The organism is Roseovarius arcticus (genome assembly GCF_006125015.1).
GTDB lineage: Bacteria > Pseudomonadota > Alphaproteobacteria > Rhodobacterales > Rhodobacteraceae > Roseovarius > Roseovarius arcticus.
In genome coordinates, this window is record NZ_SZZN01000001.1 from 1550021 (window position 1) to 1606421 (window position 56401).

A 56401-nucleotide genomic window follows, 5' to 3' on the forward strand; every position below is an offset into this window, starting at 1 on the left:
CCGCACGTTCTGGAGCGGATTCTTCTTCTCCACCGGGCCTGATGCGTTGGATCGGGACAGCAGCGCCAATCTGGGCAAAGTGCTGGAGGCCGATCTGGCGCAACATCTGAATCAAACCCAACCCGCCGGCCGCATCACCTTTGCGGTCGTCGCAAGCCCCGATCCAGAGCTGCTACCGCAGAAAACCCGACGCATCCTGCACGAGGCGGATCTGGTGCTGCACGGCACGCATATCGCGACCGAAGTGTTGGATCTGGCCCGGCGCGAGGCAACTTTTGGTGCGCTGCCCGGCACTGCGCAGCCGCTGATTAATGCGGCTATGCGGGGCGATCATGTCATATGCCTTTGCCCTGCTGCCCCCGACCCCAGACAGGTTATGTCCTGCCGCCACGCTGGCCTACCGCCGCAAATCATACCGGGCATCGCGCCCATCCCAACCTTCGCCCTACTAGAGGAGAGCGCCTGATGCCCCGCGAGTTCACCCCCAAGGTCGTCACCGCAAACACATTGTTGAAAGGCGACGTTGTCTATCTGGCCGCCGATGACAGCTGGACGCCGCATCTGGCGCTGGCCGACATCCTGACCGATGAGGCGGACGCCGATCTACGCGTGCTGGACGCGCAGGCCCGCGCCGCTGAGGTCGTTGGCGTCTATCTGGCCGATATGACCCCCACTGCCAGTGGCCCCGAGCCGACCCATTTTCGTGAGGATTTCCGCCGGACCGGACCCTCAAACTACTTCCATGGCAAGCAGGCGGACCCAAGCTGATGTATACCTATACCGAATTTGACGCCGCCTTCGTCGCCGAGCGTAACCGCCAGTTTCGCGCGCAGGTCGCGCGGCGGGTCGACGGCTCGCTGACCGAGGACGAGTTCAAGCCGCTACGCCTGATGAACGGACTCTATCTGCAACTGCACGCCTATATGCTGCGCGTCGCGATCCCCTACGGCACGCTGAACGCGCGCCAGATGCGCCAGTTGGCCATGATCGCAGAGCGGTGGGACAAGGGTTATGGCCATTTTACCACGCGCCAGAACATCCAGTTTAACTGGCCCGAGCTGGCAGATGTACCTGACATTCTGGATGCGCTTGGCGAGGTGCAGATGCACGCGATCCAGACCAGCGGCAACACGATCCGCAACGTCACGGCAGATCATTTCGCCGGCGCCGCCGCTGATGAGGTCGCCGACCCGCGCCCCATCGCGGAGCTGATCCGCCAATGGTCGACCGATCATCCGGAATTTCAATTCCTTCCGCGCAAATTCAAGGTCGCTGTAACCGGCAGCCCGATGGACCGCGCCGTGACACTGGCGCACGATATCGGACTGCGCATCGTTCGCCGCGACGGCCAGATCGGCTATCAGGTGCTGGTTGGCGGCGGTCTGGGCCGCACGCCCATGATCGGCAAAGTCCTGCATGATTTCCTGCCGGAGGAGGATCTGCTGCCTTACATCGAGGCGGTCGTCAGCGTCTGGAACACGATCGGGCGGCGCGACAACAAGTTCAAAGCGCGCATCAAGATCACCGTCCACGAGCATGGCATCGACGATATCCGCGCCCGCGTCGACGCGCGCTACGCGCTGATCCGGCCACAGTTCACTGGCATCGACCAGCAGATGCTGGGCGCGATCCGCAATGATTTTGCTGCGCCCGTGTTTCGCGTGGCGCCGGCGGATAACTACGGCGCCGTGCGCGCCGCCGATCCGGTCTTTCGCGCATGGGCGGATACGAACCTCTCCGAGCACCGGGCGCCGGGATATTCCATCGTATCAATCAGCCTCAAGGCGCATGGCGAGACTCCGGGCGATGCCAGCGCAGACCAAATGCGTGTGATGGCGGATCTGGCCGAACGCTTTGGCCATGACGAGTTGCGCATTAGCCACGAGCAGAACGTGATCTTGCCACATGTGCACCAGTCCGATCTGCCTGCCGTCCATGCCGCGCTACGTGCTGCGCGTCTCGCGACCGCCAATATAGGCCTGATTTCAGACATCATCGCCTGCCCCGGCATGGATTACTGCGCGTTGGCTACCGCCCGCTCGATCCCTATCGCGCAAGAGATCGCGACGCGCTTTGACGCGCTGAAGCTTGAGCATGAGATCGGCGAGATGAAGATTAAAATCTCGGGCTGCATCAACGCTTGCGGGCACCATCATGTCGGCCATATCGGCATCCTGGGCCTTGATCGTGCGGGGGTCGAAAATTACCAGATCACCATCGGCGGCGATGGCGGCCCGGATGCGCAGCTAGGGGACCGCACCGGGCCCGGATTTTCTGCGGATGATATCGTGCCGGCTATTGAGGCGATCATGCAGGCCTATCTGGCCCACCGAACGGACGCGTCCGAGACGTTTCTGGCCACATATCGGCGCCTCGGTATGAACCCGTTCAAGACCGCGCTTTACGGCGAGGCAGAGGCGGCCAAGGCTGCCCGTAGAAAGGCGGAGGCCTATGTCGCTGCATAGCGCCCTGCCAGACACGCGCACGTCTGATCTGCACCGACGCGCCGCCGCGCTGAACGACGCCTATCGCCACCACTCGGCGATCGCGGTGCTTGCGCGCGCGCTGCATGATTCTGATGTCGGGCAGCTGGCCCTCGTCTCCAGCTTTGGTGCGGAGTCGGTAGTGCTCCTGCATATGGTCGCGCTGGCGCGGCGCGAGACACCTGTGATTTTCCTTGAGACAGGGATGCTGTTCACCGAAACGCTGGTCTACCAGCAGGAACTGGCCGAGCGTCTGGGCCTGCGCGACATGCGTATCATCCGCCCTGATACAGCCGATCTAAAGGCCCAGGATCCCGCCGCCACGCTGAACCAGACCAGTACCGATGCCTGCTGCGCGCTGCGCAAAACGGCGCCGCTGACGCGCGCTTTGGCATGCTTTGACGGCTGGATCACCGGGCGCAAACGCTATCAGGGCGGCGCACGTGCCACCCTCGAATTCTTTGAGGTCGAGGAGGGCGCGAACAGGCTCAAGGTCAATCCGCTGGCTCATTGGCAGCCAGGCGACGCGCGAACGTACATTGAGGAAAACCGCCTGCCGCGCCATCCGCTGGTGGCCCAAGGATACCCGTCGATCGGCTGCATGCCCTGCACGTCGCCTGTGGCACCGGGCGAGGATGCGCGCGCGGGTCGCTGGAAGGGCCAGGACAAATCCGAATGCGGCATCCACATGATTAACGGCAAACTCGTCAGACAAGGAGAAAGCGCATGAGCGTTATCGTGACAGACACAGGCTTTGGCCCCGACGACTGGACAGCGCCCATAGTGGCGCTCGAGGATGCGCGCGATGGCGTTGGCATTGACCTGCCCTCCACGGTGGACCCCGCCGAATTGGCCGGCCGCCTGCCGGATATCGCGATGATCCGCGTCGATTTTCCCAGCTCGGCAGATGGGCGCGGTTTCTCTATCGCGCGCCAGTTGCGACTGATGGGCTATCATGGGCGCCTGCGGGCGCGCGGTCATGTTCTGGCCGATCAGTATGCTATGGCGCGGCGCTGCGGCTTTGACGAGGTCGAGATTGACGACGCGCTGGCCACCCGCCAGCCACAGGATCAGTGGCTCTTTCGCGCCGATTGGCGCGCGCATGACTATCAAGCCAGACTACGGGGCTGACGGCGCGGCTGAACGCCGCCTTTTAATTCACGGCCCCACCGACTAGAAAAGGATCGGCATAGATTGCCGATAGATGATTTGATGAACGAGATGACCCAAGTGAACCAAACCGCAGCCCAGATCGCCGCGAACGAAGATAGCGCGCCGGCGCCGCAGCGCGCGGCGCCTGCCCTTCCTGATGCGCAGACCGTCACGCAGGTGACGCATTGGACAGACAAGCTATTCTCGTTTCGCATCACGCGGCCTGCCTCGATGCGGTTTCGCTCGGGTGAGTTCGTGATGATCGGTCTAATGGGCGATCCGCACCCCGAAACCGGCAAGCAAAAACCGCTGCTGCGCGCCTACTCCATCGCATCCCCGTCGTGGGATGACGAGCTGGAGTTCTATTCAATCAAGGTGCAGGACGGGCCGCTCACGTCCAAGCTGCAGCATATCCAGCCCGGCGATCAGGTAATTTTGCGTCCCAAGCCCGTTGGAACGCTGGTGCATGACGCGCTGCTTCCGGGCAAACGCCTGTGGCTCTTTGCGACCGGCACCGGATTTGCGCCGTTCGCGTCGCTTTTGCGCGATCCGCAGACCTACGAGGACTACGACGAGGTCATCGTGACCCACACCTGCCGCACAGTGGGTGAGCTTACATACGCTGCGCAACTGATTGAGGACATCCGCAGCAATGAGATGCTGGAGGAGCTGATCGGAGACGGCTTTGCCGACAAGCTGCGCTATTACCCGACCACCACGCGCGAAGAGAGCCCCAAGATGGGCCGCATCACCAGCCTGATGCGCTCGGGCGAAATGTATGCTGATCTGGGCGTGCCGCCTCTATCGCCCGAAAATGATCGCGCGATGATTTGCGGGAACATGGCCTTCAATCTGGAGCTGAAGGATCTGTTCGAGGAGTATGGCCTGCGTGAAGGCGCTAACTCTGCACCGCGCGAATATGTTGTTGAAAAGGCGTTTCTCGACTGATCGTACTGCCCACCGATAAGGCACGAAAAAGCCCGCGCCGGACACTCCGGGGCGGGCTTCGTTTTATGTCGCTTTGCTGCGGCTTACATTCCCAGTGCTGCACGCGCCTGAGCGAGCGCGGCTTGCAGAAGCTCAGGATTTTCCTGCGCTTTTTGCAGCGTTGCCTTCAGCAGCGTCTTTTGCGTGGCGTTGATGTTCGAGTTATCAATCATCTGTGCAGCGGCATCCATATCAAAGTTTTCTACGGTCAAGGGGGCAGCCGCCTCTGTTGCCGTGTCTGTCATAGTGCCTTCGGAAGTGTCCGCATTGTCAGCTGCATCAGGCGCCGTGCTTGCCGCGTCATCGACAGCCTCTGCGGCCGTGTTCGCGGTAGCCTCAGCCGCATCGCCTGTCGCCTCAGCCGTATCGCTCGCTGCTGCGGCCGCTTTTGCTGCTGCGTCGTCTACGACCTTCATGGCATCGCTGCCCTCCTCCGACATCGCGTCGACGGCGTCCTGAACGCCCTCAATAGCGGAGTTTGCGGCGTCCGTCGCGCTAGCTGCGGCGTCGCTGGCGGTGCTTTCGACGGCGCTCACTGCCCCATCTGCATTCTTCAGCAGATCGTCCGTGGCCGTCTCGACCGCGGCGCCTGCTTCATCTGCGGCAGCATCGACATCGGCGGCGGTATCGTCCATCGCAGCACTTGCTTCATCCGCGGTCTGCTCCAACTCGGCGGGTGCATTGATCTGCTCGGCACTGTCCGTTTCGATCAACTCGGCTGGTGATCGGCCGGTAACCAGCACATAGCCGCCAATCAGAACGATCGCGGCCAGCACGATCCAAATAAGGTTTTTCATCTTAATATCCCCATGTATCGATACAAATTCGTCGCAAACCACCGCCAAGACGAGGGCCGCTCGATAGCAACAGATGTCATGCCCGCCGTACTCACAAGGCGCAAGGGTGTTTCGCCCATTGTCGGCACAAAGCAGCCCATTTTCGCGCTTGAAACATAGGATAGCCATGGCTACGTTGCCCCTGAACGTCATTAATAACTATCCAAGGATCAAAGCCATAGCCCGCAGACCGCATAACGCGCCGCCACAGCGCGACACAGGACCTCGCGTAAACGACCGCATTCGCGATGCGGAAATTCGGCTCATCGGGGCCGATGGCGACAATGTAGGCGTCGTGTCAGGCGCTCGAGCGATGGAAATGGCAGAAGAGGCTGGGCTGGATCTGGTCGAAATTTCGCCCAACGCCAAGCCGCCTGTTTGCAAGATTATGGATTTCGGCAAATACAAGTACGAGACGCAAAAGCGCGAGGCCGAAGCGCGCAAGAAGCAGAAGATCATTGAGGTGAAGGAGGTCAAGTTCCGCCCCAACACCGATACGAACGACTACGACGTCAAGATGCGCAACGTCTTCAAGTTTCTGGAAAATGGCGACAAGGTCAAGATCACGCTGCGCTTTCGCGGCCGCGAGATGGCCCACCAGGATTTGGGCCGCGAGTTGTTGCAACGCGTTGCTGCCGACGTCGAGGGCTCCGGCAAGGTCGAGAATATGCCCAAGATGGAAGGCCGCCAGATGATTATGATCATCGGCCCGATGCCACGGTAAAACGCCATAGAATTCAAAGTTTATGCGGCCCGGATATCCTCCGGGCCGTTTTTGCAAGCAGCGTCAGCTTGCCGCAGCAATGGCGCGTTTGGTCATCACGCTGACCAAGTGCGCGCGATATTCAGGCGTTCCGTGCAGATCACCGATCATGCCGTCCGCCGGCACGTTCAGTCCCTCCAGTGCGCCCGCGCTGAAATCACCGCTCAGCGCCGCCTCGGCCTCGCTCCAGCGGAACACACCGCTTTCGGACGCACCAGTGACGGCCACGCGCGCGCCATCATCAAATTTCGCGACAAACACTCCGACCAAGGCAAACCGCGATGCCGGCTGCTCAAATTTCGCATAGCCTGACTTGACGGGGACCGGAAATTTCACCTGCGTAATGATCTCGCCATCGTTCAGCGCTGTGTCAAACATCCCCTGAAAGAAGTCGTCCGCCGCAATTTCGCGGTTGTCCGTCACTATAGTTGCGCCCAGCCCCAATGCGGCCGCAGGATAGCAGGCCGATGGATCATTGTTAGCGAGCGATCCGCCCAGCGTGCCGCGATTGCGCACCGCCGGATCACCGATCTTGGCCGCCATACCGGCAAGTCCCGGAAACGCGCCCGCCGCAACCTCGCCATGCGTTGTGCCGCCCCCGATACACAGGCGCCCTGTGTCATCGGTGCAGATCCCGCGCATCTCATTGATGCCAGACAGGCTGACCAGAACGGACGGCATCGCAAGCCGTTGCTTTAGCGTCGGGATCAGTGTCTGCCCCCCGCCCAGAGGCTGCGCTTCGTCCGCGGCCAGTGCCTTGACCGCATCCGCGATGCTTGTCGGCCGTTCTATCTCAAATGCGTACATTCTGGCGTCTCCCAAATACGGGCAAGCATTTCTTCTTGCCCTAAATATCCCGGGGTCCGGGGCAGCGCCCCGAAATTCCCCCGCTCTCAGCCCTTCTGCATCGCCGCCCAGACACGCGATGGTGTCACGGGCATGTCCACGTGATCCACCTTGTGCCCGCCTGATTGCAGCGCATCGACGACCGCATTGACGACCGTGGGCGTCGACCCGATTGCCCCTGCCTCGCCGCAGCCCTTCACCCCTAGGGGGTTGTGCGTGCACGGCGTGCCGTTGGAATGGTCGATGACAAAAAACGGCACATCGTCGGCGCGCGGCATGCAATAATCCATGTAGCTGGCCGATAAAAGTTGGCCGTCCGCGTCATAGGTGCAATTTTCCATCAGCGCCTGACCGATGCCTTGCGCCAGTCCGCCATGCACCTGCCCGTCCACGATCATCGGATTGACCACCTTGCCAAAATCGTCAGCGGTGGTGAACTTCTCGATCGTCACTTTGCCGGTCTCAGGGTCCACCTCTACCTCGCAGGCATAGGCGCCTGAGGGATAGGTAAAGTTGTTAGGATCGTAGAACGCCGTCTCTTCCAGTCCGGGCTCCACCTCGTCTAGCGGGTAGTTGTGCGGCACGTATGCGGCCAGTGTGACATCGCCCCACGCGAGCGATTTATCGGTACCAGCCACGGTGAACTTGCCGTCCTTCAACTCGATATCGCCGTCCGAGGCCTCCATTATATGTGCCGCGATCTTCTTGGCCTTGGCGATGATTTTTTCGGTCGCGCGCACCATGGCACTGCCCCCCACGGCGATTGAGCGCGAGCCATAGGTGCCCATGCCCATCGGCGTATTAGCGGTATCGCCGTGCTCAATCTCGATCATGCTGGCGTCGATACCGATCATGTCAGCCACGACCTGCGGAAACACCGTTTCGTGCCCCTGCCCGTGGCTGTGGCTGCCGGTCATCACAGTGATGCCGCCGGTGGCGTTGACCCGAACAGTCGCACTTTCATAAAGGCCCGCGCGTGCACCCAGTTGGCCGACTAGGTTCGAGGGTGCGATGCCGCACGCCTCAATAAAGCAGTTCACGCCGAGGCCGCGCAGCTTGCCCTTGGCCTCGCTCTCCTTGCGGCGCGCGTCAAAGCCTCCTAGATCAGCTTTCGCTTCAAGCTTGTCCACTAACCTATGGAAATCGCCCGAATCATACTCTACCGCTACCGGTGTCTGGTAAGGGAATTCAGTGACGAAGTTCTGCCTGCGCAGCGCGATGGGATCAACGCCCAGCTCGCGCGCGGCTTTATCAATGACGCGCTCTAGCTGGTAGGTCGCCTCGGGCCGGCCGGCGCCGCGATAGGCATCCACGGGCACGGTATTGGTGAACACTGCGCGCACATTGACGTAGACCAGCGGCGTTTTGTAATTGCCCGCCATCAGCGTACCATGCAGCCATGTCGGGATCGACGGCGCAAAGGTCGACAGATATGCGCCCATATTGGCCAGCGTGTCAGTGCGTATTGCGGTAAAGTTGTTGTCCTTGTCCAGCGCCAGCTCAATCTTGGTGACGTGGTCGCGGGCTTGTGCATCGCTCAGGAACGCCTCAGACCGGGTGCATGTCCATTTCACGGGCCTGTTCAAGGCTTTAGCGGCGAATGTGCAGAACGCCTCCTCGGCGTAGTGATAGATTTTAGAGCCGAAACCACCACCGACATCGGGCGCAACCACGCGCAATTTATGCTCGGGTATGTTCAGCACGAAGGCGCCCATCAAAAGGCGGATCACGTGCGGGTTTTGCGATGTGGTGTACAGCGTCGATCCACCCGTCCCGCGATTGTAGTCGCCGATAGCGACACGCGGCTCCATCGCGTTGGGCACGAGGCGGTTATTTATCAGCTCGACCGTTGTAACATGCGCGGCATTCTTGATCGCATCATCGACTGCCTGTTTGTTCTCTTCAACAAATCCCCAGTCAAAACAAAGGTTACTGGTCAGATCTTCATGTACTTTAGTTGATCCATCCTCCAGCCCTTTGCGCATGTCGATGACTGCGGGCAAGTCTTCGATATCCAGCACAATCGCCTCGGCGGCATCGCGGGCCTGATCACGCGTCTCGGCCACGATGGCGGCGATAGGATCGCCGACATGGCGTACATGTGTCTCGCACAGCACCGGGTGTCGCGGCTCTTGCATAGGCTGTCCAAAACGGTCGGTCACCTGCCAGCCGCAAGGGATACTGCCGGCATCATTGAAGTCTTTGCCAGTGAATATGCGCAGAACGCCCGGCATCTTTTCGGCCTCAGAGAGGTCCAACCCGTTCAGCTTGCCATGGGCGACGTCCGAGCGCAGGAAATGTACGTAGGCCTGTCCGCGCAGATTGATGTCGTCAGTATAATTCCCGGTACCTGACAAGAAGCGGACGTCTTCGCGCCGCTTGGGGCTGGCGCCGATGCCGCCATGATGGGGTGCGTTGTCCTTGGGCATTATGTCTCTCCCTGGGTGTGCGTGTGCGGGCCTGCGGATCTGTTGGCGTTATTCGGCGGCAATCTCGCCCGGAATGGCGCTGACGTCCTGCCCGCTGGCGGCCATAATGGCCTTGACGATGTTGTGATATCCGGTGCAGCGGCAAATATTTCCCTGCAAGTAACTGCGCACCTCGGCCTCGCTGGGCTTTGGGTTGTCTTTCAGCAGCGCGGCGGCGCTCATCACCATGCCGGGGGTGCAAAAGCCGCATTGAAGCCCGTGATAGTCCTGAAATGCCTGCTGGATCGTATTCAGCGTGCCGTCGGGGGCCGCCTGCCCCTCGATCGTGTCAACGGTCGCGCCTTCGGCCTCGGCGGCGAACATTGTGCAGGATTTGACGGCCTTTCCATTCACATGCACGACGCAGGCGCCACATTGGCTGGTGTCGCAGCCGACATGCGTGCCGGTCAATTCCAAAGTTTCGCGCAAAAAGTCGACCAGCAGCGTGCGGCCCTCGATAGTACCGCGGGCGGCCTTGCCGTTCACCGTCATGCTGACCTCGGACATGGGCGCCTCCCAACGCTTTGTTATATCAGCCGTGAGTTAAGCACGGCCAATCGCAGTTGAGAAGACTGTTTTTACTCGATGTTCGTGCTGCGGCGCGGCATTGGGCGGCTGGGAATTTCCTTGAGCAAGCCGCCCACGCCCATGGCCGCAATGTCACGCGGTGTGACGGGGACGCCGCAAATCACCCGCTCCAGCACCCAATCGGCACCGTTCAGCGTCGGCGACCGCGCGCAACTTGGCAAGCCGATAACTGGTTTTGCACCGATCCGGCCTAGAAAAAGCAGATTTCCCGGATCGACGGGCATCCCGTAGTGATCGACGTGGCCGCCCGCTTGGCGAACTGCCTCGGGCGCGACATCGCGGATATCGGATGTGGCCGATCCGGTGAGGATCAATAGTACCTCGCCGGGCGCCGCGGCGAGGGCCGCCGCGATGGACGCAACGTCATGCGGCACGACGCAGCGTTCGGACAGCTGCGCGCCAAAGTGCTCGACGCGTGCCGCCGTCGCGCGCCGCCCCTTGTCGGGCGGGATGCCCTCCCCAATGCGCGTTTCAATCAGCGAGAGCGACGCCACTTGCGCACCATGCAGCGCCAGCGCACCGCGCGCAGCCGTGCAGGCACGCGCCAGCAGATCGCCGTCGACCGCATAGGGTATGATCTTGATCGTCGCGACAAGGCCGCCTGCCGCGACCTTCTGCCAGCGCGCGGCGGTGGCGATGGTCATGCCCGCATCCACCAGATTTGCGTCCAGTATCGCGCCGGCGTCCACCGAAACAACGCCGGCATGCTCGGCAACCAGATTGACCCGCCCGGTGCTGGCAGGGCGCGCGCGAAGGCCAGGTTGGTTGCTCAGAATAGCGGTCGCCAGCGCCTCGGCTGCGGTATCCTCATGCACGTCGCCCGGCCCAAGCTGGGCGACGATCACCTGCGCCGCGCCGTTTTCGGCCAGATCGCGCAAATGCTGCTCTGTCAGCACGGTGCCTTTGGCGATCTTGTAGGTTCGTCCGGCGCCCGGTTCGGGCGAGGCCGCCTGCATGGAGTGAGCGAGGATCGACCCCAGCGCGTCCTCCAGCGGAACCGACCCGAACCTCACGCGCCACGCCTCAATACTTGCGTCATCTGGGCGAGGATGCTGAGCGCGATTTCTGCCGGGCCAGCGGCCCCTATATCCAATCCGACAGGACCATGGATACGGGCCAGATCCGCCTGCGAAAACCCGGCCGCTGTCATCCGCTCCAGCCGTTTGGCGTGGGTACGGGTCGATCCCAGCGCGCCGATGTAGAACACGTCAGAGCGCAGCGCCTCGGCCAGTGCAGGATCATCCAGCTTGGGATCGTGCGTCAGCAGGACCAGCGCGGTGCGCGCATCGAGGCCGAGCGCGCGCACGCCGTCATCGGGCCATTCGTCCAGCAGCGTTATACCGGGAAAACGGTCTGCGCTGGCAAACGCGGTGCGGGGATCGATCACGACCGGATCATATCCGACTTGCCGCGCCATTGGCACCAGCGTCTGCGCGATATGAACGGCGCCCACGACGATCAGGCGAAGCGGCGGATTGTGAATGGCGACAAAGGTTTCCCCGTCCTCGGCAAACCCTGAGCGGTCCATGCGAAACCGGTCCTCGTGCCCGGTAAGTTCCAGACGCGGCGGGCCATCCGGCGGACTGACCAGCGCGGCAGGGCGCCGGGCGCGCCGTACCTCGACCAGATCGGCCAGCACGCCTTTGGGCAAAGCGCCCCCAACGGGCTGTACCAGTATCCGAATCGTGCCGCCGCAAGCGAGGCCCACCGCGAACGCATCGCCGTCCGCAACGCCGTATTCCAGCATCCGGGCGTCGCCGCCCTCAATCGCCTCCAGCGCTTCGGCCACCACCGCGCCCTCGACACAGCCGCCCGAGACGGAGCCGGCCATTTCGCCCGCGCCCGATACGGCCAGCATCGCGCCCACGCGGCGCGGCGCACTGCCCCAAGTCTGCACCACAGTCGCCAGTGCCGCGCCTTTACCAGCGCGGTACCAGTCCAGCGCGATGCCCGGAACGTCGTCGATGTCATCCATGAAAAAAGGCCCTCCGCCCCCAACTATGGGGCGCAGGGCCAAAACACTCAATCAGAGTTTACGCGCGCCTTGCTGGCTTAGCGGCCACCATCAAGGAGCGGCGTGATGTTGCGCACCGCGCCGCGACGGTTGGCCCGGATGTCGCCCGCCCGGCGATCACGCAGATCAGCCTCGCCGTAGCCCTGCACGATCATGTTCGACGGCGGCACCTGAAAGTACTCGGTGAGGGCCAGCGCGACCGATTCGGCCCGGCGGTCTGACAGCGCGAGGTTGTAGCTGGCATCGCCGACCGTATCGGTGTGCCCCTCGATCAGAAACACCTGACGCGGATCATCATTGATTGCGGTAGTCATCGCACGTCCCAGATCCGACAGATCCTGCGCCTCGTCCGCTTCGATCACGGCCGAGCCTGTCTTGAAGTTGATCGCATCAAGCGCAATCACCGGAACCAAGTGGCGCACCGCATCAATACGGCGGATCTGGTTTAGTGAGTATGTGCGGTCGGGCAGGTTTCCGTTCGCACTGTTCAGGGCAAGACGCAGCTGATCGGCGTCAGCTGTGCTGTAGTCATAATCGCGCGTAGCAGCGAATTGATTTGCACCCTGCAATTCGCTTACGTCGACACGCTCGTAGGTCTTGGTGTCGTCAAAGAGCGTGTAGCTCTGCCCGTCGTTCAGAACACGTGTGCGGCGCAGAACGCGGCCATCGGCGGCACGGATCGTCACGGTCGAGCTGCCGTCAGCCTCGGTCACTTCGCTACGTGTCGAGCCATCGCTGTAGGTCTGCGTCTGAACGTCGCTGCCGGGACGGCGCAGCAGGATGTCGTCATCCTTGATGATCCGGTATTCGCCCGACGGCTCGCGGACAACCGCGCGGTCACCGGTGTTCGACACAACTTCACCGCCACCTTTCAGCAACTGGCCAACAGCATAGGCACCAAGGCCCACAGCGGCAACGATACCAACTGTCTTCAGCAGGTCATTGTCCTTTTTCTCGGAAGCAGCAGGAGCGAATGGGTCGGGCTGGCCGCTGGCAGTCGTCTGGAATTCCTCGCTGGAGGACCGGGCCTGATCTTCGGTGATTATGCCCTGCTGGCTGTCTACAACCTCGCCTTCGCCTGATGCGGCGGCGGCGGCTGGCGCGTTCTCATCGGCCAGTGCGGCCGAATTGGCCTGCGTCTCAGCGCTTACCTGAGGCAGCACGTCGGGCGCGCTATTTTCGGTCGATTCGCTGGCGCCAGCTTCACCCAATACACTCGCAGCGGCATCTTCGCCCGACTGCGCTGGCGCGGCGCTGGTTGCAGCAGCGGCAGCGGCATCAGCCTCCGCTTTTGCGGTGGCCTCTGCATTTGCTTGTGCTTCTGCGGCAGCATCAGCATCAGCCTGCGCTTTGGCATCGGCGTCAGCTTGTGCAGCGGCGGCACCCTCGGCGTCAGCCTTGGCCTGCGCGGCGGCCTGGTCTGCTGCGGTTTTCTCGGCCTCGGCCTGCGCTTGTGCTGCTGTCGCGGCGTCGGCCTCTTTTTGCGCAGCGTCTGCTGTGGCGGCATTGGCGGCGGCATCTGCATCGGCTTGGGCCTGCGCGGCTTCGGCATTGGCAGCAGCTTCGGCTTCTGCGGCAGCATTTGCCTCGGCGGCTGCGGCATCTGCCTCGGCCTGGATCTCTGCGGCATCGGCTTCGGCCTGTGCGGCTGCGGCCTCGGCTTCAGCCTGCGATTGAGCGGCTGCGGCTTCTGCCTCAGCAGCGGCTTGTGCTTCAGCAGCGGCTTGCGCCTCAGCTGCGGCTTGCCCCTCGGCGCTGGTTTCTCCGCCTTGCTCGTTCGATGTGCTTGCAGGCTCTTCGGTGCTCAGCAATCCTGATGTCAAATTCTGTTCGGCCGTGTTGGCCTCGTTCTCGGCAAGGCGAAGAAGCGTGCCTGTAGGGGCTGCGCCGCGTACCAAGTTCGCCGCGTCATAGGCGGCAGAAGGGAGCGGGGCCGCAGCGTTCAGCACCAATGCAAGAGCGGTTGTCGATGATAGCCAATGGCGGGACATAAAAATCCTCCTAGTTAAAACACACGACCATGCCGCGCGAAAATGCGCGGTGGCAGGTCAACTCGGGACTTAACACGAGGCGGCGCTGATTCGTTCCATCACGCTTTCGTCAGTGGCAGATTATCGCGCGCGCATCAGGCGGGCCTTTTCGCCTGCACCTGCGGGTGCGGCAAGTACAGCGGCCAGATCCGCCAACGTGGCGACAGAATGGCATGGCAGCACCGCGTCTACATGCGGCAGCATGGCCGCAATGCCCTGCGCCTTGGGGGCGAATCCGTCCCACCTCAGCAGCGGGTTGAGCCAGACAAGACGACGCGCCGATAAGTGCAGGCGCTGGATCTGGGCGGCCAGAGCATCTGGCGCCCCCCGGTCCAGCCCATCGGTGATCAGTAGCACCAGCGCACCCTGCCCCAGCACCCGGCGCGACCAGTCACGATTAAACGCCGCGATGCAGTCGCCGATGCGCGTGCCGCCCTCCCAGTCCTGTACCTCGCGGCCCGCGGCCGCCAGCGCCGCATCCACGTCGCGGGTTGCCAGATGGCGCGTGATATTACTAAGCCGCGTGCCGAAGGTGAACGCATGCACCTGTCCCCAGCCGCCACGCGCACCAGCACCGCTGTCTGCGCGGGTATTGGCGACCGCGTGGACAAAATGCAGCACCATGCGGCTATACTGGCTCATGGAGCCTGAGATGTCGCAAAGCACCACCAAATCGGGAGGCTTGCGGCGCGGCGCGCGGCGGGCAATCTGGGTAATCTCGCCGCCCCGGCGCATTGCCAGCCGCATGGTGCGCGCAGCATCCAGCACGCGGCCCCGCGCATCGGTGCCCATCCGGCGCGACGGCAAAGGCGGCACTGGCAGCGTTAACTCCGCCAGCATGCGGCGTGCCTCAGTTATTTCAGCGGCGCCCATCTGCTCAAAATCAAGGCTGCGCAGACGCTCGCGCGCTGATTGCGTGGCGCTGGCGTCAATTTCGAGCAGCGCGTCACCGTCATCCTCAGGTATTTCCTGATCCGGCGCCTCGGCCCCGTCCAGCAGCGCCTCGGCGGCACGTTTTTCGGCAGCCTGCGCCGTACGATCCTCATTCAGGCCGCGCATGGCAGGCAAAAGAGTGGCCATCATATGCTCAAGGAAACGCGGATCGCGCCAGTAGAGCCGGAATATCTGCCCAAAGACGGCGCGATGTTCGGGGCGGCTGACGCAGGCCGCATGCAGCGTCCAATAGAAATCAGTGCGCGAGGTGAAGCCGGCAGCCGCCACCGCGCGTACCGCGTCGATGATGCGGCCCGTGCCGACGGGCATTCCGGCGCGGCGCAGGGCACGGGCGAAATGGGTGATATTCAGCGCCAGCTTAGGATTGTCAGGTAATTCAAGGTCTGGGTATTCGTGCATTGCGCAGCACCGGGGATTTAGCCCCGGCCCTCCGCTGTATAGGGGGAACGGCCAACACTCATGCTGGTGCAATCGCGCTGCGGGCCCGTTCCAGAATGCGGGCGGCCTCACTGCCATTCAACCGGGCAATGTCGTCCTGATACTTCAGCAGCGCGCCCAGCGTGTCGGCGATAACCTGCGGGCTAAGTGCGACAGCATCCAGCGCCAAAAGGCATTTGGCCCAATCGATAGTTTCCGCAACGCCGGGTTTCTTGAACAGATCCTCGGTGCGCAGCGCTTGCACGAAGGCCACCACCTCGCGGCTAAGCTGGTCTGGCAATTCGGGCGCACGGGCAGACAGGATCTGGGCCTCACGCTCAAAATCAGGGTAGTCGACCCATGCATAAAGGCAGCGGCGTTTCAGTGCGTCATGTACTTCGCGCGTGCGGTTGGATGTCAGAATCACGATGGGTGGCTCTGCTGCCGCGATCGTGCCCATCTCGGGAATAGTGACCTGAAAATCACTAAGTGCCTCTAGCAGGAACGCCTCGAACGGGGCATCGGTGCGGTCCACCTCGTCGATCAGCAGGACGGGCGGGCCGCCGGGCTGCGGACGCATTGCCTGCAAGAGCGGGCGTTCAATCAGGAATTCGTCAGTAAAGAGGTGGTTCTTGAGCGCGGCACTATCCGAGTGCCCGCCCGCCTCAGCGGCGCGAATCGCGATCATCTGCGCGGCAAAGTTCCATTCGGCCACGGCGCTGGACGCATCCAACCCCTCGTAGCATTGCAAACGGATCAGGCGCCGGCCAAGAGCGGCGGCAACGGCTTTGGCGATCTCGGTCTTACCTGTGCCAGGCTCGCCTTCCAAAAACAGCGGCCGGCCCAGTCGCAGCGCAAGGAACAGCGCAGTGCCAAGAGCGCGTCCGCACACATACCCCTCGCCCGCCAGTATGGTCTGAACATCGCCAATGTCGCCAATATCGCCAAGCTTTGTCATAAATATACCCTACCCAAAGCCTGTTTGGCGGCCTATTACCCGCGCACCGTGCCGCGCCGCTGCCGTCCTGTCCAGCAAACCTCACGGATTTTACAAAGTTTCGCCTGAATTGCCGCCTAGAACTGCACGAGTCGCCCCCCGTACACCGCCGCCCAAAAGTCACAAGGACAAACCTAGATGCAAGAAGCGCCCAACACCTTCGACATGCCGCTGTCCGGGCTCAAGGACCGTGACGCATGGCTCGACAAGGTGGCCGAACTTGCCGATGAGGACGGCTATGTTCAGCGGCTAGGCGCGCGGCACGCAGCAATATTTATTGAAGACAAGAAAACGCTGCTCGTCACCTTCGAGACGCATCAAAGCATCATGGTCTCATCGCGCGACGCGCAACCGCTGGGCTGGGAAATGGCCAAGGCGCTAGGCTGGTCGCATCTGTGCCTCGTTTCGGACGGCGACACATGGTTTCGCGACAAGGCGGTCTATGGCTATTTCGACCGGCTGGTCGATGACGGCTTTTTCGAGGATTTCGACCAAGTGATATTCTACGGCGCCGGTTCCTGCGGTTATGCCGCTGCCGCGTTCTCGGTTGCGGCACCGGGCGCAAAGGTGATCGCCCTTTCACCGCAAGCCACGCTGGACCCGCGCATGGCCGGGTGGGATGATCGCTACCGGCATATGCGACGCACAGATTTCAACGATCGCTACGGCTATGCACCCGACATGCTGGATGCGGCGGATGAGGCATTCGTCATCTATGACCCCGAAAATGATCTGGACGCGATGCACGCCGCACTCTTTGCGCGCAGTAACGTGACGCTCTTTCGGATGCGTTTTCTCGGGCCGGATCTGGAGACGGCGCTGATGCGGTTGCGAATCCTCTTTCGCATCTTGGCGCAGGTCAGCGCAGACAAGTTGAACCGCGCGGCGCTGGCCCGCCTCTTCCGCGCGCGGCGCGCCGATGGCGGCTATCAGTTTACGCTGCTGCAACGGCTAAAGGCCGACGCGCGGCCTTATCTGGTGGTCCTCTTGGCCCGAAAGGTGCTGGAGCAACGCAACGCACGTCCGTTCCGCAGGGCACTGGACGCCGCCGTCGCCGCGGCGCAGGAAAATGGCACGCGGCTACCGCCGCCTGTCCCCGGCGCAGGTCAGGCGCAGGGCGGCGACGATTAAACACCCTACCGCGCGGCAAGCCGGCTCTGGCGCGCGCCGCGCCGCTCGTGTATTGCGCGCCCCATGACCCAAGAATTGACCCTGCGCACCCCCGATGACTGGCACTTGCACCTGCGCGACGGCGCAATGCTGCGCGCAGTTCTGCCATCGACAGCGGCGCATTTCGCCCGCGCGATCATCATGCCCAATCTGGTGCCGCCTGTCGTTACGGGCAGCGATGCTGCCGCCTACCGCACGCGGATCATTGCGGCACTGCCTGAGGGCGCGGATTTTACCCCGCTGATGACACTCTACCTGACCGAAGCAACGGACCCGGCCGATGTTGCCGCCGCACATGCCTCGGGCCTCATTTCAGCGGTCAAGCTTTACCCAGCCGGCGCGACGACCAATTCGGCCAGCGGTGTCGCCGACTTCACCCGCGTTCAGGGCGTGCTGGAAAAAATGGCCGAGATCGGTCTGCCGCTCTGCGTGCACGGCGAGGTGACAGATCCAGACATCGACATCTTTGACCGCGAAGCGGTATTCATTGACCGCGTGCTGGACCCACTGCGCAAACGTGTGCCCGGCTTAAAGGTGGTGATGGAGCATATCACCACGTCGCAGGGCGTGGAGTATGTGAAGGCAAATGCGACGGACCTCGCCGCCACAATCACAACGCATCATCTGGTGATCAATAGAAACCACATTCTCGCGGGCGGCATCCGTCCGCATTATTACTGCCTGCCCGTAGCCAAGCGCGAGGAGCATCGCGTCGCGCTTCGTATAGCCGCCACATCGGGCGACGCACGCTTCTTTCTTGGCACAGACAGCGCGCCCCACACTGACCCGGCCAAGCTTCAGCCTTGCGGCTGCGCCGGCTGCTTTACCGCGCCCAACACCATGGCGATCTTGGCCCATCTATTCGAACAGGATGGCGCGCTGGACAAGCTGGAGGCTTTCGCGTCTCTCAATGGCCCTGCCTTCTACGGTTTGCCGCCCAATAACAGCACTCTCACGCTGACCAAAGGCTCGCGCGATACGCCCAGCCATATCGATACCCAAGACGGCCCTGTCACCGTCTTCGATCCCGGCTTCGTCCCCGGCTGGCATGTCTCAGCCCGTTCTTCTTGCTAAAAGTATCCTCGCCGAAGGCATAAAATCTCTTTCCGCCCTGCGCCAAAGACCGCCACAAGGACCGCCACAATGATCCCCAGCAGCTACCCCCCCGTCGATGAAATTGCCCGCCTGACCGCGCGTATGCTGCTAGAAATAGGCGCCGTGCATTTCAACGCAGAGACACCCTACATCTACTCGTCCGGCCTGCCCGGCCCAACCTATATCGACTGCCGCAAGTTGATCTCGTACCCGCGCATACGCAGCACGTTGATGGATTTTTTAGCCGTTACAGTCATGCGCAATGCCGGGTTTGAGGCGTTTGATAACATCGCCGGCGGCGAGACGGCCGGTATCCCGTTTGCCGCGCTTATGGCCGAGCGGATGGCCCTGCCGATGACCTATGTGCGCAAAAAGCCCAAGGGGCACGGTCGCGGCGCGCGAATCGAAGGCACCATGACCGAGGGCCAGCGCGTGCTCTTAGTCGAGGATCTGACCACCGATGGCGGCTCCAAAATCGGCTTTGTCGATGCGATCCGCGAGACGGGCGCGACTTGCGCGCATACTGCAGTGATCTTCTACTACGGCATTTTTCCCAATACCATTCAGACGCTTGGCGATCATGGTGTTGCCTTGCACCACCTGTGCACCTGGTGGGATGTTCTGGCCGAAGCGCGCGATCAGGGCACTTTCGATGACGCAACCCTGCGGGAGGTTGAGGCATTTCTAAAAGCGCCCCGCGCATGGCAGAACGCGCGCGCGTAAATCCGCTTGGGGCCTGCGCGGGACCTACATGTTGACACCGAGGGGCGACCTGCCGCAACATACAGTCAGTTAAGGCGTCCGGCATTCTATCCACAAAAAGATACAATTTGCCCCCCGACCCGCCCTGCATGTATGACCCGAATGCTGATTAGCCGGGGACACCAAATGAACGAGATCACGACATTCAATGCCACCGGAGGCGCCGCTGGCGCCGAGGTCACAAGCCCCGACACGATGCCCCACTCGATCGAGGCCGAGCAGCAACTCTTGGGTGCGATCCTCACGAATAACGATGTTTTTGACCGCATCGCCAGCATCATCGGCCCGCAGCATTTCTACGACCCGGTCCATTCGCGCATTTACGAGACGGCAGCAGCGCGGATTGCCAAGAACAACCTCGCCTCGCCAGTCACGATTAAGGCCTTCATGGAAGAGGACGAGGGCCTCAAGGAGTTGGGCGGACCCGCGTATTTGGTAAACCTCGCCGGCGCCGCGATCAGCACCTACGCGGTGCGCGATTACGCCCACATGATCTATGATCTGGCGATCCGGCGCGAGTTGATCGGCCTTGGCCACGACATCGCAGGCAAGGCCGCGCGCATGGATGTGGATAGTGAGCCTAAGGACCAGATCGTCGAGGCCGAGCAGATGCTCTACAAGCTGAGCGAGCAGGGCCAGACGCAAAGCGGATTTCAGAGCTTTCTCAAGGCGGTATCGGACGCGGTTAATGTCGCCAACGCCGCCTATCAGCGTGATGGCGGCCTGTCGGGCGTCTCATCCGGCCTCGTGGATATGGACAAGATATTAGGCGGGCTGCACAAATCAGACCTGCTTATCCTTGCCGGACGCCCCTCAATGGGCAAGACGTCACTGGCCACCAACATCGCCTATAACGTCGCAAAGACATACCGCCGTGGCACACGGCCCGACGGCACCGAGGGCGCGATTGAGGGCGGCATCGTCGGCTTTTACAGCCTTGAGATGAGCGCCGAGCAGTTGGCGGCACGGATCCTGTCCGAAGCCTCGGAAATACCCAGCCAGCACATCCGGTCGGGCGATATGACAGAGAGCGAGTTCCGCCGCTTTGTCGATGCCGCCAAGCAGCTGGAATCGTGCCCGCTTTATATCGACGACACGCCCGCCCTGCCGATCAGCCAGTTGGCGGCGCGCGCGCGGCGGCTGAAGCGGACGCACGGCCTTGACGTGCTTATCGTCGATTATCTCCAGCTGGTACGCGGCACCGGGCGCAGCGAAAACCGCGTGAACGAGATTTCCGAGATCACCATGGGGCTCAAGGCTATTGCCAAGGAATTGGACATCCCCGTCATCGCCCTGTCCCAGCTCTCGCGCCAAGTCGAGAGCCGCGAGGACAAGCGCCCGCAGCTGAGCGATCTGCGCGAATCAGGCTCGATCGAGCAGGACGCCGATGTCGTCATGTTCGTTTTCCGCGAGGAGTATTACGCCGAGCGCGAGAAGCCGGGCGATGAGAAGCTGGAGGAAATGGCCGCATGGCAGGAGCGGATGGAGCGTCTGCACGGCAAGGCAGAGGTCATCGTCGGCAAGCAGCGCCACGGCCCCATCGGCACAATCGAGCTTAGCTTTGAAGGACGCTTTACCCGGTTCGGCAATCTGGTGCAGCCATGGCAGAACGGCGGCGGCGAGCAGGAATTCTGATGTTTGCCTTCGGCCCCGATTTGCCCGCTTTGGGCTTGACGCGATTTATCCCCGTGTCACAACGCCAGCCATGAGCACAGCAACCCTCACCATCGACCTCGGGGCTATTACGGCCAACTGGACCGCCCTGTCGGCCCTTGGCCGCGCCGAGGCGGGCGCCGTGGTCAAGGCGGACGCATATGGCCTTGGCGCCGCGCGCGTGGGCCGCGCTTTGGCTAAGGCGGGTGCGCGCACCTTCTTTGTCGCCGTCGCCGAAGAGGGTGTCGCGCTGCGCGAGGCGCTGGGACCGGGACCGGTGATCTACATTCTGTCGGGTCACATGGCCGGCGATGCCGACATGCTGAGCGATATGAGCCTGGCGCCCATCCTCAACTCGCTCGACCAGATGATCCGCCATTTAGAGTCGCTTCCGGGTCATGAGTTCGGCTTGCAACTGGACACGGGGATGAACCGCCTCGGGATGGAGCCCAGCGAATGGGCCGCCGTGCGGGATATTGCTGTGGCGCAAGAACCGCAGCTGATCATCAGTCATTTGGCTGCTGCCGACGTGCGCGATGACGACATGAACCGCAGGCAACTGGAGCTATTTCGCCAGATGACTGCAGGCCTTGAGTGCCCGCTGAGCATTGCGAATACAGGCGGAATAATGCTGGATAAGGCGTTCCACTTTGATGTGACGCGGCCCGGCATCGGCCTTTATGGCGGGATGCCCTATGCAGATGCGCGCCCTGCCGTGGCGCTGGACATTCCTGTGATCCAATGCCGCGATGTCGAGGTTGGCGAGGTCGTAGGCTACAATTCAGGTTGGACGGCGCAGCGGCCCAGCCGTATCGCCACGCTGAACGCCGGATATGCCGACGGAATTTTCCGCGCGATCGGTGGCAAGTCTGCGGTTTGGGCCGACGACGTGCGCTGTCCAATCGTGGGACGCGTTTCGATGGACCTGATCGGCATAGACATCACGGACGCGGCCGCCGATCCCAAGACGGTATCCTTGCTAGGCAGGCATCAAGGCATAGATGAGCTGGCCGACTGCGCAGGCACCATCGCGTACGAGATCCTCACCGCGCTCGGTGCGCGCTACACACGGCGGTATCTGGGCGGATGAACATGATTTTTGGCCTGCTGGCAGCCCTCGGGCGGCAGGTATTTGCTGCGCTGGCCGGTGTTGGGCGTGTCGCGATCTTTGCCGCGCAAACGGTGTCGCATCTGATTCGCCCGCCCTTCTACGGGCGCGAATTTGCGCAGGCGCTGGTGCAGATCGGCTGGCTGTCGCTGCCCGTCGTGGGCATGACCGCGCTTTTCACCGGTGGCGCGCTGGCGCTTCAGATTTATGCCGGCGGCGCGCGCTTCAACGCTGAGACGGTCGTGCCCTCGATCGTCGCCATCGGGCTGACGCGCGAGCTTGGGCCAGTCCTCGGCGGCCTCATGGTGGCCGCGCGCGTCGCCTCGTCCATTGCAGCCGAAATAGGCACGATGAAGGTGACCGAGCAGATTGACGCGCTGACTACCCTCAGTACCAATCCGATGAAATACCTCACCTTGCCCCGCGTTCTGGCGGCGACACTGGCCGTGCCGCTGCTGGTGGGCGTGGGCGATGTGATCGGCATCATGGGCGGATTTCTGGTGGCCATTGGCCGGCTGGATTTTAACGCCGCGACCTACATGCATAACACGCTAAACTTCCTTGAGGGGTGGGACGTGCTGAGCGGGATGATCAAAGGCTCGGTCTTTGGGTTCATCGTCGCGCTGATGGGCTGCTACTACGGCATGAACTCGGCCCGAGGCGCGCAAGGAGTGGGCCGCGCGACCAAGGCGGCGGTGGTGACGGCTTCGGTGCTGATCCTGGCCAGCAACTACATCCTGACGGAGGTGTTCTTTTCGGCATGATTACTCTGTCAAACGTCTGCAAATCATTCGGCACGAAACACGTCCTGCGCGGGGTCGACCTTACGATCCGGCAAGGCACGTCGATGGTCGTCATTGGTGGGTCCGGCACGGGTAAATCGGTTCTGCTCAAATCGGTTCTGGGGCTGGTGACTCCCGACGCGGGGATCATCACGCTGGACGGGCAGGACGTGACCCGCGGCGACCGTGATGCCTTCCTTGCGCGGTTTGGGATGCTGTTTCAGGGCGGCGCGCTGTTTGATTCGCTGCCCGTCTGGCAGAATGTCGCGTTTCGCCTGCAACGCGGCGCGGGCAAGCGTCCTGCGGCAGAGGCGCGCGAGATCGCAATCGAGAAGCTGCGCCGCGTTGGCCTGACACCCGATGCTGCAGACAGATACCCGGCCGAGCTGTCGGGCGGTATGCAAAAACGCGTCGGCCTCGCCCGCGCGATTGCGGCAGAGCCGGAGATTATATTTTTTGACGAGCCGACGACTGGCCTCGATCCGATAATGTCGGGCGTGATCAATGACCTGATCCGCGAGATCGTGGTCGAGATGGGCGTGACCGCGATGACCATCACGCATGATATGACCTCGGTGCGCGCCATCGCCGACGAGGTGGCGATGCTGCATGACGGCGTAATTAAGTGGACCGGACCAGTTGCCGACATGGACGCCTCAAACGATCCCTATCTGGACCAATTCATCCATGGCCGCGCGACAGGCCCGATAGAGGCGGTGCGCTAACCCCGCATTGCGTTGACGCCCCTGCCCGCTTGGGGCATGACCCGCCCATGGCCAAGAACCAACCCACATTCACCTGCACAGAGTGCGGCGCGGTCCACAACAAGTGGTCGGGTCGCTGCGACGCGTGCGGCGCATGGAATACCATCCAAGAAGATTCCGGCCTTAGCGCCGGCCCCGCCACGAACTCGCTAGGCGCGAAACGCGGCGTTGGCATGAAGCTGAGCGATCTGTCCACCAAGGAGGCACCGCCGCCGCGTACATCCTCGGGCATGGCCGAATTGGACCGCGTGCTGGGCGGTGGCCTCGTGCCTGCCTCTGCCATCCTTGTCGGCGGCGATCCAGGTATCGGTAAATCGACGCTGCTGCTTCAGGCAGCCGCCAGCTTTGCCGGACAGGGGCTAAAAACCATCTATGTGTCGGGCGAGGAGGCCAGCGCACAAGTGCGGATGCGCGCCGATCGTCTGGGCCTGTCGGGCGCGAATGTAAAACTGGCCGCCGAGACAAACCTGCGCGACATCCTGACCACGATGGAGGCGGAAAAGCCCGATCTGGTGATTATCGATTCGATCCAGACCATGTGGCTGGACACCATCGGCAGCGCACCGGGCAGCGTGAGCCAGGTGCGCGCCGCCGCGCATGAGCTGACCAGCTTTGCCAAGCGAAAGGGCGTCAGCGTTGTGCTGGTCGGCCACGTCACCAAGGACGGCCAGATCGCCGGTCCGCGTGTGGTCGAGCATATGGTCGACACCGTCCTTTATTTCGAGGGCGAGCGCGGGCACCAGTTCCGCATCCTGCGCGCGGTCAAGAACCGCTTTGGACCCGCCGACGAAATCGGCGTGTTCGAGATGACGGGCGCTGGCCTCAGCCAAGTTACCAACCCCTCGGCGTTGTTTTTGTCAGAGCGTGGCAAGCCATCGCCGGGATCGGTCGTTTTTGCAGGCATTGAGGGCACGCGGCCCGTGTTGTGCGAGTTACAAGCGCTGGTCGCCCCATCGCCGCACAGCCAGCCGCGCCGGGCCGTCGTCGGCTGGGACGGCGCGCGGCTGGCAATGATCCTTGCAGTCCTCGAATCGCGCGTCGGCATCCCGTTTGCGGGGCTCGACGTCTACCTGAACGTCGCCGGCGGCATGAAAATCACCGAGCCGGCCGCAGATCTGGCAGTTGCTGCCGCGCTTCTTTCTGCGCGGGAAGACGCCGCCCTGCCCGCAGATACGGTCGTTTTTGGGGAAATCAGCCTTTCTGGGGCCCTTCGCCCGGTTGGCCAGACCGAAAACAGGTTGAAAGAAGCCGAAAAACTTGGTTTCACGGCGGCAATCATTCCCGAGGGCGGCAAGCCTGGCGGCAAAAGTGGTCTGAGCCTGACGCGTGCGGCGGATCTGATCGGCTTTGTGGGCGACACATTTGGCGCAGGTTAGCGCATAAGGATATTGGCGACATGGACGGATTTACCATCATCGACGGCGTTGTAGCGCTGGTTATCGTGCTATCGGCGCTGCTCGCCTATAGCCGCGGCTTTGTGCGCGAGGCATTGGCGATTGCGGGCTGGATCGTGGCTGGCATTATCGCGTTTATCTTTGCCCCGCAGCTAGAACCGCTGGTCAAAGAGATCCCGGTGATCGGCGAATTCATCGCCGACAGCTGCGAATTGTCGATGATCGGCGCATTCGCCATCGTCTTTGCCATCGCATTGATCATTGCGTCGCTGATCACCCCGCTTTTTTCATCGCTTGTGCAGCGCTCGGCGCTTGGCGGTCTGGATCAAGGGGTCGGCTTCGTCTTTGGCGTAGCGCGGGGCGTCCTGCTCGTTGCGATTGCGTATTTCGTGTACGAGACCGTGGCGACGGCGCAAGAGATCAAAATGATCGACGATAGCCGCTCGGCACGCGTGTTTAGCCAGATGACCGGCAAGATCGACGACAATAATCCCGAACAAGCGCTGGGATGGATCACTGCGCAATACGAAGCGCTGGTCGGCGCCTGCGATAGCGCGGGTACTGCACCCGCAGTTGATGGCACCGGCGCGATCACCCCCGCCACCGAGTAGGCAATGACCAACCCTATCCTCGTCGCGATGGTGCTGATGGCGGTCGCGGGCGGTATGATCGCCTCGCAGGCGCCGATTAACGCAGCCCTCGGGCGCAGTATTGGCAGTCCTATCGGGGCGGCAACGATATCGTTCGGCGTCGGCTTTATTCTCTTGCTGGTGGCCAGCATCGTCACCGGCGACGGCGGTAGCCTGCTGCGCGCGGCCCAAGTTCCTGTTTGGCTGCTTGTCGGCGGCGCATTGGGCGCGGTCTATGTTTTTGCCGCATTGTGGAGCGTGCCGCTGCTCGGCGTCGTGACCACCACATCACTGATGATCTTTGGCCAGATGGGTGCCGCGCTACTGCTGGATCACTATGGCGCGTTCGGCGTGGCGCAGCACAGCATCAACCCTATGCGCCTTCTATCCGCCGCGCTGGTTGCTGGCGGCGTGATCTTGTCGCGCTGGTAGCGATCACTTACCTGAGATCATGCAGTGACACGGGCGGCCACACCCCCTATGTGTGACACATCTGTGAAAACCGGATTCGGAGCGCCCTCTTGACCAAAATCATGCCGCCCGCCCACCCGTTCGACGCCACGTACCTGCGCGATGACGCAGATGGCGATAAACTGCGGGAGGAATGCGGCGTCTTCGGCGTCATTGGCGTTCCAGAAGCCGCCAATTTCGTTGCCCTCGGCCTGCACGCCCTACAACACCGCGGCCAAGAGGCAGGAGGCATCGTCTCCTACGACGCCGCAGACGGGTTCAACAGTGCGCGCCGGTTCGGCTATGTTCGCGACAATTTCACCAAGCAAAGCCTGATGGAAACGTTGCCTGGCGAGTTGTCGATCGGCCATGTCCGCTATTCGACCTCGGGCGGTAAAATGCCTGTGATTCGCGACGTCCAGCCGTTTTTCGGCGAGTTTTCGATGGGCGGCGCGGCGATTGCCCATAACGGCAACATCACCAACGCCATAGCCCTGCGCAAGGAACTGATCGAGCGCGGCAGCATATTTCAGTCAAATTCTGACAGCGAATGCATCATTCACCTGATGGCCCGCTCATTGCAGCAGACCATCCCCGAACGGATGGAGGATGCGCTGCGCCGGGTCGAGGGCGCATTTTCCATCGTTGCCATGACCCGGACCAAGCTGATCGGCGTGCGCGATCCGCTGGGCGTGCGCCCGCTGGTCCTGGGCCAGGTCGGGGATGGCTGGGTGCTGAGTAGTGAGACATGCGCGCTGGACATCATCGGCGCAAAATATGTCCGCGAGATTGAGCCCGGCGAATTGGTCCTCATCACCAAGAACGGTGTCGAGAGCCACTCGCCCTTCCGCAAGCAAAAGCCGCGCTTCTGCATTTTTGAACATGTCTATTTCAGCCGCCCCGACAGCATCATCGGTGATCGCAGCGTCTATGAGACGCGCCGCCAGATCGGGGTTGAGTTGGCCAAAGAAAGTCCGATTGATGCTGATCTGGTTTGCCCCGTGCCGGACTCAGGCGTGCCTGCGGCAATCGGATTTAGCCAGGAATCGGGCATCCCCTACGCCATGGGGATCATCCGCAATCAGTATATGGGACGCACCTTTATTGAGCCAACCGAGCAGATCCGCAACATGGGTGTGCGCCTCAAGCTGAACGTCAACCGCGCCCTGATAAAGGGCAAGCGCGTGATCCTTGTGGACGATAGCGTCGTGCGCGGCACCACCAGCCGTAAAATCCGCGAGATGATATTGGATGCCGGCGCGGCCGAGGTGCACTTCCGCATTGCGTCGCCGCCCACGGCTTGGCCTTGCTTTTACGGCGTCGACACGCCCCAGCGCGATAAATTGCTGGCGGCAACGATGTCCGAGGAAGAAATGCGCCAGCATCTGGCGGTTGACAGTCTCAAGTTCATCTCGCTCGACGGAATGTACCGCGCTGTGGGCGAGGCTAACGGGCGCGATTCCAACAGCCCGCAATACTGCGACGCGTGCTTCTCGGGTGAGTATCCGGTGAAACCCTCAGACCAGATTGACCAAGGTTTTGAGCTGAAGGCAGCTGAATAAAGCGCACAGCGATGCATGTCAGTGCGCAATTCCGATAGCTGCGGCGAGAATGAAACCAGAATCAAAAATGGGCGCATCATCACTGATGCGCCCATTTAAGTATCTGCAGTTCAGCCTCGCTCGCGAGGCTTAACCTTATGCCAGAACGATGTTCGTCGCCGACTCGCGACCATCGCGGCCTGCTTCGATATCGAAGGTGACTTTCTGGTCGTCATTCAGACCGGTCAGGCCAGCCTGCTCAACGGCAGAAATGTGTACAAACACGTCCTTGCCGCCACCATCAGGCGCGATAAAGCCGAAGCCTTTTGTTGAGTTAAACCATTTGACGGTGCCATTGGCCATCGTCGTACTCCTAATAAATAGACTGCCTACATGATGCAGCAGATCCGGCAAGTCAGTGCAAGATCGCAAAACTATTCCGAAAGGAGCAGTGATGTCGAAAAAGGTAACGTCGCGCACCCGAGATGCACCGCTACCTCAGAAAATACAAGTGCCTTGGCAGTTTTCAGGGGTGCAACGGCGGTCTGCCGCCGATCCCAGCGGCGGATAGCCTCGGTTCTAACCGAAAGAGCGCCTCTAACGGCATCCACAATGCGCGGGATACAAACACAAACGCTTTCAAAGGTATCAGGCGGCCCGCTTATGCGGGCGCGCGCCAGCTTCGCCACCCTTGACGCCGCCGCGCCCGGCAGGCAAACCGCCGATATGACACAAGTAGCCCTCATCACCGGCGCCTCGCGCGGCCTTGGCGCGGCCCTCGCTGAGGAGCTTAGCGCCTCGCATCATGTCGTCGCCGTGGCCCGCACCACCGGCGCGCTGGAGGAGTTGGACGACCGGATTCAGGCGGCCGGCCACTCTGCCACGCTGGCGCCGATGGACATCAACAACGTCGATGCGATGCGCCAACTCTGCCGCAGCATCTATGACCGGTGGGGCGCCATCCATATCTGGGCGCACACTGCTGTCCACGCGGCGCCGCTTAGCCCCGCGATGCACATAGATGCGCGCGACTGGGATAAATCCGTCGCGACCAACGTGACGGCAACGGGCCATCTGATCCCCTTTATCGCGCCACTCTTGGGCGAGGATGGTCAGGCGATGTTCTTTGAGGATTTCAAGGCGGGTGAAAAATTCGCCGGCGCATATGGCGCGACCAAGGCGGCGCAAATCGCCCTTGCCCGTTCGTGGCAGGCCGAAAGCGCCAAACACGGGCCCAAGGTGCATATTGTCAGCCCTGCCCCCATGGCCACCGCGACGCGTGCGCGATTCTATCCCGGCGAGGACCGCGAGGCGCTGGCATCGCCGCAAAGTGAGGCGCGCCGCCTGTTGACCCTTCTGGGATAGGCGCTTGCCCGCCGCCTGACTGCCGTTTAGACAGAACGGAGCAGGCTGGAGGGCGAATTCTTGCGCATCTTGATTACCAACGACGACGGCATCAACGCACCGGGCCTCGCAGTCCTCAGCGAGATCGCCGAAGCACTGGCTGGCCCCGGCGGAGAAGTGTGGTGCGTCGCGCCCGCGTTTGAGCAATCTGGCGTCGGTCATGCCATTTCCTATACCCAGCCTATGATGGTCAGCGAGCTGTCCCCGCGCCGCTATGCCGTGCAAGGCAGCCCTGCCGATTGCGTGCTGGCGGGGCTGCACGACATTCTGAACGGTAATCCCCCCGATCTGGTCCTCTCGGGCGTCAACCGGGGCAATAACGCGGCCGAAAATGCCGTCTATTCCGGCACGCTTGGCGCGGCGATGGAGGCCGCACTTCAAGGCGTGCGCGCCATCGCGCTTAGCCAGTTTTACGGACCTGCCAATCGCGATCTGGACGACACGTTTGACGCATCGCGTCAGCATGGACTGGCGACGGTTCAGCGCCTGCTGGACAAGGGCGTGTGGAACAATGACGACTACGGCATCTTTTATAACGTTAATTTCCCGCCAGTTCCGGCCAGCGGCGTAAAGGGACTGCGCGCCGCTCGTCAGGGCTTTCGCCGTGACATCGGCTTTGGCGTGCAGCCGCACACGTCGCCCTCGGGCCGCCGTTTCCTGTGGGTCACGGGCGCGCCGCAGCAAGAGCCGACGTCGCCCGGATCAGATGCGGCAGTCAATCTGGATGGCTACATCTCGGTCACGCCCATGCGCGCCGACCTGACCGCACACGATATTCTGGAGCCGCTGAAAGCCATCGAATGAGCGAAGAGTTGCCGGACACCGCCGAACGCAAGATGCAGTTCCTCTATGCCCTCCGCTCCAAGGGGGTGACGGACAAGCGCGTGCTGTCGGCGATGGAAAAAATTGACCGCGGGCCGTTCATCCGTGGCTACTTCTCGGGCCGCGCGTACGAGGATATGCCGCTGCCTATCGCCTGCGGGCAGACTATCAGCCAACCTTCGATCGTGGGCCTGATGACGCAGGCCTTGCGCCTTAGCCCGCGGGACAAGGTTCTGGAGGTCGGCACCGGGTCCGGCTATCAGGCCGCGATCCTCAGCCAGTTGGCGCGCCGCGTCTATACCATCGACCGCCACCGCCGCTTGGTGCAGGACGCAAGCGTGATCTTTCAGCAGCTTGATCTGACCAATATCACGGCACTGACCGCCGATGGCAGCTTTGGCCTGCCCGATCAGGCGCCATTTGATCGTATCCTCGTGACGGCAGCGGCCGAGGATCCGCCCGGACCGCTCTTGGCCCAGCTAAAGATCGGCGGTATCATGGTTGTTCCCGTGGGACAGTCGGATACAGTGCAGCGCCTGATCCGCGTTATCCGGCACGAAACAGGATATGACTATGATGAGTTGCGCCCGGTGCGGTTCGTTCCGCTGATCGAGGGGCTGGGCCGCGATACCGCCTAGGCGCGGCCCTCAAATTTAAGACGGCCCCCGCGTATTTTTGGGGAAGAGCATGAGGACGAAACCGACATGAGCAGCACGCAACCCTCCCTCCGGCGCCCCCGCCTTGCCGCCCTATTGGCAGGCAGCTGCGCAATGGCGCTCGCCGCGTGTGGCGACAATATGGATCTAGACATGCGCGGTCCTATCGGCGGGCTGGATACGGCGGGCGCGGCGCGCACCGCCACCGCCGACAGGCCCCGGCCGGATGCACGCGGGATCATCTCGTATCCCAGCTATCAGGTGGCGATTGCGGAGCGCGGCGATACCATCATCTCGCTCGCCTCGCGGATTGGCGTCGATCCGAATACCCTGGCAAGTTACAACGGCATCCAGACAGGCGATCCCCTGCGCCAAGGCGAGGTTATCGCCCTGCCCGGCCGCGTGACCGAGCCTGCGGGCGGCCCTATCATACCGGGCGGCAACGACATCACCCAGATCGCAGGCGCGGCCATCAACAATGCCTCGACCAGCCAGATCCAGACCAGCACGCTAACACCCGCCACAGGCACAGCCACTGGTCAAAGCGGGGCCGAGCCGGTGCGCCACAAGGTCGCCCGCGGCGAGACGGCATATACTATCGCGCGCCTCTACAACGTGTCGATCCGCAGTTTGGCTGAATGGAATGGCCTTGGTGCCGACTTTGGCGTGCGCGAGGGGCAGTTCCTGATTATCCCCGTCGCATTGCCGGGTCAGCGGACCGCCACTTTTGATGCCTCCGACGTGCCGGCGACGCAGCCGCCCGGTGCCGGATCACCCACACCCGAGCCACCCAGCGCCGCAAAGCCATTGCCGGCCGAGGATACCATGACCGCCGCCAAGGCCAAGGAGCAGCCCAAGGAAGCGCCCGATCTGGGCAAGCAGCAGACCACCGCGTCAGCGCCCAAAGCGCGGATGAGCTATCCGGTGCGCGGCGATATCGTGCGCCCCTATTCCAAAGGTAAAAACGACGGCATCGACATCGCCGCCAGCCCCGGCACCGCCGTCAAGGCCGCCGATAGCGGCACAGTGGCCGCAATAACCAAGGACACAAAAGGCACCCCGATCATTGTGGTGAAACACGCCAACAACCTGCTGACCGTCTATTCAAACGTTGAGAACGTCGCGGTCAAAACCGGCGACAACGTTAGCCGGGGCCAATCGCTTGCCAAGATCCCGGCAAGCGGCGTCGCAGCTGTCCATTTCGAGGTTCGCAACGGCTTTGACAGCCTTGATCCGGTGCCCTACCTGACCGAGTAATGAAATGTAGGCGCGCGCGGCCTCTGTCGACGCGCGCCTCGCATTTCATCTGGGCGCGAAGACACCCAACGCGCAGCGCCCGCCGCGCGCAAAACGTCAGCCAATATCGCGCAACCGTTTGAACAGGCTGGATGTGTCCCAGCGCCCGCCGCCCATTTTTTGCACGTCTTTGTAGAACTGATCGACCAGCGCAGTCACCGGCAACGACGCGCCATTCTCGTCCGCCGTCTTGAGGCAGATCCCCAGATCCTTGCGCATCCAGTCCACTGCGAATCCATGCTCGAATTGATCCGCCAGCATCGTGCCTGACCGATTATCCATCTGCCAACTGCCAGCCGCGCCCTGGCTGATCACTTCGACCACGGCGGCGCCGTCCAGCCCCGCCTTATCTGCGAAATGCAGTGCCTCGCTTAGTCCCTGTACCAGCCCGGCGATTGCGATCTGGTTGCACATCTTGGTCATCTGGCCCGCGCCGGATGCGCCGATCCGGCGGCAGAGCTTGGCATAGATGGACATTATAGGCTCGGCGGCGTCATACGCGGACTGGTCGCCGCCGCACATAATGGATAGCTGGCCATTTTCCGCCCCTGCCTGACCGCCAGAAACGGGGGCGTCGACGAAATGCAGGCCCTTGGCCGTTGCTGCCTCAAACAGCTCGGCAGTCACCGCCGCCGACACCGTGGTATGATCGACAAATGTCGCGCCAGCGGTCATGCCGGCAAACGCACCATCCTCGCCCAGGCAGACGCTACGCAAGTCATCATCGTTCCCGACGCAAGCCATGACGAAGTCTGCGCCTGCTGCCGCCTCGCGCGGGGTGGGCGCGGACGTACCGCCATGCTCGGCCACCCACGCCTCTGCCTTGGCGGCGGTGCGGTTATAGACGCACACGCTGTGGCCCGCCGCCGCCAGATGCCCTGCCATCGGATAGCCCATTACCCCCAAACCTAGAAATGCCAACTTTGCCATTCAGATACTCCCTATCTTCACATTGCCGCGTACGGCCATTGTCCTCGGATGCCATTCTGACTATTCCGTGGCGGGATAACAAGGTAAGCCAAGAAGGCAGGGCGGGGCGTGATGGCAGGGGTTTTCAAATGGCTGATGCGGATCGCGGGCGCACTTATTGCGCTGGCGGTGCTGGCTGTCTTGGGCCTATATTTCCTTTTGTCCCGTTCCCTGCCCGACTACGATAAAACGCTGGAAATCACCGGCCTCAGCGCACCTGTCGAGGTTGTGCGCGACAATGCCAACGTGCCGCATATCTTTGGCCAGTCTGAGGAGGACGTGTTTGAGGCGCTGGGATATGCCCATGCGCAGGACCGCCTTTGGCAAATGACCATCCTGCGCCGCAGCGCGCAGGGCCGCCTCTCAGAGGTCTTTGGCCCTCGCAGCCTGGCGATAGACAAGCTCCTCAGACGCTTTGACATCTATGGCGCGGCACGCCAATCGGTGAAGTGGCAGGATGCCGCCACCCTCGCCGCGCTGGATGCCTACGCGCGCGGCGTAAACGCTCGGCTGGCCGAGATTAACGATAGCGCGCTGGGTCGCGGTGCGCCCGAGATGTTCCTGTTCAACGCGCCGATATCGCCGTGGGTGCCCGCCGATTCCATCGCTATTATCAAGCTGCTCGCAGTGCAGTTGTCGCCGCATATGCAAAACGAGGTTCTGCGCGCCCGCACGTCGCTGATACTGGACGATCCGGCGCGCCTCATGGATATCTTGCCCGATGCGCCCGGCAGCGGCATCGCAGCACTACCGAAATACGCGGGCTTTTTCGAGCCCGGCGCGCTGCCCCGCTACGCAGGCGCGGGCCCGGCTGCGCGCGATCCGCTGTCGCCTGTGTCGCCCCCAAACCTTTCGGGCGCATCCAACGCCTTTGCCGCCGCGCCCGCGAGATCGGCGTCGGGCGGCACGCTATTGGCGAACGATCCGCATCTGGGCCTGACTGCGCCGTCGATTTGGTATCTGGCACGGCTGGAACTGGCGTCGGGCGGTGTCATCGGTGCCACGATCCCCGGCGTACCGCTGGTGCTGTCGGGGCGCAGCGACAGCTTGGGATGGGGCGTCACGTCGGCATATCTGGACGATCAGGACGTCCATATTGAGCAGTTGAACCCTGAGAACACGAACCAATACCGCACGCCCGACGGCTTTGCCGATTTTGTCACGCGCCGCTCGATCATCAAGATCAAGGACGCCGCCCCCGTCACGTTGACACTGCGCTACACCGATAACGGACCGGTATTGCCGGGCTCGCAATACGACTTGGGCAGCATTACGCCGCCGGGGCATGTGGCGTCACTGTCGTGGACCGCGCTTAGCCCGCGCGACACCACGATGAGCGCCGGTATCGCCCTGATGCGTGCCAGTACCGTAGACGAGGCGCTGGCCGCGGGTGAGGATTTTGTCGCCCCCGCGCAAATTCTGACCGTCGTAGATCAGGACCACATCGCGATGAAGCTGGTCGGCGCAATGCCCCGCCGCAGCGCCGAGCATGACACGCTGGGCCGCCTGCCCAGCCGCGGCTGGATCGCGCATAACCGCTGGCAGGGACGCTATCCCTATTCGGCAAATCCCGAATTCACCGACCCGCCGGGTGGTATCCTTGGCAATACCAATAACAAGATCGTGGACCGCCCGTTTCCTCTGCACGTCAGCCATCTGTGGGGCGACACGCAGCGCATCCATCGCTGGCAGCGCCTGATGCAGGGCCGCGAGGTGCATACGCGCGACAGCTTTGTCGAGGCGCAGCTGGATACAGTCAGCTTTACCGCCCGGTCGCTGTTACCACTTATCGCCGCCGATCTGTGGTTCACTGGCGAGAGCGCGGCCGAGGGCACCCCCCTACGCCTGCGCCAGCGCGCGCTAGAGCTGCTGGCTGGCTGGAACGGTGAGATGAACGAGCATAGCCCGGAGCCGTTGATTTATGCGGCTTGGCTGCGCGCGCTTGGCCAGCGATTGGCGCAGGACGAGCTGGGACCACTGGCACCTGAATTCACCCACACCGATCCAGTGTTCGTCGAACGCGTCTTTCGTGACATTGACGGCGCAGCAGCGTGGTGCGACGTAAAACAATCGGGGCCGGTCGAGACATGCCCCGATATTGCCCGACTTGCGCTAGACGATGCGCTGGTCTGGATCACAGGCCGCTATGGCACTGCGCTGGAATCGCTGCGTTGGGGCGACGCACATCAGGCGACGCAGGATCATCCTGTGCTGGGGACCGTGCCGGGCCTGCGTTACTTCGTGAATATCCGCCAATCAACGGGCGGGGGCGATCATACGCTGCAACGCGGGCGCACATCGGGCACCGGCGACAATCCATTTCAGAACGTCCATGCGGCGGGCTATCGCGGCGTCTACGACTTCGCCGATCCGGGCAGCAGCGTGTTCGTAATCTCGACCGGGCAGTCGGGTCATTTCCTCAGCCGGCATTATGACGATCTGGCGCAGCTGTGGCGCCGGGGCGAGTATATTCCGATGTCGCTGGATCCTGATCTGGCCCGCGCTGGCGCTGTGGGCATAACGGTGCTGATGCCGAAAGCTGAGTAGGCTCTTAGGCCAGCGCGTCGTACTCAGCACGCTGGCGGGCAGTCCAGCGCACGTTTATGGCGTAGCCGTCATCGCCCTGCGCCTCAGACTCGACCACGCCGCGTTCGTGCAGCCACGCGTGCTTGCGGCCCTCGGCATAGGGTAGCGCGATCTCTTCGCTGCGCGTGTCGCCGACCAAGACGCCGCCGATTTTATCAACCAGCGCTTGTATCCCCTCGCCTGTGACGGCTGAGATGGCCTGAACACCATCAGTCCGCTCGGCGCGGGTGATCATGGCGGCGCGGTCCTCATCGGTCATCAGATCAATCTTGTTCCAGACCTCAATGCGCGGCACACCGGCGTCCACCTTGAGGCTATCCAAAATCGCCTCGACATCGGCCTTTTGCGCCTCTGTTTCGGGATGGGATATGTCGCGCACGTGGCAGATCAGATCGGCGCTCAGAACCTCTTCCAACGTGGCGCGGAATGCGGCGACCAGCTCGGTCGGCAGGTCGCTGATGAAGCCTACTGTATCGCTCATGATCACCTCAGGCCCGCCGCCGGGCAGCGCGATGCGCCGCATGGTTGGATCCAGCGTGGCAAACAGCATGTCCTTGGCCATGACATCGGCGCCGGTCAGATGATTGAACAGGGTCGATTTGCCGGCGTTCGTATAGCCAACCAGCGCAACGATAGGAAATGGCACCTTAGCGCGCGCGGCGCGGTGCAAAGTGCGCGTCTTGGCGACTTTGTCTAGTTGGCGGCGCAAGCGCACCAGCTGCAGGTCAATCGCGCGGCGGTCCGCCTCGATCTGCGTCTCGCCGGGACCACCGACAAAGCCGAGTCCGCCGCGCTGCCGCTCAAGGTGGGTCCAGGCCCGCACAAGGCGTGTGCGCTGATAGCTGAGCGCGGCCATTTCCACCTGCAGCACACCCTCGCGGGTGGCGGCACGGTCGCTGAAAATCTCAAGGATGAGGCCGGTGCGGTCAAGGATCTTGACCCCCCACGCCTTTTCCAAATTGCGTTGCTGCACGGGCGTCACGGGACCGTCAATTAGAACCAGCTCTATTTCGTCCGCCTCAAAGCGAACGCGCAGTTCCTCAATCTTGCCTTTGCCGAACAGTTTGCCGGGGTTCACCTTGGGCAGGCGTATAACCGCACTTCCGACCACGTCGAGGCCGGGCAACGCGCGGCCAAGTGCCACCGCCTCGTCCAGCGCCAGATCAGGCTTGCGGGCGTTCCCGCCGGATTTGTAGGTGTCAGGATGCAGCACCCACGCACGCGTGTCGCGCACGCGGGTATCGAACGTGCCGTCCGCATCGGGGCGCAGTTCGAACTCGTCCTCGTCCATCATGTGAGGGATGCCAAGCTGTTCAAATCAGGCAGCGTCGCCACCGTCATAGAGACTGATCGGCTGCGACGGCATGATCGTGGAAACGGCGTGCTTGTATACCAACTGAGATTGCCCATCGCGGCGCAGCAGGATGCAAAAATTATCGAACCAAGTTATGACGCCCTGTAGTTTCACGCCGTTGATCAAAAAAACGGTAACGGGTGTCTTGGTCTTGCGCACTTCGTTCAGGAACACGTCCTGAAGGTTTTGACGTTCAGTTGCCATAGTTGGTCCTCAAATCCATTATTCTTGCTTTTTTGCCGCGGATCGGCATTCGGGTATCTTAGTGTATTAGCCAATATGGAGCGGTGAGTGGTGAGTTTCCAGTCCTAAAATCAAATGCCCCCCGCAGCTTGCATTCCTTGGCGAAAGGCTGCTCGCCTCAGTCGCGCCAGATACTGGGGCTGATAAGCGCGATGATCGCCAGCGTTTCAAGGCGGCCCAGCACCATTGCAGCACAGACCACCAGCTTGGCCATTGGGGCCATCAGGTTCAGCGCAATCGGCGCCTCGCCCGCGATTTGGGTCAGCGGGCCGGTTGTGGACAATGCGGCAATGGCGAGAATGATAGCCTGCTCAAATTCAATGCCCAATGCGGCCAGAACGACCGTAATCAGCGCCAGCGACATCGCGAACAGCATAAAGAAGATCCATGCCACGAACGCACCGTGGCGCCGTATCCGGCGGCTGCGCGCGCCTGCGCGACCCACCGACGAGGGGTGCACCAAACGCTCCATTTCGCGTTGGCCATTGAGATATAGCGCATAGACGCGCAGTAATTTGACCCCGCCTGCCGTAGTCGCGACGCCGCCGCCTACGAGCGCCACACCCATCAGGATCAGCCCCGGCGTGCCAAGGCCGGACCAGCTGCGCGCCGCGTCCCAATGCGCACTTTCAAAGCCAGTGGTCGACAGGAACGACAGAACGCTGAACATGCCGCCCCAGAGGGCACTTAGCGCCGATGGAAGATCCTCGATCTGATCGGCGCCCACAGCGGCGATCCAGTGGCGGGAGAACAGCAAAAGAGGCACGCCCAACACGATCAACATCCCGAGGCGAAACTCGGGATCATTGTGCAGGCCGGGGCGCGCTGAGGTGATTGTATCGGACGAAAACGTCATCCGAGACAGTGCAAACATCATAAAGAAAAAGATCACCGCCTCGCCGCCAACACCCGATCCGGCCTTTTCGACGCCGCCAATGGGCGAAATACCGCTGGTTGCCATTGTCGACATCGCGTGGATCAGCGCGACCAGTGGGCGGTCGCCACCAATAGCCAGAAAGAGCCACAGCGCGCCCGTCAGCGCGATATAGAGCGGCGCGAGCGCAGCCGTCACCTGCCAGACACGGCGGCCAGATCCGGCCCGTTGGAAGCGCCCCTCTTGGCCGTCACCCTGCCCCGGCTCGGCTGTGGCCGTCACCTCGAACCCGCCCAAATTGAGCGGGGCGAGGATGGCCGACGCCGCGATCCACATCAGCAGACCGCCCATCCAGCCAACCAGCCCGCGCCACAGATGCAGACTATCGACCAGTCTGCCCGGCTTCTCAAACAGGGTCGCGCCGGTGGTGGTAAAAGACGATACCATTTCGAAATAGGCATTCAGAAACGTCGTCGTGCGAAGCCCCTCATAGAATGGTATCGCCAAAAATATCGGCAGCCCGATAAAGGCGATAGAAAGCGAGAGAAGGTTGTCCAGATCGCTGGCCTCGCGGCGTTCATTGCCGCCCATCGCAACTGCGATCAGCCCGCTGACGATCAGCCCCAGCATGCCGGAATAGCCGAATGCGCGCGCGACGGTATGATTGTCCTGAGCCAGTGCATGCAGCGCCGGTATAAGCATCGCTGCCGATGTGATGGCCGCCAGCACGAGGATAAGCGGCATCCGGGCCAGCGGCGATTGCCGCAAGGAGCGGGCGCCCGGCATCGCTTAGAAAAAGTCGATCGAGACTTGAAGCAGCTGTTCCACACGCTCCACGTCCGATGCCATGGCGAAGATCACGATCACGTCGCCTTCCTCAATGCGCATAGCGCCTGTTGGCTTGAGAATTTTGTCTCCCTTCTGCACGGCGCCCACCAAGACACCTTCGGGAAAGTCGATGTCGCGGATCATGGTGCCCGCGATGGACGAGGTCGACATGACCTGCGCCTCGATCACTTCGGCCTCCGCGTCGCCGATCGAATAAACGCCGCGCACGCGCCCGTGCCGGATGTGGCGCAGAATGCTGCTGACGGTAGTGGCGCGCGGATTGATATAGGCGTCGACGCCCATTGGCTCTAGCAGTGGCACCAGTGTCGGATCGTTCAGCAACGCGATTGCAAAGGCGCAGCCCTCCGATTTGGCGCGCACGGCGGCCAGCATGTTCGTCTTGTCGTCGTCGGTAACGCACAGCACCGCGTCGGCGCGCGATATACCGGCCTCCTGCAGGATTGAACGGTCCAGCGCGTCGCCATTCAACACAATCGTCCGCTCCAGTGCGTCTGCCGCCCGCTCGGCGATGCGGCGATCGCGCTCAATCACCTTGGCGCGGATGCCGCGGCCCTTTGCCTCCAGCGCCTTGGCCACGGCGAGGCCGACATTGCCGCCGCCCAGGATGACAACCCGCTCTTGCTTGTGCGATTTCTTGCCGAAAACCTCCAGCGTACGAGGAATATCCTCGTTCGGTGCAAAGACGTAGCACTCGTCCCCGACGAATAACTGATCGCCCGCCTCTGGCGCGAACAGCCTGCCCTCTCGGCGTACAGCCAGTACGACCACCCGCAAAGTCGAGAAGAGGTCCGACAGCTGGCGCAGAGGCGTATTGACGACCGGGCAATCCTCCTCAAGCCTGAGGCCCATCAGCTTTGCCTTACCGCCAAGAAAAGTTTCGGTGTCGAAGGCGGCAGGCGCGGCAAGGCGCTGCAATGCGGCCTCGGCCACTTCTTTCTCGGGGCTGATCACCACGTCGATAGGCATGTGATCGCGCCGATAGAGGTCTGAGTAAATCGCGTCGAGGTAGGATTGGCTGCGCAGTCGCGCAATCTTGCGACTGATGGCAAAGACCGAATGGGCGACCTGGCAGGTCACCATGTTGACTTCGTCCGAGTGGGTGGCGGCGATGATCATGTCGGCGTCGCGCGCGCCTGCCCGCTCAAGGATATCGGGATAGCTGGCAAAGCCGCACAGGCCCTGCACATCCAGCGTATCGGTGGCGCGGCGCACGAGGTCGGGATTGCTGTCCACAACGGTCACGTCGTTATTTTCGCCCGACAGGTGGCGCGCGATCTGCCAGCCGACCTGGCCGGCGCCGCAAATGATGACCTTCATGTGATGTCCTTCAACACTGCGTTTCCCGATGTGGCAGGTTACGAGGGGGCGGTCAAATGATCTGATGGATCAAATACGCCCCCGCCCCGAAACAAAGGACATAGCCCCCTGGAAGTGGTTTGCTACGTCTGCCGTCATGGCGCCAGCCCGTCGCGCGCCTACCCCGTCCGCGCGCCCGCCTTGGACGATGTGACCACGCCCAGTGACTTCAGCTTGCGGTGTAGCGCGCTGCGCTCCATCCCGACGAATTCGGCAGTGCGGCTGATATTTCCGCCGTAACGGTTGATCTGGGTCAGCAGATACTCACGCTCGAATGCCTCGCGCGCTTCGCGCAGTGGCATAGTCGACAGCGCGCCCGACAGCACGACACGCCCATCAGAGGGGGCCGCATCCGTTTCGCCCGGCAGTTCACGCGCCTCAATCTCGCCCGCGCCATCGCCCAGAATCAGCACACGCTCGATCACGTTGCGCAGCTGGCGTACGTTGCCAGGCCAGCCCATCGTCTGAAGCTGCGCGCGCGCCTCAGCGCCCAATACACGCAGGGGCAAACCTTGAGTCTTGTTCAACATTTCGATGAAATAGTCGGCCAGCAGCGGAATATCGTCGCGTCGCTCTTCCAGCGCCGGCACCGCGATGGGCACCACGTTCAGACGGTGAAACAGTTCGCGGCGAAAGCGGCCCTCGGCGATCTCTTCTTCTAGATCGCGCGATGTGGACGATACGACGCGCAGATCCACCTGCACCTTGTCCGACCCGCCAACGCGCAGGAATTGCTGGTCAACCAGCACACGCAGGATCTTGGACTGGGTGCCTTGCGGCATGTCTGCGACCTCGTCGAAATAGATGATGCCGCCGTTGGCCTCCTCTAGCAGGCCCGGCTCGATCCCCTTTTCCTCGCTTTCGCGGCCAAATAGTACCTCCTCCATCCGCTCCGCCTCGATCGAGGCGCAACCGACGCTGACAAAGGGCGCACCAGCGCGGTTTGAATTGACATGGATATAGCGCGCGGCCAGTTCCTTGCCCGCGCCCGCCGGCCCGCTCAGCATCACGCGTCCGTTCGAGCGCGTGACCTTGTCCAATTGGCTCATAAGCCCGCGAAAGACCACGCTTTCGCCCATCATGTCGGCAGGTGTCGTCTCGCGCCGCTTGAGGCTGGTATTTTCGCGGCGCAGGCGGCTGGTTTCCATCCCGCGGCGAATGACGACCATCAACTGGTCGATATTAAACGGCTTTTCGATGAAATCATACGCACCCTGCTTGATCGCGGCGACCGCGATTTCGATGTTGCCATGGCCCGATATGATAACGACCGGCACTTCAGGATAGTCGCGCTTGACCGCCTTGAGGATGTCGATGCCGTCCATATTGCTATCTTTTAGCCAGATATCGAGAATCAGCAGCGCTGGCGGCTCGGCCGCGATGGAGGCCATCGCGTCATCGGAATTTCCGGCAAGGCGTGTGGTATACCCCTCGTCCTGCAAAATGTCGGAAATCAGTTCGCGGATGTCCCGCTCGTCGTCCACAATCAGAATATCGCTCATTCCATGCTCCCTTGCGCGTTGCCCGCGCTCTCTCGCTCAATGCTCATTTCAGTCGTTAAATCCAGCCGGATCACGGCCATGGCGCCAACATGCGCGCCCTCCTCAAAGGCGGCGGCGTCGGCCAGCGTTAGCGTGCCGCCATGTTCCTCGATGATCTTTTTTACAATTGGCAGGCCAAGGCCGGTGCCCTTGTCGCGCGTCGTTACATACGGCTCGAACAGTCGCGAGCGATCCTCGGGCAGGCCTATGCCATTGTCAGAGATCGTCAACTCGGCCCGGCCCTCCGCATAGGTGCTGCGCACCCGGATAATAGGTTGGAACCCCTCCGGAGCCTTACCTTTTTCCCGCAGTGTTTCAGTGGCTTCCCCGGCGTTCTTAATCAAGTTTGTCAATGCCTGAGATATCATCGTAGCATCCACATCAGCCCATAACGGCGCATCTGCCAGATCCACCTCTATTTGCACGTCGGGCTGGCCCGCCTCCTGTAGCAGGACGGCCTCGCGGATCAGCTGGGTCAGGCTCTCGGGCTTGCGCTGCGGTTCGGGCATGCGCGCGAATTTAGAGAATTCATCGACGATACGGCGCAAGTCATCGGTCTGGCGCACGATCACGTCAGTGAGCTGCCCGAGCGATGCGGCGTCTTCGTCGTTCAGCAGTTTGCTAAACTTGCGCTTGGTCCGCTCCGCAGACAGCTTGATGGGCGTCAGCGGGTTCTTAATTTCATGCGCGATGCGCTGCGCAACATCGCCCCAGGCGGCCATGCGCTGCGCCGAAACCAGATCGGTGACGTCGTCGAAGGCCACGACGTATCCCTCACGCCGCCCGGCGTCGGTGCGGCGGGTCGACATGCGCACTAGCAGGCTTTCCTGTTCGCCGCCGCGAGTCACGCGAACCTCGTCTTGAACAAAGCCACTGGCGCTTTTGCGCAGACGCTTGAACAGCTCTGCAAATTCAGGGACGGCGGCCGTTAGATCAACGGATTGACGATCCTCCTGCCAGTCCAGCAGCTTCTCAGCGGCGCGATTGACAAAGGTGATACGCCCCTTGGGATCAAGGCCGACAACGCCCGACGACACCGATCCCAGCACCGAATCAAACAGGCGGCGACGCCGCTCGATCTGCTCGGTATTGGACAGCAGCGCAGCGCGTTGGCCTTTTAATTGGCGGGTCATCTGGTTGAAAAAAGTGCTCAGCTGCGCGATCTCGTCGTCGCCCTCCTCCTCGCGGACTTGCACGTCGAGGTTTCCCGCGCCGATCTGCTGCGCGGCGCTGGTCAGGCGGCCCACGGGGCGTGCCAGACGCTCGGCAAACCAGAGGCCCAGCCAGACGGCCGCGAGGATCAGAATGACAGCAAAGCCCAAATAAAGCAGGCCGAATTCAAACAGGACGCGCCCCCGTTCACTTTCGCGCTGTTGATAGAAATTCGCGGTTTCCTTGGTCTCGTCCAGTAGGTTCAGGATCGCACCATCTACGTTGCGGCTGACGTAGAGAAAGCGGTCGGCAAAGCCCTCCAGCGGGATCAGCGCGCGAAACTCGTTATTGTCCCAGTCCTGAATGATCAGCAATCCGCCCGAGCGCGCCTCAGCCAGTTGCTGCACGGTCGGCTCTTCGAAATCGAACAGATAGGAGCTTTCGCCACGGGCGCGGATCTCTCCCGTGCCGTCAATGACGAACGCCTCGCGGAGGCCGCGCTGAATCTCGCGCTGGCCCTCGGACAGGATTTGCCGGATATCGCCGTCGTCCATAAAGACACTGCGCGCCTTAACCTCCTCCAGAAATTTCGCGACGGCCTCTGCATCGGTCACCAGGTCGCGGCGGTGCTCTTCCTCATAGGCCTCGGCGGCAGCGACCGAATTACTAACGACGCGGCCCACGCGGTCGGAAAACCATGCCTCAAGGCCCATATTCACCGAAAGCGTCGCGAATACCGCAACGGTGATCGTCGGCAAAAGGGCCATGATCGCGAAAACGCCGGTCAGGCGCAGGTGCAAGCGCGATCCGGCCGATTGGGACCGCCGGGCCGACACCATCCGCACCACTTTTTGCAGCACTAAAGCGGCAACAGAGATGACATAGACCAGATCAGCCAGCAGCACGATCCGCAGCACGTTCGACTGAGCGCCCTGATCCAGCGGGCCCATGACGAGGAACGTGACCAGCGCCAGCACCGGGCCCATGACGACCAGACCAAAGGTGGCAAAATTCTGAAACCGCCGTGCCCGGCGCAAACGCAAGATGCGATCCCAACCTGCCTTGCGTGTCCTTGCGGCCACTTGCATCCCCCAACAGCTCTGGCAAAGCCTAGCTTCGCCCACAATATGTAGTGGCACGTACAGGGGCAGGCCCAATTGCGCCACAGGTCTGTTGCGCTTTTACATCAATTTGCGGCGGCGTGTCACCTCAATATCCAGCGCAGTCATTTTTTTGCGCAAGGTATTGCGATTGATGCCGAGCAGGTCGGCGCATTTGGCCTGATTCCCGCCCACGGCATCCAATGCGATTCGCAGCAGCGGCGCCTCAACCTCGCGCAGAATGCGGGCATATACGCCGGGCGGTGGCAGTAATTGATCATGCAGGTCGAAATAGCGCTGCACATGGGTGCTGACGGCATCAGACAGCGTTTCGCTTTGCGCGGCTGCAAGGGGGGTCACAGCGGCGCGCGTCGACAAAAGGCCCATTACCTCGCTTTTTGTAATGGTCGGCGCGCGGCTCGCCTCCGAAAGGCGGCGCGCGGCATGTTCCAGCTCGCGCACGTTACCAGGCCAGTCATGGGCGCACATTGCCTCAAGCGCGTCAGGTGCAAGGCGGCGCGCATGACCGCCCGCCTCCTCGGCCAGATAGAGAAAATGCGTGGTAAGCAGTGCAATATCTTGGGCGCGCGCACGCAGCGGGGGCACGTCGATGACCGCGCCGGCGAGACGGTAATAAAGGTCGTCGCGTAGCCGACCAGCCAATGCGCCCACCTGTGCGGTGGCCATGATCCGCGGGTGCGGGCCATGGCCCTGCGCTGCAATGTCAATCAGGTGTAGCGCGCGCATCTGCGCATCGGCGCCAAAGTCATGCAGACCGTCCAGCAGGATCGTGCCGCCGCCTGCCCGCTCAAGGATCTTTTCGGCGGCGCCCTGCCCCGTTAGGCCCTCTGGCCCGGCGATGATGAACGGACGCGCGCGGCGATCCGACACGTCGTGAATGACACGCGCGATCAGCGATTTGCCCGTCCCCGATTCGCCCGAGATCCAGACCGGCAGATCGGTGTTCATTACCCGCGCCAGCACCCGAAACAGCGCTTGCATGGGCGCGCTTTGTCCGACGATGGGTAGCTCCTCAGGCGCGGCAGCCTCAGGGTTCGGCGCACGTGCGGCGCGGCGGCTATCCAGCGCGCGCGCGGTGCGCGCCATCAGATCAGGCAGGTCGAACGGCTTGGGCAGATAATCCCACGCCTCAGCCTCGGCGGCGCGAATTGCCGTCATGACGGTGTTCTGCGCCGAGATGATGATGACCGGCAGACCTGGCCTGTCGGCCGCGATTTTAGGCAGCATCTCTAGGCCGTTCCCATCTGGCATCATCACGTCCGAGATTACGGCGTCGCCCATCCCCTCGCCGATCCAGCGCATCAAAGTCGTCAGGCTGGACGTTGCGTGCACCTTGCACCCCGCCCGCGTCAGCGCCTGCGACAGAACCGTGCGGATCGTGCGATCGTCATCCGCGACCAGAACCGTGCCATCCATCAGACAGCCCTCCCTTCATGCGTCGCCAGTGGCAGCGACAACCTAAAAACTGTGCGACCGGGCCGCGATGTGACCGAGATCCAGCCGTCATGCGCGGCTATTATTTGTGCAGCCAATGCAAGGCCCAGACCTGTGCCATTCTCCCGTCCGGACACGAACGGCTCGAACAGACTGCCCGACAGCGATGGCGGCACGCCGGGACCGTCATCGACCACCTCAATCTGAAGCGGCAGCGGCGCGCCGGTGCCACCGCGAAGGTGCACGCCTTGTTCAAAATAGCTGCGTAGTGTGATCGTACCGCCCTCTGACGCCGCAACCTCGGCCGCGTTCTTTAGAAGGTTTTGAAGCACCTGTAGCAACATATCTGGGTCCGCCCATGCATCTGGCACCGATGGATCATAATCCTCGATAATCTTCATGTCGGCGGCAAAGCCCAGTTGCGCGCTGCGCCGCGCGCGTACCAGCACGTCATGGATGTTGACGGCGCGGCGGCTCGGCGGCGCAAGGTTGCCAAAACTCTCGACTTGGCCCAGCAGCGCGACGATCCGGCGGCTCTCGCTGACGATCAGATCAGTCAGCTCGCGATCTTCGCTGCTCAAACTCATCGACAGAAGTTGCGCGGCGCCGGTGATACCCGCCAACGGATTTTTAATTTCGTGCGCCAGCATTTCCGCCATGCCAATGACCGAGCGTGCAGCGCTGCGCGAGGGCGCATCCTGCACCATGCCGCCCGACATCGCGCGCGGGGAGACCAACATCAGCAAGGCGCCATCCGTACCCATGGGCGCGCATTGCAAGCTGCACTGAACCGGCGCGCGCCCCGCCGCCGCGATCCCGACCTCACCCACAAAAAGCGGGGCGGAATCGCTGCGTGCCCGCGCTAATGCAGCGCCCAGCGGCGCATCCAGCTGCATCAAGTCTCGCAAAGCTCGCCCGGAGGCGCTGCGGGCAGAGGCCCCCAGAAACGTCTCGGCAGCCGGATTGATTTGTGTGATGCAGTCATCCGTATCCAACAGTAGCGCCGGCACGGGCAGCGCCGCCCAAATCAATGCATCATCAAGTGCGCCGGGCGTCATGCAGCCATCCTTTCACAGCTGTCCACTGCATCGGGTATCAGGCGCAGAACGATCGCAGGATCCCCCGCCGTCAGGATGCTGCGGCGTAGGCCCGCGCCGGACCGCTCCAGATACCAGCCCAGATGTTTACGCGCCACGCGCAGGCCCAAATCTGCGCCATAGAACGACAGCATAGCCTCGTAATGCGTGCCGATCATATCAGCCAGCGCGCCGCCCTGCGGGACGGGCGGCGCGGGCGCGCCATAAACTGCATGCGCCACTTCGGCCAGCGCCCAGGGGCGCCCTTGCGCGCCGCGTCCGATCATTACGCCGTCCGCTTTTGAGGACGCCAGCGCCCGGCGAGCCGAGTCTGGCCCGGTGATATCGCCGTTGGCGATCACGGGGATGCGAACCACCGCCTTGACTGCGGCGATTGCTGCCCAGTCGGCGCTGCCCTTGTAGAACTGGCAGCGCGTGCGCCCGTGGATGGTGACCATAGCCACGCCTGCCTCTTCGGCCATCTGCGCCAGAAGGGCGGCGTTGTGCGTTGCATCGTCCCAGCCCAGCCGCATCTTGAGCGTCACAGGCACACTCACCGCGCGCACCACCGCCTCGATCAGGGTGCGCGCGTGGTCCGGATCGCGCATCAGCGCCGATCCGGCGGCGCCCGATCCGGCGGCGCGTGTCACCTTTTTGGCGGGGCAGCCCATGTTGATGTCTATTATGCGTGCGCCGCCGGCCTCAGCCATGCGTGCAGCCTCAGCCATCCAATACGCCTCGCACCCCGCGATCTGAACGGCGGTTGCAGCCGCGCCAAAGCCCAACTCGGCTTTTTCGCGTGCCGAAGGCTTTGCTTGTACCATTTCGCGGCACGCGATCATTTCGCTCACGACGAGCCCCGCGCCAAACTGCGCAACAAGGCTCCGAAACGGCAAATCGGTGATACCCGCCATCGGCGCCAGTAAGACGGGCGGCGCCTGCATCAGGTGTGTCAGGATAGGATCTGTCAGGGTTGGGCGCATGGGCATCCGTCACGGTGGCTCAGCCGCACTTCTACGCGGCGGCGGCGCGGACCGCAATGAATTGCGGGGGACGGCGCAGCGCGTTATCGTCCGGCCATGACATGCGCCGTTATCATAGTCGCCGCCGGACGCGGAACGCGCGCAGGCGGCGATCGTCCCAAGCAGTGGCAACCGCTAGCTGGGCTGCGCGTCATTGACTGGACCATCCGTGCATTTCAGGCGGTACCAGAGGTGGATCGCATGATGATCGTGCTGCACTCTGATGAGATTGCAAGATTTTCCCCACCAGAAGGCGTGTCGGTGACTGCGGGGGGCGCAACGCGCGCCGCCTCTGTCCGGGCGGGACTGGAGGCGCTTGAAGGCACCGGTTGCACGCGCGTCCTGATCCATGACGTTGCGCGCCCCTGCGCCTCGCCTGCCTTGATCCGCCGCGTACTGACTGCGCTGGAGGGTGCGCCCGCCGCCGCGCCGGCCATTGCTGTTACAGATGCGCTCTGGACCGGCCAGGGCGGTGTGGTGACCGGGATGCAGGATCGCGCGGGCCTTTTCCGCGCGCAGACGCCTCAGGGCTTTGACTTTGCCGCGATTCTCGCTGCGCACCTCAGCTATAACGGCGATGCACCAGACGATGTCGCGGTGGCGCGGGCTGCCGGGCTTGACGTGGTGATTGTGCCGGGCGATGACGATAACCTCAAGATTACGCACCCCCCCGATTTCGCACGGGCAGACGCCCTACTGAGAGGCAGAATGGATATTCGCATCGGCAACGGCTATGACGTGCACCGGTTTGGCCCCGGCGATCACGTGATGCTGTGCGGCGTCCGGGTGCCGCATGGGCGCGGCCTTCAGGGGCATTCAGATGCCGATGTGGGGCTGCACGCCATTTGCGACGCGATCTATGGCGCGTTGGCAATGGGCGATATCGGGCGGCATTTTCCACCATCAGACCCGCAGTGGAAAGGGGCCGAGAGTGATGTGTTCCTCCGGCACGCCGCCGCACTTGTGCGCGAGAATGGATATAATATCAGTAATATAGACCTCACTCTTGTTTGCGAACAGCCCAAAATCGGACCGGTGGCCGCCGCCATGCAAACCCGCTTAAGTGACATCACTGGCGTTGCGGCAGACCGCATTTCGGTCAAGGCGACCACGTCCGAGCGGCTTGGCTTTACCGGCCGCGAGGAGGGGATTGCGGCGCTCGCCTCGGTCCTGCTGGTGGCGCCATGAATTTTGCGACCATAATCGCGACCGTCGGCGGCGTCGGATACATGCGCCCTGCTCCGGGCACTTGGGGATCGCTGGTCGCGCTGCCGATGGCCGCTTTGCTCCACATCATTGGCGGGCCGTGGCTGCTATTGATTGCGATCATCGCGGCGTTTTTCGAAGGGCTGTGGGCGACGACGCAAGTGACCCGATGGGAGGACGATCACGACCCCGCACATGTGGTTATCGACGAAGTGGTCGGCCAGTGGATTGCCCTTCTGCCGCTGTCATTCGGTGCTTGGCACGCGGGCGCATCCATCTTTGCGCTCTGGCCCGGCTGGATCGCGGCCTTTGTGCTATTCCGCCTTTTCGACATTCTCAAGCCTGGGCCGATCGGCTGGGCCGACCGGCGCCACACGCCCTCAGGGGTCATGCTGGACGATGTGATTGCAGGCGCCTTTGCCGCAATCTGCGTGGCGCTGCTGGCGGCGTTGGCACATGGCGTGATGGGATCATGACGGCGCGCGAGGTCTTGGCCCGCGCCCGCGCCGCTGGCGTTATGATCGCCGCCGCAGAGAGTTGCACAGGCGGCATGGTGATGGCCGCGCTAACTGACGTGCCGGGCAGCTCGGATGTGGTTGAGCGTGGGTTTGTAACCTATTCTAATAATGCCAAAATTCAGATGTTGGGCGTATTGCCTGCAACGCTTGAGGCGCACGGCGCGATCAGCCCCGAAGTAGCCGCAGAAATGGCCGCCGGCGCGATGCTCCATTCGCAGGCCCAGCTGGCAGTCTCGATCACCGGCATCGCCGGCCCCGGCGGGTCAGAACACAAGCCTGAGGGCCGCGTCTGTTTTGGTGTGGCGCAGCAGGGCAAAGCTGTGATCGTCGAGGTTAAGGATTTTGGAGCACTCGGCCGTGCTGGTGTGCGCGGCGCCGCGCGGGATCACGCGCTATTTTTGCTGGCCGCAGCGTTGGGTCAGCCGTAAAGGGCCTGCGCGCGCCGCTCGAACGCGCGTACGATTCGCTGCATCGCGTCATAAAAGAAGAGCCCAGCAGCCGATTGCAAAATGCGATTGCGAAATTCGAAATCGACAAAGAAGTGAACGGTGCAACCACCCTCAGCGTCGGCGAATTTCCAATTGGAAATCATGTGCTTGAATGGTCCGTCCAGATATTGCGTGTCGATCTTCATATCGTCCGGAAACAGCGTCACGCGGCTGGCAAACGTCTCGCGGAACACCTTGAAGCTGATGACCAGATCTGCCTCCATCACCTCACTGCCATTTGTCTGCTTGGTCCGGCTGCGCACGCGCGCGGCGGCGGTCCATGGCAGGAATTCGGGGTAGTTGCCCACGTCTGCGACCAGATCGTACATCTGCTGCGCGCTATAGGGCAAATGTCGGGTTTCGGAATGGGTGGGCAAGGCCGCCTCCGGGGTATATTCGCGTGATTGTGGTGTCCTATGTCATGGACCAACGTGCAAATGACAAGGGGTTGCAGCCTTTTTGGAGGTAGATGAATGAACAGTCGCTGGCTCTTGAGGATGACCAGTTGGGCGCAAAATCCGCCTAGTGCGGGACGAGTCAAGTTTGTCCTTGCGATCATCGCCGTATGTGCCGCGCTCTATGCGGTGGAGCGATTTTATGGCTGGCCAGACGCATTAACACCGGATCGCGCGACGCAACGGGGCTATAGGCCGTAACGCGGTAATATGTGCGGTATTACAACGTATTGAACGGCAAAGCTCACGTGGCCTATCGCTTGGGCAAAGGTGGGTAAAGTGGCGCGGTTGACGGGACTCGAACCCGCGACCCCCGGCGTGACAGGCCGGTACTCTAACCAACTGAGCTACAACCGCGCGTGGCGTTGGGGATAGTTGAGCAATCCCGACCCGTCAATGGCGAAAAGAGGCGTTTCCGCGCCGCTTGCGCGATTTTATCTTGCAAGGGATACTACCGCGGCGGGCCGCTGGGTTATCTGCGATCTGATGTGAAATTTAGGATAGTCTGCAGCGGTGGCGCGGTTGACGGGACTCGAACCCGCGACCCCCGGCGTGACAGGCCGGTACTCTAACCAACTGAGCTACAACCGCCCACTGCAAGCGCGCCGTGCCATAGGACACCATCGCGCCCGCTGTCTTTAGTCGGCGGTTTGAGGGGCGTCAAGCGACAGTTGCAGCAATCTGTTGGCATTCTGGCCGTTGTCAGAGGCAGCCCCGCACCGTCTGCATCCACTCCGCCGCGCCGGCATGCACTGCGTCATAGACAGCGCGCCCAGCCGCCTCGCCCAAGGCGGTGTGCATCCCGGCATAGGATACAGTGCCGCGCAGCGCCGCAACTGCGATGCAGTCGGTTCCAGTTCCGGTTGCGCGGCCCTTAGGCAGGTCGAGGCCCGCGTCCATCACTGCCGCGGTGCGCGCGGATGCGGCGATGCTGAGCGCCTCAATCATGGCCGCCTCCGTCAGCCCGGCCGGGTGGCTCGCGCCCTGCCCCGCATCCAGCCTAAGTGCGACGTTTATGGTGCCCCAATTCTGACCGCTACGGTCCATGCGATACCCGATCCGCTCAGCGTTCGACAGACCGGCAGTGGCGACGGCGATGGCGGACACGCCCTCTACCTGCACCTCGGCCACGTGATGAAACGTAATGTCGCGAGACGTCAGGAACGTCACCGCATCCAGTGCGCCGCGTGCCTCCAGCGCGCCATGTAGCCACGCCTCTACGTCCAGATCCGCGGGGAGGTCTGCGTTGCGCACTTCGCGCCATAATATCCGGCGTGCGATGACCATGCCGGGGCGATTTATCGCCCAGCTTAGCACCTGCATATCGGCACCAAGGTCGAATTCCAGCCACGGCGCGTCCAGCGTAAGGCGGCTCATCTCGTCACGCGCAAGGGCTGAAAGAGGGGGCCATCCTCGCCATCGCGAAACGCCGCCTCGATACCAAACACCTCATCCAGACGCTCGGGCGTCAAAACTGCAAAAGGCGCGCCATCAGCGACCAGACCGCCGCCCGGCGCCAGCAGGATCAGGCGCGTGCAGTGCCGCACGGCAAGGCCCAGATCGTGCAGTGACACGAGACATGACTTACCCGAGGCGGCCAACGCCGCGAACGTCTCCATCGTCGAGATCTGGTGTGCAGGGTCAAGGCCCGCCGTCGGCTCATCCGCCATCAAAAGGGGCGTCTCCTGCGCAAGCGCGCGCGCGATCAAGGCCCGCGCCGCCTCGCCTCCCGACAGGCGCGTTGCTGCGCGGTGGCGCAGCGGGGCAAGGCCCATGCGCGCGATCGCGGCCTCGGTCGCCGCATGATCCTCGGGGGCGGTGCGCTGGCCTGCGCCCAGATGTGGCACGCGGCCCAGCATCACCAGCGTCTCAACGGTGACGGGCCACGCGATCTCGCGAGATTGCGGCATCCATGCGGCGCATTTCGCCCGCGCACGGGGGGCCATAGCGGCAAGCGAGCTGTGACCAGTCGATGGAATCAAGCCCAGTGCCGCGCGCATCAGCGTCGTCTTGCCCGCACCGTTCGGGCCGATCAATCCAACGAGCTCGCCCGGCGCGATGCTGAGGCTTACGTCCTGAAATATGCTTCGCCCGCGAAGGGTAACGCCGAGCCGGTCAAGCTCAAGAAGGGTCATATCCCGTCCTTCCGCGTCTTGAATATCAGGTGCAGGAACACCGGCGCGCCGACGATGGCGGTTAGCACGCCTAGCTTGAGGTCTTGGGACGGCAAGATCAGGCGCACAGCGATGTCTGCGACCAACAACATGATCGCACCGCCCAAGGCCGACGCCCATAAAAGGCGCGAGGGCCGCGCCCCGACAAGAGGCCGCAGCACATGCGGCACGACCAGCCCGACAAAGCCGATAGCGCCCGCCACCGCCGTCGCCGCGCCCACCACGCAGGCAGTGCCGATGACAAGGACAAGGCGCATCCGGGTCAGGCTGATACCCATCGCGCCCGCCGCATCCTCGCCCAGCGTCAGTGCATCCAAGCCCCGGCCAAGCGTTCCCAGCAGTACCCAGCCGATCACCATCAGCGGCAGCGCCAGCCACACATGCACCATCGAGCGATCCGAGAGCGACCCCATCATCCAAAAGACAATCTCATTCGCGGCAAACGGGTTTGGCGACAGGTTTAGCACCAGCGAGGTAAGTGCGCCGGCCAGCGCCGATATGGCGATACCCGCAAGGATCAGCGTCAACGCACCGCCGCGCGGGCCTGCCAACGCCATGACCAGCACGACCCCGCCAAGCGCGCCAGCCAGCGCAGCCAACGGCAGGCCGAGCGTAAAGGCGGCCGCCAGCCCTGTCTGGATCGCCAGCACCGCCCCCAGCGCGGCAGAGCCGGACACGCCGATCAGCCCCGGCTCGGCCAGCGGATTGCGCAGATACCCCTGCATCGCGGCGCCAGCAAGGCCAAGGCTGGCCCCAATCATCACCGCGAGGATCGCGCGCGGCAGTCGAATCTGGCGCATGACCATGGCGATGGGGCCATCACCGCCCCGCCAGAGAGCTGTCAGGCTATCGCCGACGCCCAGACCCGCAGGCCCGATCAGCAGCGACGCGGTAAACAGAATAAACACCGCCAGCGCCAGAGGGATCGTCACGCGGCTCATCCGCCGGTCCCCGCGCTGGTCGCCTCGACGCTGCGCCGTGCATCGGCCATATCGCCAATAGCGCGCAGCACGAACGGTGTGCCACACACCCAGTCCTGATCGGTCAGCGCCGCGCTTTGTCCGCGCATCGTGCCGACGATGGGATGATCCATAACCTCCTCCGCGCGGCTGCCGCCGGGATAGCGGCGCGACGTGATGACCAGATCGGGATCAATAAGCGCAAGGATCTCCAGCGGCAGCTTGCCCCAATCATACCCCGCCTCGGCGGGCGCATTGCGCAACCCTGCCGCCGACAGGATGTCGTTGGCCAGAGAATTTTCGCCCGAGGTGTAGCCATTGGCATAATAGAGAGCGGCGCGCGGCGCATTCGGCCCCGGCGCGCCGCCGCGCGCCGCCTCGCTGCGCAGTGTTGCCAGATCGGCGTCGAACTGCGCGACCATGGCGCGTGCCGCATCTTGCCGTCCCAACGCCTCGCCCATTTCCTGGATACGCATCCGCACCTGATCCAGTGATTTCACGATATCAAACAGCACCACCTCAATCCCGAGGCGGCGCAGCATCGCGATCGTATCGCGCGATGTGTAGACGCCAGCGACCACCAGATCGGGGCGCATCACATGCACCTCCTCGGCGCGGCCTGCGTTGATGATGTAGTCCTGCGCGCGGTCAGCCATCGCCGATACGCGGCGGTCCAGCGCAATTCGGCTGACTGATATCAGCTGCCCCTCGCCCGCCAGCAGCATTGCCAGCTGATCGGTGCAAAGGTTGATAGAAACGACGCGCTGCGGCGCTTCTGCCGCCACGGGCGCGCCGCAAGTCAATGCAGCGCCCGCCAAGATAGCGGACGCCGCAAGCGATTTTATGCGATCAAAAGCTCGCACGAAGCCCAAGATACGCCGCGCGGCCCGGCTGATTAAAGCCGCCCGCCGTCTCGTAGTCCTCATCGGTCAGGTTTTCGACGCGCAGATAGATCTCGGCGTTGGGCGATACGTCATAGCTGACGCCTGCGCCGACTAGCGTATAGTCACCCACCTTGTTTCCCGCAGGGGCAAAGCTGCTAGGTTTCACATCCGCGACACGGCGCACATCCACATAGGCAGACCAGCGGTCGCCAAAGTCGCCCTGCAGGCCAACGACCAGGTCATGCTTGGGCGTCCGGACCAGCCGCGCGCCATCGGTCGTCGCGTCGGTAAAGGTGTAGGCGCCAAACGCGCTGATCGCAGTGGTAAGCGCATACTCACCCGACAGCTCAAGACCCTTTGACTTTGTCGTGCCGGAAACCTGATTGTAACTAGAGCCAGCAAACTGAATTAAGTCGTCGATTTCGTTGTAGAAAATCGTCGCCTTGGCAAAGCCAAGCGTGCCAAACGTCTTTTCCACGCCCAGCTCGTAACTGCGGCTTTCCTCGGGCTGAAGTGTTGCCAGACCAAATGGCCCAAACCGCTCGTATAGCGACGGTGCACGATAGCCGGTGCCGACGACGGCGCGGAACGCCAAATCCTGGACCGGACGCCAGACAGCAGCCAGACGGCCTGTGGTTTTACCGCCAAAGCTGGAATCGTCGTCATATCGCAACGCCGCCGAAACATCGATCTGGTCGGTTGCCGCAACCAGAAGTTCGGTCTTAAGCGACGTGTCATCCTCGTCCCCGCGCGCCGTGCCGGAGGTGAACTTCTCTTCGGTGTGGTCGATGCCGAAGGTCAGCACAGTCGCTGCGCCCAACTCCGCACTGCCGAGGTAGCCGATGTTGTGACGCTCGCCGGTGAAGGTCGTGGTGAAACCGTTCGGATCATCGCGGTCGATGTCGAAATAGCTATAGCTCAGCGTATGGGTCACCGCACCGGTCTGCAGCGTGGCATAGACGCGCGCGCCTTGCTCGGTGTAGTAATTGATGCCCGATGAGTTCGATGTTGAACGGTCGATTTCGATCTCGCCGTCGCGGTAGTGCAGCGCGCCGCCGATTGTCAGCGTATCGGTGACATCGTAGGCGGCCGTCATATCCGCGGTCGTTTGCTCAAACCCGTCATCCTCGGTATCGCTGGACCGGGCCGAAATGCCGTCGGTATTTATATGGCCGTAGCTCAGCGCGACATAGCCCCGATCGCTGCGATAGCCGCTGCTAATGCTGCCGGAAGTAGTGCTGAACGCGCCGGCCTCTACCTGCGCCTGACCCGAAAATCCCAACTCTTCCGGCACAAAAGTTGTGATGCTGACCACACCTGCAATCGCCTCGGAGCCGTAGAGCGCAGATTGCGAGCCTTTCAGCACTTCGATGCGGCCAACGCCCGACGCGGTCAGCCCGCCAAAGTTGAACTGGTTTTGCGTGTTGGACGGATCGGCAACATCAATGCCGTTAATCCGCACACCCACATAGCGCGCGGGCAGCCCGCGAATCTGGATCGTGCCAAGGTTGCCAAGGCCCCCATTTGAGATGGAGCTAACACCCGGCAAACGGTCGAGACGGCCCAGCACTGAGGTATCAAGCGCGCCCGCGTCATCCCCATCCAGCACTTCGACAGTAGCGCCCGTGCGCCCCAGCTCAACCGGGGTCAGGCTAGACGACAGAACAAGCGTGCCCAGATCATAGGTTTGCTGCGCTGTGGCCGCAGTGGCGGCAAGTGCGCCAGTAAGAATAGTCGAAGTCAGTAAAATACGTTTCATGTAAGTCTCCGGTCACGCCCGACGGTGGGGCGATGCAAGTCACGATTTTGCATGCGAAAGAGACGTTTTGGCCTTTCCGCAGGCGGCTAAAATGCCACCACACCGGAAAAATCCGTTGCCCATGACGCCTCCCGCGCCCGGACAGGGTGAACACTTCGGCAGGTCTCCTGACTTGCGGGTCAACGCTTGGCCGGGCCTTCCCGCCGCGCGAATGCGGCAGTGACATGTTTCCGGCTTCGCTCGCCACTTACAGTTGCGGGGGCAGTCACGGACTTGGCGCAAGAGGCGCCGTACCGCATTCCCTATTATCCAGACGGCGA

52 protein-coding genes, 2 tRNA genes and 1 riboswitch (2 of these 55 cut by a window edge) are annotated in these 56401 nt (G+C 62.4%); of the genes, 26 read left to right on the forward strand and 28 right to left on the reverse strand.

The window, feature by feature from the left end:
• The 6 genes from MK6180000_RS07290 to MK6180000_RS07315 form a co-directional block, all read left to right on the forward strand.
• On the forward strand, positions 1-466 hold the 3' portion of the coding sequence (locus tag MK6180000_RS07290; RefSeq protein ID WP_138934134.1) for a siroheme synthase. It extends 521 nt beyond the left edge of the window; only the last 466 of its 987 coding nucleotides appear in the window; the start codon falls outside the window, past its left edge; the stop codon is at positions 464-466.
• The gene (locus tag MK6180000_RS07295) at positions 466-768 is read left to right on the forward strand and encodes a DUF2849 domain-containing protein (protein ID WP_138934135.1); all 303 of its coding nucleotides are present in this window, start codon (positions 466-468) and stop codon (positions 766-768) included. Before MK6180000_RS07290 ends, MK6180000_RS07295 begins: the two co-directional genes overlap by 1 nt.
• Complete coding sequence (locus MK6180000_RS07300) at positions 768-2465, forward strand: nitrite/sulfite reductase (RefSeq protein ID WP_138934136.1); 1698 nt, start codon at positions 768-770, stop codon at positions 2463-2465. The genes MK6180000_RS07295 and MK6180000_RS07300 overlap by 1 nt, the downstream gene beginning before the upstream one ends.
• Positions 2452-3213 carry a phosphoadenylyl-sulfate reductase gene (locus MK6180000_RS07305; protein ID WP_138934137.1) on the forward strand — a complete coding sequence of 254 codons (762 nt, stop codon included), beginning with the start codon at positions 2452-2454 and terminating at the stop codon, positions 3211-3213. The genes MK6180000_RS07300 and MK6180000_RS07305 overlap by 14 nt, the downstream gene beginning before the upstream one ends.
• Positions 3210-3614 carry a DUF934 domain-containing protein gene (locus MK6180000_RS07310; protein ID WP_138934138.1) on the forward strand — a complete coding sequence of 135 codons (405 nt, stop codon included), beginning with the start codon at positions 3210-3212 and terminating at the stop codon, positions 3612-3614. The genes MK6180000_RS07305 and MK6180000_RS07310 overlap by 4 nt, the downstream gene beginning before the upstream one ends.
• 81 nt (positions 3615-3695) lie before the next feature.
• A complete protein-coding gene (locus MK6180000_RS07315) occupies positions 3696-4583 on the forward strand; it encodes a ferredoxin--NADP reductase (RefSeq protein ID WP_138936391.1) in 888 nt (295 codons plus the stop codon).
• Between the two features lie 83 nt (positions 4584-4666).
• Here MK6180000_RS07315 and MK6180000_RS07320 read toward each other — a convergent pair whose 3' ends face one another.
• Positions 4667-5419, reverse strand: a complete 753-nt coding sequence (locus MK6180000_RS07320) for a translation initiation factor 3 (protein ID WP_138934139.1) — start codon at positions 5417-5419, stop codon at positions 4667-4669.
• A 166-nt stretch (positions 5420-5585) separates the two neighbouring features.
• Here MK6180000_RS07320 and infC point away from each other — a divergent pair, with 166 nt between their 5' ends.
• A complete protein-coding gene (gene infC, locus MK6180000_RS07325) occupies positions 5586-6182 on the forward strand; it encodes a translation initiation factor IF-3 (protein WP_138934140.1) in 597 nt (198 codons plus the stop codon).
• A gap of 63 nt (positions 6183-6245) precedes the next feature.
• Here the strand turns inward: infC and MK6180000_RS07330 are convergent, their stop codons facing one another.
• The 8 genes from MK6180000_RS07330 to MK6180000_RS07365 all read right to left on the reverse strand — a co-directional run bounded on the left by MK6180000_RS07330 (position 6246) and on the right by MK6180000_RS07365 (position 16496).
• Positions 6246-7028, reverse strand: coding sequence for an FAD binding domain-containing protein (locus MK6180000_RS07330; protein WP_138934141.1), 783 nt, complete (start codon positions 7026-7028; stop codon positions 6246-6248).
• Between the two features lie 86 nt (positions 7029-7114).
• A complete protein-coding gene (locus tag MK6180000_RS07335; protein ID WP_138934142.1) occupies positions 7115-9496 on the reverse strand; it encodes a xanthine dehydrogenase family protein molybdopterin-binding subunit in 2382 nt (793 codons plus the stop codon).
• A 48-nt stretch (positions 9497-9544) separates the two neighbouring features.
• Positions 9545-10042 carry a (2Fe-2S)-binding protein gene (locus MK6180000_RS07340; RefSeq protein ID WP_138934143.1) on the reverse strand — a complete coding sequence of 166 codons (498 nt, stop codon included), beginning with the start codon at positions 10040-10042 and terminating at the stop codon, positions 9545-9547.
• Positions 10043-10113: 71 nt separating this feature from the next.
• A complete protein-coding gene (locus MK6180000_RS07345; protein ID WP_138934144.1) occupies positions 10114-11136 on the reverse strand; it encodes a molybdopterin-binding protein in 1023 nt (340 codons plus the stop codon).
• Positions 11133-12098, reverse strand: coding sequence for an XdhC family protein (locus MK6180000_RS07350; RefSeq protein ID WP_138934145.1), 966 nt, complete (start codon positions 12096-12098; stop codon positions 11133-11135). The genes MK6180000_RS07345 and MK6180000_RS07350 overlap by 4 nt, the downstream gene beginning before the upstream one ends.
• 77 nt (positions 12099-12175) lie before the next feature.
• Positions 12176-14128 (reverse strand): OmpA family protein, encoded by a 1953-nt coding sequence (locus MK6180000_RS07355; RefSeq protein ID WP_138934146.1) that lies wholly within the window; start codon positions 14126-14128, stop codon positions 12176-12178.
• Positions 14129-14248: 120 nt separating this feature from the next.
• Positions 14249-15520 carry a vWA domain-containing protein gene (locus tag MK6180000_RS07360; RefSeq protein ID WP_138934147.1) on the reverse strand — a complete coding sequence of 424 codons (1272 nt, stop codon included), beginning with the start codon at positions 15518-15520 and terminating at the stop codon, positions 14249-14251.
• Positions 15521-15578: 58 nt separating this feature from the next.
• Entirely contained in the window at positions 15579-16496 is a 918-nt protein-coding gene (locus tag MK6180000_RS07365) for an AAA family ATPase (protein WP_138934148.1), read from the reverse strand.
• 177 nt (positions 16497-16673) lie between these two features.
• Between MK6180000_RS07365 and MK6180000_RS07370 the strand changes: the two genes are divergently transcribed.
• The 11 genes from MK6180000_RS07370 (at position 16674) to purF (ending at position 27904) form a co-directional block, all read left to right on the forward strand.
• Complete coding sequence (locus tag MK6180000_RS07370; protein ID WP_138934149.1) at positions 16674-17666, forward strand: phosphoadenosine phosphosulfate reductase; 993 nt, start codon at positions 16674-16676, stop codon at positions 17664-17666.
• A 63-nt stretch (positions 17667-17729) separates the two neighbouring features.
• Positions 17730-18779, forward strand: coding sequence for a dihydroorotase (gene pyrC, locus MK6180000_RS07375; protein ID WP_138934150.1), 1050 nt, complete (start codon positions 17730-17732; stop codon positions 18777-18779).
• A gap of 69 nt (positions 18780-18848) precedes the next feature.
• Positions 18849-19523 (forward strand): orotate phosphoribosyltransferase, encoded by a 675-nt coding sequence (locus MK6180000_RS07380; RefSeq protein WP_138934151.1) that lies wholly within the window; start codon positions 18849-18851, stop codon positions 19521-19523.
• A gap of 165 nt (positions 19524-19688) precedes the next feature.
• Positions 19689-21197: a replicative DNA helicase gene (locus MK6180000_RS07385; RefSeq protein WP_138934152.1), complete on the forward strand. Its 1509-nt coding sequence runs from the start codon at positions 19689-19691 to the stop codon at positions 21195-21197.
• Between the two features lie 70 nt (positions 21198-21267).
• Entirely contained in the window at positions 21268-22305 is a 1038-nt protein-coding gene (gene alr, locus MK6180000_RS07390; protein ID WP_138934153.1) for an alanine racemase, read from the forward strand.
• Positions 22302-23087 carry an MlaE family ABC transporter permease gene (locus MK6180000_RS07395; RefSeq protein WP_171054570.1) on the forward strand — a complete coding sequence of 262 codons (786 nt, stop codon included), beginning with the start codon at positions 22302-22304 and terminating at the stop codon, positions 23085-23087. The genes alr and MK6180000_RS07395 overlap by 4 nt, the downstream gene beginning before the upstream one ends.
• Positions 23084-23830: an ABC transporter ATP-binding protein gene (locus MK6180000_RS07400; protein WP_138934154.1), complete on the forward strand. Its 747-nt coding sequence runs from the start codon at positions 23084-23086 to the stop codon at positions 23828-23830. Before MK6180000_RS07395 ends, MK6180000_RS07400 begins: the two co-directional genes overlap by 4 nt.
• 47 nt (positions 23831-23877) lie before the next feature.
• Positions 23878-25245 (forward strand): DNA repair protein RadA, encoded by a 1368-nt coding sequence (radA, locus tag MK6180000_RS07405; RefSeq protein WP_138934155.1) that lies wholly within the window; start codon positions 23878-23880, stop codon positions 25243-25245.
• A gap of 20 nt (positions 25246-25265) precedes the next feature.
• Positions 25266-25874 carry a CvpA family protein gene (locus MK6180000_RS07410; protein ID WP_138934156.1) on the forward strand — a complete coding sequence of 203 codons (609 nt, stop codon included), beginning with the start codon at positions 25266-25268 and terminating at the stop codon, positions 25872-25874.
• Positions 25875-25877: 3 nt separating this feature from the next.
• Positions 25878-26324, forward strand: coding sequence for a DMT family transporter (locus MK6180000_RS07415; RefSeq protein ID WP_138934157.1), 447 nt, complete (start codon positions 25878-25880; stop codon positions 26322-26324).
• 101 nt (positions 26325-26425) lie between these two features.
• Positions 26426-27904: an amidophosphoribosyltransferase gene (gene purF, locus MK6180000_RS07420; RefSeq protein WP_138936393.1), complete on the forward strand. Its 1479-nt coding sequence runs from the start codon at positions 26426-26428 to the stop codon at positions 27902-27904.
• Positions 27905-28039: 135 nt separating this feature from the next.
• Here purF and MK6180000_RS07425 read toward each other — a convergent pair whose 3' ends face one another.
• Positions 28040-28246, reverse strand: a complete 207-nt coding sequence (locus MK6180000_RS07425) for a cold-shock protein (RefSeq protein ID WP_138934158.1) — start codon at positions 28244-28246, stop codon at positions 28040-28042.
• 363 nt (positions 28247-28609) lie between these two features.
• Here MK6180000_RS07425 and MK6180000_RS07430 point away from each other — a divergent pair, with 363 nt between their 5' ends.
• From MK6180000_RS07430 to MK6180000_RS07445, 4 genes are all read left to right on the forward strand, one after another.
• Entirely contained in the window at positions 28610-29248 is a 639-nt protein-coding gene (locus MK6180000_RS07430) for an SDR family NAD(P)-dependent oxidoreductase (RefSeq protein ID WP_138936394.1), read from the forward strand.
• 60 nt (positions 29249-29308) lie between these two features.
• The gene (gene surE / locus MK6180000_RS07435) at positions 29309-30091 is read left to right on the forward strand and encodes a 5'/3'-nucleotidase SurE (protein WP_138934159.1); all 783 of its coding nucleotides are present in this window, start codon (positions 29309-29311) and stop codon (positions 30089-30091) included.
• On the forward strand, positions 30088-30747 hold the full coding sequence (locus tag MK6180000_RS07440; protein WP_138934160.1) for a protein-L-isoaspartate(D-aspartate) O-methyltransferase: 660 nt from the start codon (positions 30088-30090) through the stop codon (positions 30745-30747). The genes surE and MK6180000_RS07440 overlap by 4 nt, the downstream gene beginning before the upstream one ends.
• Positions 30748-30813: 66 nt before the next feature.
• Complete coding sequence (locus MK6180000_RS07445) at positions 30814-32022, forward strand: LysM peptidoglycan-binding domain-containing M23 family metallopeptidase (RefSeq protein ID WP_138934161.1); 1209 nt, start codon at positions 30814-30816, stop codon at positions 32020-32022.
• A gap of 96 nt (positions 32023-32118) precedes the next feature.
• Here MK6180000_RS07445 and MK6180000_RS07450 read toward each other — a convergent pair whose 3' ends face one another.
• The gene (locus MK6180000_RS07450; RefSeq protein ID WP_138934162.1) at positions 32119-32991 is read right to left on the reverse strand and encodes an NAD(P)-dependent oxidoreductase; all 873 of its coding nucleotides are present in this window, start codon (positions 32989-32991) and stop codon (positions 32119-32121) included.
• Positions 32992-33102: 111 nt separating this feature from the next.
• Between MK6180000_RS07450 and MK6180000_RS07455 the strand changes: the two genes are divergently transcribed.
• Positions 33103-35577: a penicillin acylase family protein gene (locus MK6180000_RS07455; protein WP_138934163.1), complete on the forward strand. Its 2475-nt coding sequence runs from the start codon at positions 33103-33105 to the stop codon at positions 35575-35577.
• Between the two features lie 4 nt (positions 35578-35581).
• On the opposite strand, the gene hflX is transcribed toward MK6180000_RS07455, so the two are convergent.
• The 9 genes from hflX to dusB all read right to left on the reverse strand — a co-directional run bounded on the left by hflX (position 35582) and on the right by dusB (position 47599).
• Positions 35582-36910: a GTPase HflX gene (gene hflX, locus MK6180000_RS07460; protein WP_425466830.1), complete on the reverse strand. Its 1329-nt coding sequence runs from the start codon at positions 36908-36910 to the stop codon at positions 35582-35584.
• 24 nt (positions 36911-36934) lie between these two features.
• Positions 36935-37174, reverse strand: coding sequence for an RNA chaperone Hfq (gene hfq, locus MK6180000_RS07465; RefSeq protein WP_138934164.1), 240 nt, complete (start codon positions 37172-37174; stop codon positions 36935-36937).
• Between the two features lie 157 nt (positions 37175-37331).
• Complete coding sequence (locus MK6180000_RS07470) at positions 37332-38873, reverse strand: TrkH family potassium uptake protein (RefSeq protein ID WP_138934165.1); 1542 nt, start codon at positions 38871-38873, stop codon at positions 37332-37334.
• Positions 38874-38876: 3 nt separating this feature from the next.
• Positions 38877-40253, reverse strand: coding sequence for a Trk system potassium transporter TrkA (gene trkA / locus MK6180000_RS07475; protein WP_138934166.1), 1377 nt, complete (start codon positions 40251-40253; stop codon positions 38877-38879).
• A 158-nt stretch (positions 40254-40411) separates the two neighbouring features.
• A complete protein-coding gene (gene ntrX, locus MK6180000_RS07480) occupies positions 40412-41794 on the reverse strand; it encodes a nitrogen assimilation response regulator NtrX (RefSeq protein ID WP_138934167.1) in 1383 nt (460 codons plus the stop codon).
• Positions 41791-44073: a sensor histidine kinase NtrY-like gene (locus MK6180000_RS07485; RefSeq protein WP_138934168.1), complete on the reverse strand. Its 2283-nt coding sequence runs from the start codon at positions 44071-44073 to the stop codon at positions 41791-41793. The genes ntrX and MK6180000_RS07485 overlap by 4 nt, the downstream gene beginning before the upstream one ends.
• Before the next feature lie 93 nt (positions 44074-44166).
• Positions 44167-45522 (reverse strand): response regulator, encoded by a 1356-nt coding sequence (locus tag MK6180000_RS07490; protein WP_138934169.1) that lies wholly within the window; start codon positions 45520-45522, stop codon positions 44167-44169.
• On the reverse strand, positions 45522-46598 hold the full coding sequence (locus MK6180000_RS07495; protein ID WP_138934170.1) for a two-component system sensor histidine kinase NtrB: 1077 nt from the start codon (positions 46596-46598) through the stop codon (positions 45522-45524). Before MK6180000_RS07495 ends, MK6180000_RS07490 begins: the two co-directional genes overlap by 1 nt.
• Entirely contained in the window at positions 46595-47599 is a 1005-nt protein-coding gene (dusB, locus tag MK6180000_RS07500) for a tRNA dihydrouridine synthase DusB (RefSeq protein WP_246040454.1), read from the reverse strand. Before dusB ends, MK6180000_RS07495 begins: the two co-directional genes overlap by 4 nt.
• Before the next feature lie 96 nt (positions 47600-47695).
• Here dusB and MK6180000_RS07505 point away from each other — a divergent pair, with 96 nt between their 5' ends.
• From MK6180000_RS07505 to MK6180000_RS07515, 3 genes are read left to right on the forward strand one after another with little or no spacing between them, the layout of a single operon-like run.
• A complete protein-coding gene (locus MK6180000_RS07505; protein ID WP_138934171.1) occupies positions 47696-48826 on the forward strand; it encodes a bifunctional 2-C-methyl-D-erythritol 4-phosphate cytidylyltransferase/2-C-methyl-D-erythritol 2,4-cyclodiphosphate synthase in 1131 nt (376 codons plus the stop codon).
• A complete protein-coding gene (locus MK6180000_RS07510; RefSeq protein ID WP_138934172.1) occupies positions 48823-49320 on the forward strand; it encodes a phosphatidylglycerophosphatase A family protein in 498 nt (165 codons plus the stop codon). The genes MK6180000_RS07505 and MK6180000_RS07510 overlap by 4 nt, the downstream gene beginning before the upstream one ends.
• Entirely contained in the window at positions 49317-49790 is a 474-nt protein-coding gene (locus MK6180000_RS07515) for a CinA family protein (protein ID WP_138934173.1), read from the forward strand. Before MK6180000_RS07510 ends, MK6180000_RS07515 begins: the two co-directional genes overlap by 4 nt.
• Here MK6180000_RS07515 and MK6180000_RS07520 read toward each other — a convergent pair.
• From MK6180000_RS07520 to MK6180000_RS07560, 8 genes are all read right to left on the reverse strand, one after another.
• Complete coding sequence (locus MK6180000_RS07520) at positions 49781-50227, reverse strand: type II toxin-antitoxin system RatA family toxin (RefSeq protein ID WP_138934174.1); 447 nt, start codon at positions 50225-50227, stop codon at positions 49781-49783. The genes MK6180000_RS07515 and MK6180000_RS07520 overlap by 10 nt on opposite strands.
• A 358-nt stretch (positions 50228-50585) precedes the next feature.
• A tRNA-Asp gene (locus MK6180000_RS07530) sits at positions 50586-50662 on the reverse strand.
• A gap of 157 nt (positions 50663-50819) precedes the next feature.
• Positions 50820-50896: transfer RNA gene (locus MK6180000_RS07535), tRNA-Asp, on the reverse strand.
• 111 nt (positions 50897-51007) lie between these two features.
• Entirely contained in the window at positions 51008-51682 is a 675-nt protein-coding gene (locus tag MK6180000_RS07540; RefSeq protein WP_138934176.1) for an adenosylcobinamide amidohydrolase, read from the reverse strand.
• Entirely contained in the window at positions 51679-52440 is a 762-nt protein-coding gene (locus tag MK6180000_RS07545) for an ABC transporter ATP-binding protein (protein ID WP_138934177.1), read from the reverse strand. Before MK6180000_RS07545 ends, MK6180000_RS07540 begins: the two co-directional genes overlap by 4 nt.
• Positions 52437-53420, reverse strand: a complete 984-nt coding sequence (locus tag MK6180000_RS07550) for a FecCD family ABC transporter permease (protein WP_138934178.1) — start codon at positions 53418-53420, stop codon at positions 52437-52439. Before MK6180000_RS07550 ends, MK6180000_RS07545 begins: the two co-directional genes overlap by 4 nt.
• Positions 53417-54223: an ABC transporter substrate-binding protein gene (locus MK6180000_RS07555; protein ID WP_246040455.1), complete on the reverse strand. Its 807-nt coding sequence runs from the start codon at positions 54221-54223 to the stop codon at positions 53417-53419. The genes MK6180000_RS07550 and MK6180000_RS07555 overlap by 4 nt, the downstream gene beginning before the upstream one ends.
• A 64-nt stretch (positions 54224-54287) precedes the next feature.
• The gene (locus MK6180000_RS07560) at positions 54288-56081 is read right to left on the reverse strand and encodes a TonB-dependent receptor plug domain-containing protein (RefSeq protein WP_138934180.1); all 1794 of its coding nucleotides are present in this window, start codon (positions 56079-56081) and stop codon (positions 54288-54290) included.
• Positions 56082-56221: 140 nt separating this feature from the next.
• A riboswitch (cobalamin riboswitch) is annotated at positions 56222-56401 on the reverse strand (it continues 30 nt past the right edge of the window).

What these genes read in the sequence shown, in the direction of transcription:
- MK6180000_RS07295 (WP_138934135.1), top strand. Translation starts at nt 466, where the DNA reads ATGCCCCGCGAGTTCACCCCCAAGGTCGTCACCGCAAACACATTGTTG.
- MK6180000_RS07300 (WP_138934136.1), top strand. Translation starts at nt 768, where the DNA reads ATGTATACCTATACCGAATTTGACGCCGCCTTCGTCGCCGAGCGTAAC.
- MK6180000_RS07305 (WP_138934137.1), top strand. Translation starts at nt 2,452, where the DNA reads ATGTCGCTGCATAGCGCCCTGCCAGACACGCGCACGTCTGATCTGCAC.
- MK6180000_RS07310 (WP_138934138.1), top strand. Translation starts at nt 3,210, where the DNA reads ATGAGCGTTATCGTGACAGACACAGGCTTTGGCCCCGACGACTGGACA.
- MK6180000_RS07315 (WP_138936391.1), top strand. Translation starts at nt 3,696, where the DNA reads ATGAACGAGATGACCCAAGTGAACCAAACCGCAGCCCAGATCGCCGCG.
- MK6180000_RS07320 (WP_138934139.1), bottom strand. Translation starts at nt 5,419, where the DNA reads ATGAAAAACCTTATTTGGATCGTGCTGGCCGCGATCGTTCTGATTGGC.
- infC (WP_138934140.1), top strand. Translation starts at nt 5,586, where the DNA reads ATGGCTACGTTGCCCCTGAACGTCATTAATAACTATCCAAGGATCAAA.
- MK6180000_RS07330 (WP_138934141.1), bottom strand. Translation starts at nt 7,028, where the DNA reads ATGTACGCATTTGAGATAGAACGGCCGACAAGCATCGCGGATGCGGTC.
- MK6180000_RS07335 (WP_138934142.1), bottom strand. Translation starts at nt 9,496, where the DNA reads ATGCCCAAGGACAACGCACCCCATCATGGCGGCATCGGCGCCAGCCCC.
- MK6180000_RS07340 (WP_138934143.1), bottom strand. Translation starts at nt 10,042, where the DNA reads ATGTCCGAGGTCAGCATGACGGTGAACGGCAAGGCCGCCCGCGGTACT.
- MK6180000_RS07350 (WP_138934145.1), bottom strand. Translation starts at nt 12,098, where the DNA reads ATGGATGACATCGACGACGTTCCGGGCATCGCGCTGGACTGGTACCGC.
- MK6180000_RS07355 (WP_138934146.1), bottom strand. Translation starts at nt 14,128, where the DNA reads ATGTCCCGCCATTGGCTATCATCGACAACCGCTCTTGCATTGGTGCTG.
- MK6180000_RS07360 (WP_138934147.1), bottom strand. Translation starts at nt 15,520, where the DNA reads ATGCACGAATACCCAGACCTTGAATTACCTGACAATCCTAAGCTGGCG.
- MK6180000_RS07365 (WP_138934148.1), bottom strand. Translation starts at nt 16,496, where the DNA reads ATGACAAAGCTTGGCGATATTGGCGACATTGGCGATGTTCAGACCATA.
- MK6180000_RS07370 (WP_138934149.1), top strand. Translation starts at nt 16,674, where the DNA reads ATGCAAGAAGCGCCCAACACCTTCGACATGCCGCTGTCCGGGCTCAAG.
- pyrC (WP_138934150.1), top strand. Translation starts at nt 17,730, where the DNA reads ATGACCCAAGAATTGACCCTGCGCACCCCCGATGACTGGCACTTGCAC.
- MK6180000_RS07380 (WP_138934151.1), top strand. Translation starts at nt 18,849, where the DNA reads ATGATCCCCAGCAGCTACCCCCCCGTCGATGAAATTGCCCGCCTGACC.
- MK6180000_RS07385 (WP_138934152.1), top strand. Translation starts at nt 19,689, where the DNA reads ATGAACGAGATCACGACATTCAATGCCACCGGAGGCGCCGCTGGCGCC.
- alr (WP_138934153.1), top strand. Translation starts at nt 21,268, where the DNA reads ATGAGCACAGCAACCCTCACCATCGACCTCGGGGCTATTACGGCCAAC.
- MK6180000_RS07395 (WP_171054570.1), top strand. Translation starts at nt 22,302, where the DNA reads ATGAACATGATTTTTGGCCTGCTGGCAGCCCTCGGGCGGCAGGTATTT.
- MK6180000_RS07400 (WP_138934154.1), top strand. Translation starts at nt 23,084, where the DNA reads ATGATTACTCTGTCAAACGTCTGCAAATCATTCGGCACGAAACACGTC.
- radA (WP_138934155.1), top strand. Translation starts at nt 23,878, where the DNA reads ATGGCCAAGAACCAACCCACATTCACCTGCACAGAGTGCGGCGCGGTC.
- MK6180000_RS07410 (WP_138934156.1), top strand. Translation starts at nt 25,266, where the DNA reads ATGGACGGATTTACCATCATCGACGGCGTTGTAGCGCTGGTTATCGTG.
- MK6180000_RS07415 (WP_138934157.1), top strand. Translation starts at nt 25,878, where the DNA reads ATGACCAACCCTATCCTCGTCGCGATGGTGCTGATGGCGGTCGCGGGC.
- purF (WP_138936393.1), top strand. Translation starts at nt 26,426, where the DNA reads ATGCCGCCCGCCCACCCGTTCGACGCCACGTACCTGCGCGATGACGCA.
- MK6180000_RS07425 (WP_138934158.1), bottom strand. Translation starts at nt 28,246, where the DNA reads ATGGCCAATGGCACCGTCAAATGGTTTAACTCAACAAAAGGCTTCGGC.
- MK6180000_RS07430 (WP_138936394.1), top strand. Translation starts at nt 28,610, where the DNA reads ATGACACAAGTAGCCCTCATCACCGGCGCCTCGCGCGGCCTTGGCGCG.
- MK6180000_RS07440 (WP_138934160.1), top strand. Translation starts at nt 30,088, where the DNA reads ATGAGCGAAGAGTTGCCGGACACCGCCGAACGCAAGATGCAGTTCCTC.
- MK6180000_RS07445 (WP_138934161.1), top strand. Translation starts at nt 30,814, where the DNA reads ATGAGCAGCACGCAACCCTCCCTCCGGCGCCCCCGCCTTGCCGCCCTA.
- MK6180000_RS07450 (WP_138934162.1), bottom strand. Translation starts at nt 32,991, where the DNA reads ATGGCAAAGTTGGCATTTCTAGGTTTGGGGGTAATGGGCTATCCGATG.
- MK6180000_RS07455 (WP_138934163.1), top strand. Translation starts at nt 33,103, where the DNA reads ATGGCAGGGGTTTTCAAATGGCTGATGCGGATCGCGGGCGCACTTATT.
- hflX (WP_425466830.1), bottom strand. Translation starts at nt 36,910, where the DNA reads ATGATGGACGAGGACGAGTTCGAACTGCGCCCCGATGCGGACGGCACG.
- hfq (WP_138934164.1), bottom strand. Translation starts at nt 37,174, where the DNA reads ATGGCAACTGAACGTCAAAACCTTCAGGACGTGTTCCTGAACGAAGTG.
- MK6180000_RS07470 (WP_138934165.1), bottom strand. Translation starts at nt 38,873, where the DNA reads ATGCCGGGCGCCCGCTCCTTGCGGCAATCGCCGCTGGCCCGGATGCCG.
- trkA (WP_138934166.1), bottom strand. Translation starts at nt 40,253, where the DNA reads ATGAAGGTCATCATTTGCGGCGCCGGCCAGGTCGGCTGGCAGATCGCG.
- ntrX (WP_138934167.1), bottom strand. Translation starts at nt 41,794, where the DNA reads ATGAGCGATATTCTGATTGTGGACGACGAGCGGGACATCCGCGAACTG.
- MK6180000_RS07485 (WP_138934168.1), bottom strand. Translation starts at nt 44,073, where the DNA reads ATGCAAGTGGCCGCAAGGACACGCAAGGCAGGTTGGGATCGCATCTTG.
- MK6180000_RS07490 (WP_138934169.1), bottom strand. Translation starts at nt 45,522, where the DNA reads ATGGATGGCACGGTTCTGGTCGCGGATGACGATCGCACGATCCGCACG.
- MK6180000_RS07495 (WP_138934170.1), bottom strand. Translation starts at nt 46,598, where the DNA reads ATGACGCCCGGCGCACTTGATGATGCATTGATTTGGGCGGCGCTGCCC.
- dusB (WP_246040454.1), bottom strand. Translation starts at nt 47,599, where the DNA reads ATGCGCCCAACCCTGACAGATCCTATCCTGACACACCTGATGCAGGCG.
- MK6180000_RS07505 (WP_138934171.1), top strand. Translation starts at nt 47,696, where the DNA reads ATGACATGCGCCGTTATCATAGTCGCCGCCGGACGCGGAACGCGCGCA.
- MK6180000_RS07510 (WP_138934172.1), top strand. Translation starts at nt 48,823, where the DNA reads ATGAATTTTGCGACCATAATCGCGACCGTCGGCGGCGTCGGATACATG.
- MK6180000_RS07515 (WP_138934173.1), top strand. Translation starts at nt 49,317, where the DNA reads ATGACGGCGCGCGAGGTCTTGGCCCGCGCCCGCGCCGCTGGCGTTATG.
- MK6180000_RS07540 (WP_138934176.1), bottom strand. Translation starts at nt 51,682, where the DNA reads ATGAGCCGCCTTACGCTGGACGCGCCGTGGCTGGAATTCGACCTTGGT.
- MK6180000_RS07545 (WP_138934177.1), bottom strand. Translation starts at nt 52,440, where the DNA reads ATGACCCTTCTTGAGCTTGACCGGCTCGGCGTTACCCTTCGCGGGCGA.
- MK6180000_RS07550 (WP_138934178.1), bottom strand. Translation starts at nt 53,420, where the DNA reads ATGAGCCGCGTGACGATCCCTCTGGCGCTGGCGGTGTTTATTCTGTTT.
- MK6180000_RS07560 (WP_138934180.1), bottom strand. Translation starts at nt 56,081, where the DNA reads ATGAAACGTATTTTACTGACTTCGACTATTCTTACTGGCGCACTTGCC.